Here is a 57,671-nt window from a genome sequence, read left to right as displayed (position 1 = left end):
TGCATCCTTGAATGGGGGGGGGATGCAGTGGGGACTGAAGTTGTGAATTGCTGGCGACGAACATTGGCTAGATGAAGTTGCCGAGCAAAACGGACTATGCTACACACCGTGGCCGATCGGACGACCTCGAGTCGCCCCGCATGACCTCGAGTCGCCCCGCATGACCTCGAGTCGCCCCGCATAACGACAAGCTGATCCCGAAACCGCCACCGTTTTCTTAAGATTGTTCATCCCCTTAAAATTGCCGGAAAGTTGGAACGTGATGAAACAGCTCTTCTCCTTACTTCTCTTGCTGTTCACGGCAACACCCCATGATTCTTGCAAGGCAGAAGAAAGAATCTTTGTCTCCGGTGATCGCCTAACTCTTGGGACCGAGGCGAACCGTTCGGCTTCGGTGCGAACCGCAGATATCGATGGTGATCGCGACGCGGATTTGATCGTGGCCAACGGTCGTCACTGGCCCCAGCAAAACTATGTGTTTGTGAATCAAAACCGCAGCCGATTCAATGTCGTTCGCCCCTTGGGTGTTGACCGATCGACCAGCTACGCTTGCGAGCCAGCCGACTTTGACGGGGACGGCGATGTGGATATTGCTGTCGGCAACGATAACGCACCGTGTAGAATCATGCTCAATGATGGCAACGGAGTCTTTTCGGCCGGACATGAATTTGGAAATCCGTCGAGCGTCCGAAGTCTTTCGCTCGCGGACATCGATGGTGATGGCGATATCGATATCCTGGTGACGTGTCGAAGTCAGCAGAACCGTATTTTCCTGAACGATGGTGCCGCGAATTTCCCTGACTCTACAGAGTTTGGAACTTCGGACGATTCGACGATTGCTGTCGCGGTCGCGGACATCAATGAGGATGGCCATCCCGATTTGTTGCTTGCCAATCGCGACCGGCAACCGAATACGATCTTGATTTCGAACGGTTCAGGTACTTTTCGGAAACCCACTCTCTTTGGCCCGGTAAGTCTTTCGAGCCGATCCATCGCCACAGCCGACTTCAACGCCGATGGTCACGTCGACTGGGTCGTCGGCAACGTCGACGCAGCTAATTTGATCTTCTTCGGTGACGGCAACGGTGGAGTGCTAACCCAAAAATCGTTTGGCCCAAATGACGGGAAGACCTATTGCGTGGATGTGGCCGATTTCAACAACGATGATTTACCTGATATAGTCGTGGGCAATGTGGGGCGAGCCAATGCGGTTTATTTCAATTCCAACTTGGAGACAGCGTTCGATGAAACGCACTTTGGAGCTGCTGATACGGCGACGTACGGCTTATGCACCGGCGACTTTAACGGGGATGGATTCGCCGATATTGCGGTCGCTAACTCCGATGGTTTGAATCAGGTGTTCCTCAATCAAGTGAAAAAATATCCATGATTAAAATCGTCTCGCCAACCACAGCGTGTCTCTTGGCTGCAAGTCTGTTCGCGTCCGCATTCGCTGACGAGAAGAGCGATTGGCCAGGTTTTCGAGGCCCGGGCGGGCGAGGTGTCGCTCACGATCAAGCGATCGCTCCGTCGTGGGATGCGACGGACCCGAACGACGAAGCGATTCGTTGGGAAGTCTTCGTTCCTGGACTCGGGCACGCGAGCCCAACCATCATTGGCGACAAAATTTTCCTTGCCACTGCTGTGCCAACGAGTGGCGAGGCACCGCTGAACGTCGGTCGAAATGGAAACATCGACGCGGTCGACGATGAGGGTGAGCAAACGTGGTGGGTGCTGTGTTACGAGAAAGCAACCGGTGAGGAAAAATGGCGTAGAGCTGCTTGTAAAGGCAAGCCCAAAGCGACTCGTCATGCCAAGGCGACCCATGCCAACACGACGATCGCTGCCGATGCCAATCATGTTGTCGCCTTCTTTGGTTCCGAAGGCCTTTATTGCTACGACCACGACGGCAACCTGCTTTGGCAACGTGACTTGGGCATCGTCAATGTTAGCAAGTATGGAATCGGTTGGGGCTATGCGAGCTCTCCCGCCATCCATGACGACCGCATTGTATTGGTTTGCGATGCCCCCGCGAATCCTTATGTGATAGCGATACGTCTATCGGACGGTGAAGAGCTTTGGCGAAAGTCGCGTCAAGGTGATTGCGAACGAAGTTGGGGGACCGCGCTCATTCACAAAAGCGACGATATAACGCAAGTCGTTGTTAACGGTTGGCCTTGGATTGTTTCCTACGACCTTGAAACCGGCGATGAACGATGGCGGATCGAAGGAGGTGGCGACAATCCCATCCCAACTCCATTCGTCTACCAAGATCGAATCTACATCACCAGTGCTCATGGTGGGCCGTCACCGATCTATGCGATTGCTACCACCGCCCAAGGCAACTTGAGCGAATCCGATTCAGCGGCTGAGAAAGGCGTGGTTTGGAAAGTCGACCGGGGTGGCAGCTACATGTCAACGCCTGTGGCTTGGGGCGACTACCTGTATTTTGGCAACACAAATGGTGTTGTGCGTTGCTTTCACGCGATGACCGGAGAGAAGGTTTACGAGGAACGACTCGGCAGCAGTGCTTCCATTTCCGCATCGTTGGTTGCCGCTGAGGACAAAATTTACTTTCCCTCTGAAGATGGAAAGATGTATGTCGTGCAGGCAGGTCCTCAGTTCAAAATTTTAGCCAAGAACGAAATGGGGCATCCGTGCTTCGCCACGCCAGCGATTTCGGATGGAGTCCTCTATGCCCGAACGACTGAAACTCTGATGGCGATTCAGGCCCAGCGTGAATCAACAAGCAAGACTGCGTCACAAAAACACCCCAATGTATTGTTCATCGCTGTGGATGACTTGCGGCCGTCGTTGGGATGCTATGGTGACTCCAATGCGATCACACCGAACATGGATGGCTTGGCGCTCAGAGGTGTGCAGTTTAATCGGGCTTACTGCCAAGTTGCGGTGTGTAATCCGTCAAGAGCCAGTTTGATGACTGGTCTGTGTCCGGATAACTTGGGTGTTTGGACGTTACCCATTCACTTTCGCGAGGCCAAGCCGGACGCAGTAACGATGCCTCAGTGGTTTCGCAAGTTCGGTTACACCGCCGTGAGCCACGGCAAAATCTATCACAATCCAACCCCCGACCCGCAGTCATGGAGTGAGCCAATACGCGAAATGAGATCGCTTCCTAACCCGTACCCCGAAGGGACTCGCGAGAAAGTAAAAGCGGCGATGAAGGAACTGCCTCCCAATGATTGGCGAAAAAATAACCTACGAAACCCTAGCACCGCCGCACCCGATTTGCCTGAGAACGAACTGCTCGACGGTGCTCGAACCGATATGGCAATCGAAGACTTGCGTCGCCTGGGGAAGCAACCCGAACCGTTCTTTCTCGCGATGGGGTACATTCGACCGCACCTAGCTTGGGTCGCGCCCAAAAAGTATTGGGACATGCACGATCCATCCAAGTTGCCGGTGCTGGAGGATCAACACGTGATTCCTAACACGCCGGCTTACGCACCGAGTAACAACAGTGAGTTGTCGCATTACGTTGATCTAATCGACATGCCCAAACCATGGGATGACACGGAATTGCCACTGGAAAAACGACGCCATCTGGTTCATGGATACTACGCCTGCGTTAGCTATGTGGACGCTCAAATCGGTCGGCTACTCGATGCTCTTGAGGAAGAAGGTCTCGCTGAAAACACGATCGTTGTCTTATGGAGTGATCACGGGTGGAAATTCGGTGAGAACCGCGGTTGGGGAAAGATGACGAACTATGAAATCGACGCGAGGGTGCCGTTAATCATCGCAAATCCAGAGATGAAGACAGCGGGACAGACGACCGACCAATTGGCGGAGTTGCTGGACCTTTACCCAACGCTCTGCGAACTTGCCGGGATCGACTCTCCAGACTTTGTCGATGGACGCAGCCTCGTGCCGGTTTTGAAAGACACCACAACCAAAGTGCATGACACGGCAATGAGTCAATACTACCGATACCTTGATGATCGTCAGTACATAGGCTATTCAATGCGGACAGACGACTATCGCTTTATCGAATGGCGGGACTTTGAGACTGGATCGGTGACCGATCGCGAACTTTACGATCATCGAAACGGCGACATCGAAAGCGAAAACATCGTGGAGTCGGCCCCTCAAGAACTAATCGATCGCTTGACCGAGCAATTGATCGAGTCACATCCAAGGAAGCAACTTCGAATGACACCCGCGATTCATTCGAATCCGAATTCAGGACGCTGGCACGCGGAATTAAGCTTCACCAACCAAACAGAAACGAAGCTATTGGTGTTCCCAATCACGCCCGCAGGGAGGCGAGGGCGAATCACACGAATCGAACCATCCCAAAACGCGACCCTGAACGCGCGGATTGGTGGTGTCTTCGTTGTCGAGAGTGAGGACGGTAGCATTCACGAAATTCACTCACCGTCATATCCACCACGAATCATTGTGATCGAGTAGCAAACCTGGCGATTAGCAGCATCTCGATGGACGATAGTCACCTACATTCTTAAGAATCTTCCGGAGTTCAAGGCACAAGTCAGCAAGATCGAAGCCGACTTGAAAATGGCAAGGCCGAACTCAAACAAAAACGAGACACCTTGAAACAGTCCATGGAGCAACTGAAAACACTAAAGGTCGGTACGGCCGACTACGCCAGACAAGAAGAATATATGGCGGATCTGGAATCGACATTCCGGTTGTACTGAGTTCACAAATAGAGAGAGCTGGGTGACGCCGAGGCCAAAATCGATTACGACAATTATCAGCGAATGCCTGCAGCGGTGCGGGCCATTGCGTCCCATAACAACGTCTAGCTGGTACTGCGTTTTAACAGCGAAGACATCGATTCGCAGCAAAACGATTCCGTCCTTCGTGGTGCCATGAGAAACGTCGTCTATTACGACAGCACAATTAACATGACCAACACCGCGATGCGGTTTTTGGAAGAACAGAGAAAAACGTCGCAAGTTGCAACCATTGTCAACACATCGTCGGTGTCGAATCGCTTTCCCGACTCATCCCTAGGATCAGAGCCACCTTCCAGAGTTGGCCAACGCGCGGTCGGCCTGATCGCTCGCACGTATGTTTCCGAAAAAGTCCGGATTACGTGATTGGAGAACTGGGGAGAATGGGAGATTAATACTAAACTCTGCGTCTCGCCAGCGGAATTTGCGTCTTGGCCCGTGTTCTCCTCCGCAGTGCAAAAATCTGGCCCGACGACTAGAATGCATTTCGGTTGTCTAGGAAAAATCAGACACCACTCAGAATTTAAATCGCTATCCGACGCACCGCGCGGCTTTTATCATTTCAAACCCTATCGGAAGGACTCATGCCTCATCCGCATCAACACCCCCACGCAGCCTTTGCGCCCGAGCCGGGCTACCGATACACCAAGGCTCCGCGCCGCGTGTATTGGGAGCTGACGCGGGCTTGCGGGCTTGCGTGCAAGCACTGCCGGGCCGAGGCAATCAAAGAACGCCTTCCGGACGAGCTTACCAAGGAAGAAGCCTTTAGCGTGCTGCGTGCCCTGGCTGAGGCCAAGCCGATGCCGGTGGTGGTGCTGACCGGAGGCGATCCGCTGGAGCGCCCCGATTTCTTCGAGATCATGGACTATGCGAAGTCCTTAAAGCTTCACGTTGACGTTGCGCCCAGCGTGACGCCGAAGCTGACCCGCGAGGCCGTGTTTCAGCTCAAGGAACACGGCGTGGGCGCCATGTCGCTCAGTCTCGACGGATCGAACGCCTCACGCCACGACGATCTACGTGGTATTCCTGGATGCTTTGATCGGACGATGGAGGCAGCTGCGCATATCGCCGAGGCGAAGATCCCCATGCAGGTCAACACGCTGGTCACGGCGGATACGCTCAGCGACATGCCTGCGATTCACGAGCGCGTCGGCGAAATGAAACCGAAACGCTGGAGCCTTTTTTTCTTGGTGACCACGGGGCGAGGTGAGTTGCTCCGACAGATCGAGCCCGAACAGGCCGAGGACTTGTTCCAGTGGCTGCTCGAGATGGGCCCTAAGTCGAACTTCGTGATCGCGACCACCGAAGCGCCCCAGTATCGTCGCGTGCTTGCGAAGCGGCAGGGCGGCGACGGTCCGCCACGTGTGCCCGGCGCGGGGATGCGAGATGGCAACGGCATCATGTTCATTTCCTACCGAGGCGACATTATGCCCTCTGGCTTCTTGCCGCTCAGTGCGGGATCGGTACGCGAGAGCGACCCGATCACCATCTATCGAGAGTCGGAACTGTTCACCAGTCTGCGCGACACATCGGCGCTGGGCGGTCGCTGTGGTGCCTGTGATCTGAAGGACCTGTGTGGTGGCTCGCGCGGTCGCGCCTACGCGGCTACCGGCGACCCACTGGCCGAAGATCCGCTCTGTATGTATCAGCCGCCCACGTGAGACAGACGCGAAGCCAAGACCAAGATCGCCAGGAAGCGTACCCAAGATCGACGCTTCCAATGCCCCCGGCACACAACGCTCCCGGTACACAATGCTCTCGACAAGAACTCTGGCCGAAGTCGAGTAACCACGGCCGATACCTTTAAAACGGGTGAGTTAACACGAATGGATGTGGGGGCCCTATTCTCCCCATTCAAATACGCCCGTCACTCAGCATTGGCTGCCGCGATCACCTCTGCCCAACGACCGAATTCGCGATTAATGGCTATCCAACGCGCACCTGGATCATCTGCTGAAAGGAACTTCGATCTGGTCCAATACCGAACGTGGGCACGCTGCCTGCGACCATTTGCCGCCGGTGCGTGACGGTAAAGTTTTCGAAAGAAGATGTGGTTTGTCGCGAGCGACTTGGCGGACATCTGAAGTCGTATACTCGGCGGGTGGTGTGACGGCTTTGCCTTCATGTGGTGACGTACCGGATCGATCCTTCTTGCAGTAATTTCGTTAGGCCTGTGAAATTACGATTAGCCATCAAACGCGAGTCTCTCTCGCCTATTCTTCGCTCACGAAATCCCCAAACAACAAATTGATCGGCCAATGGAACTTCCCTAGGAGTGCTGCAAATGTCTCTTTCCAGGATGTAAGGGACGCAGAGAGTACTTTTGCGCCCTCGGTTCAGATACAATAACCGTCCACATGAATACGGTATCTGGCGGGCTGGTTCCGAATGATTCGGCGAGGAGCTCTCCCAGGCCTGAGCCTAAACGAACGAGTCGTCCATGGCATCCGTTCCAACAAACCTACCTACAGGCGGGCAGCCTCTGTTTGAGCTGACCTGCTCGCGCCAGTTTCCCGAGTGGCTCCAAGAGCAGCGGATGAGCCTTGCCTTCACCACCTACCAGGCGGGCAAACTCTTTTTCGTCGGTTCGCAGATCGACACTGGTCGTCTGGCTGTTTTTGAACGAACCTTCAATCGATGTCTTGGTCTGTGGGGTGACGGTCAGACGCTTTGGATGTCGTCGCTGTATCAGATGTATCGGTTTGAGAACGTGCTGCAACCGGGGCAGCTTGCGTCCGGCAGCGACCGTTTGTACGTGCCACAAGTCAGCTACATTACCGGCGATCTGGATATCCACGACGTGGCGGTAGATGACTCGGGGCGAGTGGTGTTCGTCAACACGTTATTCAGTTGTTTGGCGACTCTAAGCGAGACACATAGTTTTAGTTCGTTGTGGAAGCCGTCCTTTATCAGCCGGCTGGCAGCCGAGGATCGCTGTCACTTGAATGGCCTAGCGTTGGAAGATGGCAAAGCAAAGTACGTCACGGCGGTCAGCCAGTCGGATGTGGCCGATGGTTGGCGCGACCGGCGGCACAACGGCGGTTGTGTGATCGATGTTGAATCCAATGAGATCATTGCCGATGGACTATCGATGCCGCATTCACCGCGGGTCTATCGAGATCGCTTGTGGTTGTTAAATTCCGGCACCGGTCACTTCGGGTTCATTGATCGCGACTCGGGAACGTTCGAGCAAGTCGCGTTCTGTCCGGGTTACTTGCGCGGGTTAGCGTTTCACGGTGACTATGCGATTGTGGGCCTCTCGAAGTCGCGAGAAAACAAGACTTTTTCGGGGCTGCAATTGGATGACAACCTGGCGTCGACCGACGCCGAAGCGAGTTGCGGACTGCACGTAATCGACTTGCGCAGCGGAGACGTTGTTCATTGGGTACGGATCGAAGGCGTGGTGACAGAGTTGTACGACGTAGTCGCCTTGGCTGATGTGAACCGTCCACAAGCACTCGGATTCAAGACCGACGAGATTCGCAGAGTGTTGAGACTAGAAAACTAGTCATACCAAGGGAAGATGCAAAATGTTTTTTCGTAGAAAGTCAAAACCAAGACTCAATCGTACAAATCGCCGCCGTCTTTTTGCCGAGCGATTGGAAGACCGACGATTGTTGACGACGATCTACGGTGTCGACGCGGGCGATCAATCAGGGTTTTCGGTCAGCAACGCGGGCGACGTTAACGGCGACGGCTTTGACGACCTGATTATCGGTGCCGAGTTTGCGGCGGCGAGCGAAAATGCAAAGTCGCGTGCAGGTGAGAGCTATGTCGTGTTTGGCACCTCCACTCCGGCGGCGACGATCGATCTGGGAAATCTCGGTGCCGGCGGGCTGACCATCTTTGGCGCCGATGCCAATGACTGGAGTGGTCGAGCTGTCAGTGGTGCTGGCGATGTCAACGGAGACGGTTTGGACGATCTGCTCGTCGGTGCACCGGGAGCCGACAAGGCTACTGGAGAGACCGGCGAAGGGGAAAGCTTTCTCATTTTCGGTTCCACGTCGTTACCGGGGACGATTGACCTAGCGAACCTAGGATCGGCCGGCGTCGTGATCCGGGGTGGCAGTGTCGGCGACGTGAGCGGGTACGCGGTCAGCAGCGCGGGTGACTTTAACGGCGACGGCTACGCCGACTTGCTGATCGGCGCACCGCTGGCTGACGGCACTGTGACCACATCCGATTCCGGCAAGGCTTACCTTGTTTATGGCGAGCCGTTGCTGCCGGGCACGATCGACCTTGATTCGCTTGGCGCGGCAGGACTACTGATCGATCTTGCGGATACCAGCGACAACAGCGGGCAATCCATCAGCAACGCGGGTGACGTCAACGGCGACGGCAGGGACGATATAATCGTCGGCGCACCGCGTAGCAACGGCGCCGCCGACGCCAGAAATCTGTCGGGCGAAAGTTATTTGATCTTTGGTTTCGATCAAAGGCGAACAACCGCGATCACGCAATCTAATCTCTCCTTCCACGGGTTGACCATTTTTGGAACGGACGCAGATGACCGAAGCGGCTCTGCGGTCAGCGGCGCAGGCGATGTCAATGGCGACGGTTTCGATGATCTGTTGATCGGGGCACCGTTTGCCGGATCGCTCTCCAACACACGTTTGCAAGCTGGGGAAAGCTACCTGATATTTGGTGGCGAGTCGTTGCCAGCTAGTATCGACCTGCAAACCCCCGGTGCGGCCGATGTCATTCTCTATGGCGACACACAAGACAATCACGGCATCGCAGTCAGCCGTGCTGGTGACCTGAACGGCGACGGCTTTGATGATCTTGTTGTCGGCGCTGACGGCGCCGACGGCGAAAGCGACAACCAACCGTCGGCTGGAGACGTGTATGTAATGTTCGGCAGCAACTCGCTGCCCGCGACCATTGATTTTTCTTTGCCGGGCGCGGCGGGGCTTTCCACCTACGGCGCGGTTAGCGGAGATCGAATTGGTTCGACACTCAGCACGGCGGAGGATTTCAATGGCGACGGCTTTGACGATCTGGTGATCGGAGCACCATTGATCAGTCCCGCGGGCGAAAGCTACTTGATTTTTGGCGGCGATCTGACCGGCACCGTCACGCACGCCGGTACGGCTGCGGCCGAAACGCTGACCGGCGACATCGCGGCCAACGTGATGATCGGCGGCAGCGGTGACGATTTGCTGTTGGGACGCGGCGGGGGTGATGTGCTACGCGGCGGCGAGGGAGATGATCGGCTCTCGATCGGCGACATGGGATTCACCCGCATCGTCGGTGGTAACGGGTTTGACACTTTGTTGTTCGAAACCTCAGGACACTCATTGGATCTGACCGACCGGTCCGACAACCGAATTCTCGGCATCGAACAGATCGATATTCGAGGGACCGGTCCGAACACATTGTCGCTGGGGCTCCAAGACGTATTGAACATCAGCGATGAAAGTAACACGTTGGTAATTCGCCGCGACGAGGACGATGCGGTGTCGATTGGCCTAGGGTGGATCCGCGGAGCGGATGAAACGATATATGACGCGACGTTTCGTGTCTTCACGCTCGATGCCGCGACCATCAAAGTTGAGTCAGATCCGATGACCATCAACCTAGCCTCGCTCCCCATTGGACAGGGCACTACGTTCTTCGGAATAAGCCCGTTCGACATTGCCTTACACGTCGGCGGCGCCGGAGACGTCAACGGAGACGGGCTTGATGACTTCTTGATTGGCGCGACTGGGGCAGGTAGATCGGGCCAGACGTACCTGGTTTATGGCACGGATTCGCCGCTAGCGCCAATGGAAGTGTCGTCTCTTGGCTTGTCCGGCGTCACGATCAACGGCATTGACACCTTTGATGATAGCGGAAGTGGAGTCAGCTTGGCGGATATCAACGGTGACGGCTTTTCGGACGTGCTGATCGGATCGCCCTTCGCAGATGGTGAGAACAACGCCTTCAGTCAAAAAGGCGAAAGCTACGTCATCTTTGGCGGCCCAGCACTGCCATCAACGATCGACCTTGCCTCACTGGGAACGGACGGAGTCACGATCTTCGGCGCTGCCAATGACGACCGGATGGGCTACGCCATCAACAACGCCGGCGACGTAAACGGCGACGGCTTTGACGACATGATTGTCGGTTCGCACACCAGGGGATCCGCATACCTTGTTTTTGGTGGGCCCAACCTGCCCGCCACGATCGATCTCGCGTCGCTCGGCTCGGCCGGTGTCACGATGCCCGGTGCACGCACCGTTGGGCAAGGGGGAGACTTCAATGGCGATGGTTTTGATGACGTGTTGGTTGCCTTGACGAGCGTCGATTTCGGCCGTGGAGCGACTTACGTGGTTTACGGTGCCGCAACGATGCCAGAGACAATCACGATGTCCTTTCTGGGGGCAAGCGGCGTCACCATCAACGGTGAATCAAGTAGCGACGGCAGCGGTACGTCCATCAGCTTCGCCGGAGACGTTAACGGCGACGGATTTGATGATCTGATCACGGGTAGCTTGCGGGGAAGAAGCCACGTTGTTTTTGGTGGTTCTTCGCTGCCCAGCATGATCAATCTGCTCACGCTCGGAACGGGCGGAGTTGAGTTTTTCGCCGTGGATTCTGAATCGCTAAGTGTCGGAGGCGCGGGAGACGTCAATGGTGACGGATTTGATGACCTGTTGGTTGGATCGCCTTCTGGCGACGGCATCGACCAATCGAAGGTTGGTTCGGGCGAAACCTACATCATTTTCGGTAGCACAGTCTTGCCGCCGGTGATCAACGCTGCTGTTTCTCTTGCCGGGATAACGATCTACGGAGTTGACTCGAGCGATTCCAGCGGCGTGACTGTTGACATTGCCGGTGATGTCAACGGCGACGGCTTCGATGATATTTTGATCGGCGCAAGCAGCGACGGAGCAAACAATGGCACCAGCGGTGCCGGCGAGAGCCACTTGGTTTTGGGCAGCGATTTTCTATCAACGGTCACGCACAAGGGTGGATCGCAGGCCGATTCACTGACCGGTGACAAGGAAACCAACGTGATGATCGGTGGACGCGGCGATGACGAATTGGTAGGCGCCGGCGGTCGCGATGTGCTGCGCGGCGGTGAGGGAGATGACATCCTGGCGGTCGGTGACCTGACGTTCGCTCGACTCGTCGGCGGCAACGGATTCGATACGCTGCGGTTGGATACGGGCGGCGTCACGCTTGATCTAACCACGTTGCCGGACAATCGAATTCTTGGCATCGAGCAGATCGACATCGTTGGAACAGGCGACAATACACTGACTTTAGACCTGCAGGAGGTTCTGAACATCAGCGACGAGTCGAACACGTTGGTGGTGAGGAAAGACGCGGACGACACGGTCAATGTCGGCGCTGGTTGGATTCAGCAGCCAGGGGAATGGATTGACGGCGGCACCTACCACGTGTTCACCCAAGGGGCCGCGATTTTAAAAATCCAAACCCCACCCATCGGGATCAACCTGACCGTCAGCCTATCTGAGGCAGCAGAGAATGAGGTGTCCGTGGTCACGGTGACGGCAACGAATGACTCCAACGTCACTGGCAATCAAACGGTGGATTTGGTTGTCACCGGAATAGGAATTAGCCCCGGTGACTTCTCCCTCTCCGCTAGCCAGATCGTGATTCTGGACGGGCAAAGCAGCGGTAGCGTGACGTTCACGGTTGTGGATGACGAGGTGGTTGAATCGCTAACGGAGACGGCGACGCTAACGATCAGCAATCCAACTTCGGGTTTGAACGTCGGAATCGCGTCGCAAAACGTGAACATCACGGACAATGACTTTCTGACTCCTGTGATCGACTCCGGCGCCGCCAGTCCGAGCAATCTGTCGCCGATTCCTTTGACCGTCGACTTCGGTGGTTCGGTCACCGGTTTCGATTTATCTGACCTGTCAGTATTGGGCGCGACAACGAGCAATCTGGTTGACTTGACCGGTGGAAGGTTTTCGTTTGATCTGACCCCGTCAGCCGACGGCGCGATCACGGTTGACATCGGGGCTGCCGCAGCGAAAGACGTTGGTGGAAAAGACACGTTGGCAGCATCCCAATTCGCAATCATCAGCGACCGCACATTGCCTACACCGACGATCACCGGTCCCGCGAGCCCAACAAGTAGCGATCCGTTTAACGTGACGATCGAATTTGGCGAATCGGTCAGCGGTTTCGTGATCGGTGACGTCACGGTTGGCGGCGGGACGGCCAGCAATTTGGTCGACGACGGCAACGGTAGCTTCACCGCGACGATTGACGCGACCGCGGACGGTTTGGTGACGGTGGATGTGGCGGCCGACGTGACAGTTGATGGTGCCGGCAATCCCAACATCGCGGCGACTCAATTTTCGATCGTTGTGGATACAACGTTGCCTACACCGATGATCACAGGTCCGGGCAGTCCAACAAGTAGCGATCCGTTTACAGTGACGATCGACTTTGGCGAATCGGTCTCCGGTTTCGTGATCGGTGACGTCACGGTCGGCGGCGGGACGGCCAGCAACTTGATCGACAACGGCAATGGTAACTTCACCGCGACGATTGACGCAGCGACGGACGGATTAGTGACAGTGGATGTGGCGGCCGATGTGGCGATTGATGACGCCAGCAATAGCAATGACGCAGCGACTCAGTTTTCGGTCGTCGTGGACACAACTGATCCTGCACCGACGATCACAGGTCCGGCCAGCCCAACAAGTAGCGACCCGTTTACCGTGACGATCGACTTTGGCGAATCGGTCAGCGGTTTCGTGATCGGTGACGTCACCGTTGGCGGCGGAACGGCCAGCAAACTGGCTGATAACGGGAATGGATCATTCACTGCTACCATCGACGCAATAGTAGACGGACTGGTAACGATCGACGTTGCTGCCAATGTCGCCGTTGATGACGTCGGCAATCCCAACATCGCGGCGAGTCAATTCTCAATCGTCGTGGACTCAAGCGTCCCAGCGCCGACGATCACCGGTCCGACAAGCCCAACCAGCAGCGATCCGTTTATCGTGACGATCGACTTTGGGGAAACGGTCACCGGGTTCGTGATCGGTGACATCACCGTTGAAGGTGGAACGGCCAGCAATTTAGTTGACAATGGAAATGGATCATTCACTGCATCGATTAATGCTACAGCAGACGGAGCGGTGACAGTGAATGTGGCGTCTAACGTCACGGTTGATGACGCTGGTAACAGTAACAATGCAGCGACTCAATTCTCGATCATTGTGGACACATTGGCGCCCGTACCAATAATCACTGGTCCGGCCGGCCCAACAAACAGCGATCCGTTTATCGTGACGATCGACTTTGGGGAAACGGTCACCGGGTTCGTGATCGGTGACATCACCGTTGGCGGCGGAACGGCCAGCAACTTGGTCGACAGTGGCAACGGTAGCTTCACTGCGACGATCGACGCGATAACGGATGGAGTGGTGACCGTGGATGTAGGGGCCAATGTTGCGGTGGATGACGCTGGTAATTCCAACGACGCGGCGAGTCAATTCGCAATCGTCGTGGACACTAATGTTCCTAAACCGACGATCACAGGTCCTGCCAGCCCAACGAGCAGCGATCCGTTTAACGTGACGATTGACTTTGGTGAAACGGTCAACAGTTTCGAGATTAGTGATGTCACCGTCCGCAGCGGAACGGCCACCAACCTAGTCGACAACGGCAACGGTAGCTTCACCGCGACGATCGACGCGACCACGGACGGTGTGGTGACAGTAAACGTTGCTGCCAACGTCGCGATTGATGACGCTGGTAATCCGAACGTTGCGGCCAGTCGGTTTTCGATCGTTGTAGATACAACCGCCCCTGCGCCGACGATCACAGGTCCGGCCAGCCCGACAAGCAGCGATCTGTTTACGGTGACAATCGAATTTGGCGAATCGGTCACCGGTTTCGTAATCGGTGACATCACGGTTGAGAGTGGTACAGCAAGCAACTTGATCGACAACGGCAACGGTAGCTTCACTGCCACGATCGACGCGACAGCAGATGGTAATGTTAGTGTCGGCGTTGCTGCCGGTGTCACCAGTGATCAGGCAGGCAACAGCAACCTGGCCGCAACTCCGGTCGTCGTTGTTGTCGACACGACACCACCCAACCCAACCGCACCCACCAATCGAATAGTCGAAGGCAACGCAGTGGGTGGGACGTCCGACACCGATGCTGCGATTCAATCGTTTTTGGTTGGCGCATCGGCAACAGACAACATCGACGCATCGGTCACGATCACGCATGACGCGCCGGCCTTTTTCCCGGTCGGCGACACGCTGGTAACGTTCACCGCCGTCGACGATGCTGGCAACAGTGCGACGGCGACGGCAACCGTGACGGTGATCGACACAACCACACCGACAATCACAGCACCGGCCGACATCACGGTCGAAGGGGACACCACCGGCGGTGCGGCGAAAGCGAATGCCGCGATTGCTGTTTTCCTGGCCGCCGCGACGGGCAGCGACATCGTCGATGATTCGCTGACGATCACCGATGACGCGCCGGCGGTCTTGCCGGTCGGCGACACGTTGGTGACGTTCACCACCGTCGACGATGCTGGCAACAGTGCGACGGCGACGGCAACCGTGACGGTGATCGACACAACCAGACCGACAATCACAGCGCCGGCCGACATCACGGTCGAAGCGAATGTCGTTGGCGGGGCCGAAGCGACTCAAGCGGCGGTCCATGCGTTCTTGACGTCGGCGGTTTCCACGGACAATGTGGATGACGCCCCCGTGATCACGCATGACGGTCCTGCAGTCTTTCCGCCGGGCGAGACGACGGTGACTTTCACAGCGACCGATGACGCTGGAAATATCACCAGTGACACCGCGACGGTGACGGTGACGGTCAGCTTCGATTTTGGCGACGCGCCGACGACTTATCCGGTGACGCGCTTGCAAGACGGTGCCAGACACCTTGCCGGATCATTGTTCCTTGGCACCGTGATTGATGTTGATGCCGATGGACAACCGGACGCGGGTGCTGCTGGCGACGACAATGCGGGGGATGCGGATGAAGACGGCGTGGTTGCGGCGGCCAGCCTTGTGGTCGACGCCAGCACGACAACGACTTCCAGCTTCCGCGTGACTGCGTCAGAAGCTGGCAAGCTGGATACATGGATCGACTTCGATGGCGACGGAATTTGGGATGTGCCTGGGGAGCAGATCTTCGACAGCTTTGATGTCGTTGCGGGAGTCAATCTGATCAGCTTTACCGTACCGGCCGGTGCGACGGCGGGTGATACAGCGGCTCGTTTCCGGCTCAGCCGCGACGGCAATTTGGAACCGACCGGTGAAGCAGCCGACGGTGAAGTCGAAGACTACATCGTTTCGATTCTGGACGGCAATGTGGCGGGCGGCGCCAGTGCGATCATCGACTTGGCGGGTGACTCGATGATGATGGTCCAAATGGGCGATTTGGTTGTCCGCGCCGGCGACACGGAAATCTTTCGTGCGCGGACAGACAACGTGGGGACCTTGAACTTGTCCGGTGGAGCGTCCGTTGAATCGGTGACGATCGATACTTCCAGCGGACTTGCCGAAGCGGCGCACGTCACTCTTGACGGTGGCGACGGTGCCGATTCGCTAGTAGTGATCGGCGACGGCGGCGAGATTGATCTGATGGGATCGACGGTCAGGGCAGTGAACTTTGAAATGTTGGACCTCTCTTTCGCCGACAAGAACGTTGTCAGGCTTGATGCAGCGTCCGTTGCCGCACTTTCGCCTGATGCGCGACGAATCCGCATCATCACAAGCAAAGGTGACAAGGTTGATATCAGCGACGCAGACGATTGGCGTATGTCAGATCCTGTACGTGAGAATGGCAAATTCTATTTGACGGCGGCCAATGTGAATGGCGGTGGCGAGACGATCGAGGTTCAGCATGTGCATGTATGGCACAACTTCCTTCGGCCTGGCGACGTCAACAACGACGGCAACGTCACGGCGATCGATGCGCTGCGTGTCATCAACGAATTGACGCAGCGTGATTTCTCGGATGGCAACACGCAGAAGTTGTCTGAGGCGATCGAGGTGAACGGGTGGCCAAATGCTTACCTTGATCTAAACGCCGATGGCCGGGCGACGGCGCTCGATGCATTGCTCGTTATCAACGACTTGGTGCTGCAGAAGATTGCCGGAGAATCGGGAGAAGGCGAGGTGGCGGCATCGCTCATCAAGCCAGTTCGAGAGCATGAAAGCCATGAGCGGGAGAAACAAAATGAATACACGTTGTTCGAATTAGAGACACCGGTGGAAACGCCGACCGGTACAGTAATGGTCACTGACACCCTACCCGTTTCTCAAATCGTACCGCTCGCTGACGTTGCACGCGAAACGAGTAAATCAACGGAAGCAGTTGATCGACTGTTGTCGGATGATTCGTTTCTTGATGGGCTCAATATGTGACTACAATTTTCCGCAGCGGACGATCACCACAATGCCTGGATCGGGCAAATCTCGTCAACACCCAACATTGTCGGCCCCTGCGCCAGCCTTCCACATTTGGCTTAACACCGAGAAAAACGGTGCAACCAATCGCGGGACGACTGCGATCGGTTTTCACGCCAAATGTTAATCCCAGTCTCTCTGTACACGAAGGCAACTCGCAGTGAAGCAAAGGCTTGTGGGAATTCATGCCGCTTTGGGGCACACGTCCAATGGACGGCGAGACTCGAACCGTAGCTGCGGCAGCTTCACGTGTTTCCACGCAGCTGGCCCCGGCTGCCTTGCTATCGGTTTCCAGCGTCTCCGTACGGAGCGGCTCAGGAGTAAACGACGAATGAGCTAAGAAAATAACTCTTCGAGTGTTGACTGATCGGTACAGACAACGTAGACTTCACTGTAGCAGGTACAAACTTCGCGAGATAAACCAATGCCGTGGGAAAAATCATTTGAAGAGTCGGACGTGATCGAACAGGCGATGGAGGTGTTCTGGGAGAAGGGATACGCTGCGACGTCGATCTCTGACATCACGGACGCGACTGGAATCAAACGTGGCAGCCTCTACAACGCATTTGACGGAAAACATGACCTTTTCGTGCGTGCGTTGCTGAAGTACGGCGGTGATCGAAGGACGAGTAAATTGCGGATGCTGGAAACGGTTGATGATCCGCGTGAAGCGATCACGATGTTTTTCGACTCGCTCGTCAAGGCCACGCTAGACGATCCCGATAAGAAGGGGTGCTTGCTGTTCAACACCGCGCTGGAATATTCGTCACACGACGATGATGTCAAAAAACTCGTATCGGATGGAATCAAAGAGGTCGTCACTTTTTTGGAAGGACAAATCAATCGCGGCAAGGAGCTTGGCAACATTCCTGACTCGGTGGACACTCGCCCCACTGCAAAGGCTCTCGTTGCCCTGGTGGTTGGAATTCGTGTGCTGGGTCGCGGGGCGTTTGGGAAAACGGCGCTGCGACAAGTCGCCCAACAGGCCATTGACTTGATTTCATAGCTGGAAGAGAGAACCGAAAAAGAAGACCGAATTCTCAGTGAAGAATTTCGTCAAAAGAACGTCAGGTAGTTCAGAGGAGCACGGCTCCTCATTTTTTAACACTCATTTGTACCGTTTGGTCAAAACAAAGGAAAGCAAGATGAGCAGATATAGCGTTCACACGATCGAGACCGCCAACGAAGACAGCAACGCCACTCGATCGTGGCTTTGCCTAGAACCAATGGAGTGCGGAAGCCCAATCCGTGAGCTAACGCCGAGCCGAAGTAGCAACATTTTGGAAAACCACACGAGCTAATTGGCGGAAGCCGTTAAGACGGCTTTATGACTTTGGCTGTGAAATCACTTCAGACTTGACACCTGTTAAAAAAGAAACTCTATAATGAAACCACTATTGATCGTACTGAATTCGATTTCAGGTCTCGTCCTCATCCGGTTTACCATTTCAAAGTTTGCAGCATGGCCTGTATCGGTTGCAGCATTTGTTGACATGGCGAAACCCCTCGGAATTGATCCAACTTTTTTTAGAATCGCAACAGGCTTTGTTATCGGTTACGCCGCCATATCGTTCTTTGCGAATTCTCTAATCCTGCTCCTGAAGAAGGAGGGAAACGAAAAATTCAAGCTCCTCTACACTTTCAATAGCCTCTATGCAACTGGCGCGATGATGGGGGCTCTGTTCTCTGAGTTTTTTCTACGGACGGCCCCCAAGTGGCCTCTCGTCTACATCGCGACCGCTATCGTGACCATTGCTGTCGTGAACCTCCTGTCCCGCTACAGCAATATTTCACAAGTTCTACGAAGCCAAGGCAGCAATGAGACCTTAAAGACTCTGGACTCTATTTAACACCAATACGTAACCGGCATGAAGGTCATCGACATAGCCGTCGCTGAATGCGGCATCAAGGTGACGCCCCCCACTCCAAAACGAGAAAGAAACATGAACGCTAATACAATTCCTTTCGCTATCACCATTCTTGCGCTCGGTTTGAGCGTCAACATCGTGTTCGCGCAAAATGCGAATCCGCAAAGCAAACAAACCGGCCCAACACAATCAGAAGAAATCCCTATGCTTTCCGAACGACTTGAAGCAAAAGCTGCGGCAAGCGCAACGCGACTTCCGGAAGACGTGCGTCAGACATACGCTCGGGGCATTGTGACCGTCCGAGCGACCGGCATTGAGAAATCTGCCAAACAAGTGGGTGATGGGGCAATCGACGCCCAACTGTCCGGCTGGGATGGCAAGAGCATCAAACTCAGCGACCTTTGGCAGGACGGGCCGATCGTGCTGATGTGGTACCGAGGAGGCTGGTGCCCGTACTGCAACATACAACTTCGCGCTATGCAGCAGAGCATGGACAAGCTCGAAAATGCCGGAGCAAAGTTGGTTGTGCTAACACCGGAGTTGCCTGAGAAGGCCAAAGAAACGGCCGAGGCAAATGATCTGGATATCGTGGCACTGCACGACAAAGGCAATGCAGTGGCGCGAAAATATGGGCTCGTTTTCCAATTGCCCAAAGCAATCGTTCCAGCATATCGCGACAAGCTCAAACTGCCTCAATACAACGGCAACGACGCGATGGAGTTACCGCTTTCCGCGACATACGTCATCGATAAGTCCGGCAAGATCACTTACGCATTCCTCGATGCGGACTACAAGAAACGCGCCGAGCCGGTCGACGTCATCGAAGCCGTTAAGAAGGCTGCCCAAAAGTAGTCACGCTGCACGACCATCCAGCTGCACGACTATTCAAACGCGGCTGGGTAAAAAATACCTGAGAGCATCTTCACTATGATTTTGGGGGACCAGTCATGTCCTGTAACCGAACCGCAATTGTCACTGGCGGGTCCGGTGGTATCGGCAGCGAAATTTGTAAGCGATTGGCGCGTGACGGATATCGCGTCGTTGTTCACTACGGAACCGACCGTCAGGCCGCAGAAAGAGTCGTCCGGGAGATTACGGATTTCAGTGGCGTTGTGATTGCGCGATCAGCAGACATTACGGACGAAGATGCGATTGAAAACATGTTTGAATCCACGTTCACCGAATTTGGCAGCGTGGATATCGTGGTGGCAAACGCAGGAACCGGCAGTGGCGGCCCGATTGAGCAAGTCGAGTTGGCTGATTTTAAGAAGGTGGTCGCCGTTAACTTTGTCGGTGCCTTCTTGACTCTTCGCGAAGCCGCACGACGACTGAGCGACGGTGGAAGGCTGATCTTTGTCTCATCACAGCTAGCCGAGCGACCTCGTATGGGAACCGGCGTATATTCGGCGACAAAGGCCGGAATTGACGCGATGCTCATTTCGATGTCGCACGAACTGGGGACGAGAGGGATCACCGTCAACAGTGTCCGCCCCGGGGCCACCGAGCCTGGCATGTTTGCCGAGAGTGACGAAGAACGGAAGGAGTTTTTTCGCAACCTTTCACCGTTCAAGCGACTCGGTCATCCCAATGACATCGCCGCGGTCGTTTCGTTCCTGGCCAGCGCCGACGCAGCGTGGGTCACAGGACAACACATTCGTGCCGATGGTGGTTCGTCGAATTGATCATTAAACAACGCAGTGACACAAAACGGATCGTGACCTGGGAAGAGATCAACGCCGAAGGGCCCAACGAGTGATGGGAAGTCGAGTGTAACAAACCCAACAAAGTCGGTACGCTACACTACTAAGGGACCGTTCCGAACATAGTTCCGCAGCGAAACGCGTCAAGCGTCTCGGCAACTCATGATTCCGAAAGTCGTGACGACTCTCGCTACCTTGAAATATATCGAAAGTGTTATGAAGTACCTAGCAATTGCATTCCAGTTGTGCCCGTTGTTCCTACTCGGACTGATCCAATCAGCGACGGCTTCGCAGCCGCCAAACGTGATCATCTTTTACGTCGACGACCTCGGTTGGCAGGATGTCCAGATCGAGGATATTGACGCCCCTTGCCCTTATGAGACGCCGAACTTGGTTAAGTTGGCGGAGGCGGGGATGACGTTCACTCAGGCGTATTCACCTGCGCCAACTTGCTCTCCTTCGCGTGCAGGAATCATCACGGGACAGCATCCCGCGAAGATCAAACTTACTCATGTTGATCTTGGCAAAATTCCGGCCGGACGTGCGACGGAACGCTTGGTGGCTCCTTATCTGCAATCGCATTTGGACTTGGATTTGATGACGTTGGCGGATGCCATGAAGCAAAACGGTTATCGCACCGGCCATGTTGGTAAGTGGCACGTCGGTCTGACTGCTACGAGTTACGGTTTTGATTTTGTGAACCAGACTCGGGGTGTTCACCGTGGAATGGATGACCGCACCAAAGATTTCGCCACGGCGAATCACCCGACCTACCCGCTAAGCAAACAGAAATATCCGCCGCTGAGCAAAAACAAGCCCAATGGCATATCGTATCCCTTTGACGAAGTCACCCAATCCGCGATCGACTTCATTGCCGACAGCAAGCAGGAGCCATTCTTCCTGAACCTATGCCACTGGATGGTTCATTGGCCAGTGCTGACGCGTAACGGAGAACTGCTAGAGCATTACTGCGACAAGTTTGGCTTTCCGTTTCCTCCGGAGCCAGGGGACATGACGCGGGAAGGTCAGCAAAACCCGTACTTCGCAGCAATGACAACCACTGTCGACTGGAGCCTTGGTCGCTTAGTCGATTTTCTAAAGCACACCGATGATCCTCGTAGCCCTGGCAAGAAACTGATCGAGACCACTTACCTCTTCTTCACTTCGGACAACGGTGGGGCGGAAATTCGTGGCAAAGAAATCATCTCAGACAACGCTCCCTTGAAATATGGAAAAAAGCACCCCGAGGAAGGCGGCATTCGTGTGCCCATGGTCGTTGCCGGTCCCGGTATCGCAGGTGGCATCCGCTTCGAAGGGCTCGTCAACCAACTCGACTACTTTCCGACGATCCTCAAACTAACTCAATCGTCGATCGCAACCGAGAATTTTGATGCATTGAGTGGGTTGGATATCTCGCCCGTCTTAATGGGAAAGAGTCAAACGATCAAAAATCGCTCGGGCAAAGAGCGAACGCATCTCTTCTGGCATTTTCCGCACAACGGCCCGCTCGCGATGAAGTCAGCGATTCGCGAAGGCGATTTCAAGATGTATAAGCGATACGACACAGCCGACGATGAGTTGTACCGACTGTATCAGGATGGTCAGCGATTGGACCTAGAAGAGCAGAACGATCTCGCCAAGAATCCCGAATTCACATCGGTCGTCCAGCGACTGGCAGCGAAGCTCGACTCCGATTTAGCGGCCAACGATGCGGAAATGCCTTACCTGAACCCGGCGTTTCAAGCAAAGAAAAAGGCGTCGGCTCGGATCGCAAGTTCGTCGTTCCATGCAGCCGACCATCGGGCAACGCTCACAGTTAAAAAAAATGGCCCCGCGATCAAGGAAGCGTACGTGATCTACGGACGAGAAACGCCGGACTTGCCTGTTTCGAAAGAGCAGCAAAAGCAAAAGAAGAGGCTGGAGAGGAAGATGCAAAGGAGGGGACAAGATAGCGAGGCCACCCAAGATGACCACGCAGCCGAACTGCTGGGCATGAAGTATCCGGCTACGATCGATCCGGACGCACATTCGATCCGTGCCGTGATTCCAAAAGAAATTTCCGCTTACCGATTCCTGTTCGTCGACACCAATCAATTCTTGCACCATAGCGAGATTCAACTCGCAAAATAGCATCGCAAGACTTGGTCAGCCCAGGACTGGCGATCAAATCAGCAGTCTCCTCGGTGTGCCGGCCCCTATCTTAAAATTTGAAAAAGCGATCTCTTTCTTAGAGCTGAGATCGCAGGTACTGGTTGATGCTCGTCATCGCCAAGTCAACCGACAAGGAACTGGCCCGTGATCGCCTTTGGCGATCACACAGCGTTCATCAAGAGTAAGATGCCCCATGGTGACTAAGTGGTTCGTGAGAGTTTGGAGGTTGAAGTCCATACTCTCTCGTCACTTTGTTCACCGTTGCTAAACAAAAGTAAAATCGAAACAAAAGTTTCGATCAAAAAACACGGTTCGGATTTTCACTCATATACTTGTTGCAGCGTTTCGGTTGGCCAACAATACAGACGGTACGCACAATAGGATGACGCCGAGCGGGCCGAGTAGTAGTCCGACCGTATACGACACGCCGAGTGCAGTGAAAACATGAAGTCGTCTGTGCTTTATCGACGTACCGGATTTATAGCCTAGCGCAACATTCACTACAGGAAATAGGATTGCGATCGCTACGAATATCGGCACCAGCGAAAACAGGTTCGCAGCGGCGAGTGATCCAGCGATTAGCGTGCAGAGGATGATAAGTATCCAGCGAAGATTCCGGTCAAGGCCAGACGCCCAAAAACGCCTGCAAGAAAACAGCGAAGTGCAAAGGCCATCGCCAAGATAGTCGAGAAGATGTCAGCGGGAGTTGCGACCATGGCGCCGAGAATTGTGATAGGCAGCCAAACCCAGATGTAAATTAGCCGATTCGTTTGCGTGATTGATTCACGGCCAATTCCAGACTGAGGCGGCGCGTAAGGATTCGTATCGTTGACTGTCCAACGGTAGGATTCCCTGGTTGTGCTGTTACCGGTTAGGATGGTGTTTTCGCGTTCATTTTCTCTTCGGAGTCTTTTGTATGTCCGCTGAGACGCACATGAAAGCCGCTACGATAAGTCAGTTGAAGAAGAAACTCGTCAAATTAGATCACGACGACTTGTTGGACGTCTGTGTTCGAATGGCCAAGTTCAAAGTCGAGAGCAAAGAACTGCTGACGTATTTGTTGATCAAAGCAGATGACGAAATCGGTTACGCCAATGACTTGTGCAGCGAGATCGACCTACACTTGAATGCACCCGGACGAATCCACAAAAAAACACTTCGCAAGGTGGTGCGATGGATCGACAAGTCACTGCGCTTCTCGGGTAACAAAGAAACGGAGTTGCAGGTACGAATTCACTTTTGTAGACGGATCAAAGACAAGCGAATCAGCTTTGGCAATTGTCGCGTCAGCCAGAACATGTACGCTACCCAACGGAAGAAGATCGACAAGGCAATCGATAAAGTTCATCCGGACCTACAGTTCGACTACAAGCAGCAGATGTCGGGGCTTTGAAGCAAGCGGCGGCGACCGTCATTCGCCGCGACGTGCTCGATCCCAAACGCTACGCATGCCGTTCGGTTCTCCGGCGGATGCGTTCTTGCCCTTCCGCTCATCGAAGCTGATCGAGTCCAAATACAGCCGCTCCACCTTCGCTCGGGCCCAATCCGTTTTCCGAAGAAATTTCAAACTGCTGTTGATGCTCGGCTCGTATTGAAAACAGCGGATGTTGATGCGGTTACCCAACCGCTCCCAGCCATACTCAGCGACCAAGTACTCGAGGATCGATTTCAGCGTGATGCCATGCAGCGGATTTTTAGGCTGGGATTGATTCATAATTTCTGTGAAACGATTTGGAAACTCGGAGCAGGCAGTCGTGACCGACGGTCGATCAGCCAAGCGGAAACCGTATCGGCATGCCCATATCCTAACCCATTCTTTGAAAACGCCAGGTACCGAAATGGGGACATTCCACGGGCTCAGGAGCGAAGTTGGCTCAGGCAAATTGGTCCAACAGCGACGATTCGAGGAATCCCGATCCAACTCGCTGGCATTTTGATGGCGATCCGGGAAGTCATCTCGATGACTTTCGAAGTCTCGCTCTTTGGGCCGGTTTCCGTAACCCCCGATGGCGATGTTACCCCAGAGAGTTCGGGAGTTTCCGTTGTTGTTCTCGGGATTGCTTTTGGGTCAATTATCCCTTTCCACCGTTCAAATTGGTTTCAATCTCGACCGAAAACTCGAACTCATTTGCCGACGCAAACGCGAATTTAGTCGGTTAATGGGTTCGCCCGCGTGTTTTGACCACAAGCCTTTTGATTTATCTACCCTTTTGATTTCTCCGTTTCGTGAGGGTCAGCGCCGCCTGTTCAAGCGGAACACGATATCACCAGATGACTCGAACTGATTGCCGTCGCATTCCAGCTTCGCTTGGTCATCTTTGCCATCCGAACCGACCGAGTAGATCACCGGTCGACCCTCCTTTACAATCATCTGCATCGGCTGATCCGAATAGGATTCAACCGGAATATCGGATAGCTCAGCATTCGCGATAACCGATTGCAAACCTTTGGGGACCCCCGCGTGATCAAGCTGCCAAAGTCTCAAAGCAATCAGGCATTTCGTTCCGTTGGCCGATGCTTCCAGCCCCAACAGATCCCGTCTACACTCCAGTATCTTTAAGTGTGGTTGGAGTTTGGCTACGAACAGGAGAAAAAAATAATGTTGCTGTCCGGATTCGAGTGTTTGCTGGTTTTGGTGGTCAGTCTTGGTGCTTTTTCCGTGAGTGCATCGGGCGATGAATCCACGGCGGTCGTGAAAACACCTAACGTCGTTTTGATCATGGCAGATGACCTTGGCTGGAAAGACCTGCATTGCTACGGCAACAACAAACTCGATACGCCTAACATTGATCGTCTGGCAGAGCAGGGTTTGCTGTTTACAGATGCGTATTCGGCGGCGCCCGTCTGCACACCGACACGTGCGGCTCTGATGACGGGAGAAGCGCCGGCTCGCCTGAATATCACCAATCACGCCGGAGGACACCCTCCGAATTTCCAGAAGCCCGGTACAGATTTGATCACGCCGATCTGGTTGCGGCATCTGCCACTGGAACGCGTGACGCTGGCCGAGCAACTCAGGGCGGCGGGCTATGCGACCGGCTTTGTCGGCAAGTGGCATCTTTCCAATAGTGGACAATCAATACCCGAAGCGAACAATACATTGCCGTCCGAACCGCAATTACGCCCGGAACATCAGGGCTTCGACATCAATATCGGTGGATGCCGTTTCGGAGGGCCGCCGAGCTATTTCAGCCCGTACAAGATTCCCAACCTAAAGGGAAAAAACGACGGCGAATACCTGCCTGACAGGAGTGCTGATGAATGCATCGCCTTCATTAAGTCCGCCAAAGCCGGCGATCGTCCGTTCTTTCTTTGCTGGTGGAATTATTCGGTGCACTATCCCTTTCAGGCTCCCGCCGATTTGGTTGCGAAGTATGAAAAGAGAAAAGGCCGGGGCATCGAAAACCCGACTTACGCAGCGATGATTGAGGGAATGGATGCATCGATTGGGAAGCTTCTCACAGCAATCGACGATCAGGGGCTGAACAAAGAGACTTTGGTGATCTTTACCTCGGACAACGGACCATTCGCAGCGAACGTAAAACCTCTGAGGGCCGAGAAGGGTTATCTGTACGAAGGCGGAATCCGAGTTCCCATGATTGTTCGCTGGCCAGATCGCATAAAGCCTTCGACTCGAACGTCGACGCCCGTGATCACGATGGACATTCACGCGACGATTCTGCAGGTTGCAAAGCTACAGAACGATCCGTCCAACACTCCGGACGGAATTTCTCTGTTACCGATGCTGACCGGCGAATCCGATTTGAAGCGTCAGTCGATTTACTTTCACTATCCCAATTACGCGTTCCACAAAAAGAATCGACTGGCCAGCGCGGTCCGTTCGGGCGACTACAAGTTGCTGTGGTTCTACGACGACGATTCCGTTGAGCTCTACGATCTGAAAAACGACATCAGCGAGTCACGCAACCTTGCGGATAAAATGCCCGAAAAGGCCGCGCAGCTTCGATCAAAACTGGATGCATGGCTTAAAGACACCAATGCCAGCCAGCCACAACGTGCCAATTGAACCAACTTTGCTCAGCCCAGACATATCGACTGCTTGCTGACTTCGGAACCGGCGACACGCTTGCCCGAGAAATTCCCGGTGTCACTGGTCCAGACCGGGGAGTTGCCATTGCTTCAATGGGTGCGTTTCATGCTCATCACGCATGATTTGTGCAATGCGTTTGACAACTTCCGGGTGGCTGTCAGCGACGTCGTGCGCCTCCGCGATATCAGTGGATAGATCGTAGAGTTCGATGTTTCCATTCAGGCCATTGAGTCGGTACCCCTTCCATTTACCCAGGTGAACGGCTTGCTGTTTCGCTCGCTCATAGAACTCCCAGTAGAGGTGTTCTCGATCAACCTGTTTTTCCGGCTCATTCCTGAGCGTCGGCAGAATGGAAATGCCATCCATTTCGGAAGAAGCCAGAAGCCCACCCGCTTCGGCCAGGGTTGGCATCAGGTCGTACTGGGTTGTCCATTGATCGGTTGTGGAACCAGCCGGGATCGTTCCAGGCCAGGACGCAATTAAGGGAACTCGAATTCCGCCTTCGTAAAGGTAACGCTTATACATACGAAAAGGGCCGTTTCCGTCCCAGGTTTCGGTGCGTTCGTAGTAGCTGTCCTCGTCGCCATTGTCGGACGTCCAAATGACGATTGTTTTCTTATCCAGGTTCAACTTCTCGAGGGCCTGAACGATGCGACCGACGTTACGGTCGTGGCGGGTCATCAACGCTGCGTAGAGTTGCTCCAGCTTTGTCAGCCCGAGTTTGTCGTAGCCTTCCAGTGATGGAGTCCACAGACCATGAAACGGAATCGTCGAAGCATCGCCGTGCGGAACGGTGCTTGCAAAGTACACAAAGAAGGGCTGCTCTTTGTTTTCGGCGATGAAGTCAATGATCTTGTCAGTGTACAGGTCATCTGAGAAGACGCCGTGTTCGCCGAGGACAGGGACATGCTGTCGAATCTTCTTCCGGTCGTTTTCCGGAATCATTTTTTTGACACCGTTCTCCCAGATATACGTGTTATAAAAGCTGCGACAGTCAACATGCCCAAGGTACCCCAGCCAATAATCCCAACCGGTCAGAGTAATTGTTTCAGGTTTGTGGGCTCCGCCCATGCTTAACTTGCCAAACCCCGCTGTGGTATAGCCGGCCTGTCGCGCAACTTCTCCCAGCATCGGATAGGTCGGCGGCCATTGGGGAATGGGAATCCCACCGTGGTTTGCTCGCCACGCGGCGTGGCCTCCGTGCTTTCCAGTCAGCAGGCTGCAGCGAGACGGGCCACAAACCGCGTTGCCTGCGTAGGCCCTGGTGAACCTCATTCCTCCCGCAGCGAGTTTGTCGAGATTCGGCGTTTTGATGATTTTCATGCTGGCATCGTCCAGCTTATACGGCGGGACTTTGCCAATACCCCAATCATCGGTATTGATGTAAATCACGTTTGGCTGGTCAGCGGATACGCCGCCGACACGACACATCAAGAAAGCAAGGCCAAACAGTAGACAGGCAGCCCTGAATTGGCAGTTGGTGTGGGTCATTGTAATCTCAATAAATGGAACGAGAACGGGGCCAGACAAGAACACGGTCAACCGTGTCGCTATTGGTTCGCGAGATGCAGTTTTCACTGAAGCGGCGGTTGTGGCAATACCCAATAAGATCGGGCGTCTAAGCCAACTTGTCTACTTGAGCCACATCGGCACCGAGTGGTTGTCTTTCCACTCCCGGATTCGTCGGTCAAGTTGGTCTTCTTTCCACTGCGTGGTGCCGGCTGGAAGAGCACTGTGCCGAGGAATCCACTGTTTGTGTTGTTTGATGACATGGGCGTATTCGGGGGCTCCTGCGAGGTTGTTATGTTCGCCCGAATCGCTTCGGTGGTCGTACAGTTCCTCGGTGCCGTCGCGGTAGAGGATGTATCTCCAATCGTTGCTGCGGACGGCGTGATTGCCATAGTACCAACTGCACAACACGGGTTTCTCACGAGTCGCCGTGGGGTCACGCAATAGCGGGACGAGTGATTCTCCTTCGAGTCGCAGAGCAGGTGGAAGTTTGCAGAGTTCTATCAGTGTGGGATACAGGTCCAGCAGACTGACGACCTGAGAACTTCGTTTTCCGGCGCTGGTGAGGCCCGGCGTTTTGAAGAATAGTGGGACACGAGTCGATTCTTCCCAGAGCGATTGTTTTCGCCAATGGTGTTTTTCACCGAGATGCTGACCGTGGTCGGACCACAGCACGATGATCGTGTTCCGACTGTGTTCGCTGTTCTCTAAAGCAGTGATCACTTTGCCGATTTGTGCGTCAACGAAGCAAACGCAGGCCAGATAGCCCAGCACCATTTCTCGCCAGTAGTTGTCGCTCAGGTTGACCACGGCATTGTGGTCGCCTCCCTTCAGTCGGCCGTAGGCGATGGACTTTCCCATTAATGGAATGTCTGACATTTCGTCCACAGGGACGTTCGGAATTTGAACCTGGTCGGCGTCGTACTTCTCAAAAAACTCCCGCGGCGCAGTGAACGGAACATGGGGGCGGACGAAGCCCACGGCCAGAAAAAATGGCTTCTCGTGTTCTTCGGCAATCCGGTTAACGGCCCAGTCGGCGATCAGTTCGTCGTACATTTTCCCATGGGGCATGTCTTCGCGATCAAGTGCGCCCCACGCCAGCGAATTGCCGTCTTCGTAGTCCTTGCCGTAGTGGCGACTCATCTGAGCCCCGTTCTTCGGGAACGGATAAAACTTTGTGCCTCCGTAGCCGTCGCCTCGCTCTTTCAGGTGCTGCGGCACTTTGTACTCCGGAGCAACTTCGTCCCAAAAGTCGCTCGTTCGATCGGAATAGTCCGACGCACCCTGATGGAAGATCTTGCCAGCCGTCAGAGTCTGGTAGCCGTTGTCGCGGAAATGCTGCGGAAGCATGACATGGTCGCCCATCACTTGGGCGTACGTGGCTCGCATGGCCTTTGTCGAGCTGTACCAACCCGACGACGTGGGATGAATCCCGCTTAGAATCGAGTTTCGCGATGCCGTGCAGACGGCTTGTGCACAATGGGCGTTCGTAAAAAGCATTCCCTGCTTAAAAAGGCGATCCATGTGCGGAGTCTTCGCCTGCGGGTGCCCCTTCAATGCGCCTTGCCAGTCGTTCAAATCATCGATGGCAATGAACAGCACGTTGGGTCGATCGGCGTGGCTCTGCTGACCTAGCGTCGAGACCTTTTTTGAAGGTATCGTCGTATCCAGCTTCGTAATCGCATCGGCGTAGCGCTGGCCGAGCAGCAATTGGCTCTTCGCGTCGAAGTGGGTTCCGGGGTCCGATGTTGTCGTTCCTTCGGAAGACACCAACTCAACGGTTGGACTTTGCTGAGCGACAGCCTGAATCGCCGTGCGAACATTGTCGCGATTGCCGTTATCAAACACCTCACCGACGACGACTGGCAGGTCGGGCGTCTCAACGTCTTCGCGGATGCGAGCGATGAATTCCTTCAGCCGGCGTCCGTACGTTTCAGTTCCGGATTTTGAATCGGATTCACCCTGATGCCATAGCAACCCGCGAAAGGTGAACCGATCGCCGCGATCTCGCAGCTGCTTTGTGGCGATCCGTATCGTTTCGATGAAGTCGCGATACTGTGGCCCCTGGCTTTCGACGACTCCTTTTTTCCCGGGCTTCCAATCCGCACGTAAACTCGTGCCACCCTGCGATCCCTTGATCAGAGCGATGTTACGCTTCGGATCGCGCTGCAACATCGAACGCGTGAAGCCAATCTCAGGTCCGAATGTGGGCGATGGAAACTCGCCTTTGTATTTTGGAGGAATGCTGAAACCCGCGGCGAGATTCTTCCAAACGTCGCTCGATCGCTTTTCGTTTCGATAAAAAATGGTGGCGCTATCGAACGTCGCTTGCTGATCAGCCGGCAACTCACTGACGAGCCCACGACCATCCATGTTCGACTGCCCGGCCATTAGGTAGACATCATATTCCTCGGCCGCATGGACCGACTGACATGCGGCGAGGATGCAGATCAGCCCTGAGAAAAAAGCTGGGACTGGCAGGGATTGAGTCAATGGAGTTCCTCGGCTCTAAAAATGAATTCAGTTTGAATTGGTTTCGTGCGTTTCTAGTTCTTCTTTCGTGGGTCTGGCACCCGCTGCGACTTTTCTAGGATCTGCTTATCCGCCAGCAACTTCGTTCTCAGTTTATTGTAGTCGACCGATTGAACACTCGTCTCATCATCCATCGCGATACAAGCCGCTGTTGCGCCACTTTGTGCCAAGATCATGAAGACGGGCTCCATCCGAATCGAACCGTATGCCACGTGAGAACAAGATGCCGCGACAGGAACAATCAAGTTACTGACTTCCGCCTCCTTGGGGACAATCACGTCGTAGGGGATCCGGTAATCTCCAACATGGACGCCCACATCGCCTTCATTTTGAACATAGCCATCCGAATCGACGAAACGCTGAATGTTGTGTGAATCGATCCCATAGGACCCCATGCCAATCGACTTTTGCGTTTTCGATTTCAGATCACCTAACAAGTCATGCTCGGTAATCACATACTGTCCGACCATTCGCCGTGCCTCACGGACATACAGCTGATGTGACCAATTCCCGTTGTCGACGAATTCATCCTTGGGTAACCCCCATTTCCGCATTGCCTCCTGCAACTGTCTCGGGACGCGCGGGTCGTGACTTAGAAAAAAGAGCATGCCTAGCTGATAGTTCTTGTGCTCTTCGATGATTTCCATCCGCCGCTCGTAACTAGCCTCTGGGTAATCCCAGTTCATGCCGAGGTTGTCGAAACTAAAAGGCCCATGATTGTTGGTGTCCGTTTTATTGTTGGGGACGGGATCGAACTTTTGAAACACATACATCGGATCCATCACCTCAAAGATCCGAAGCAATAACTCATATTGCCCTGGGGCGTAATTCCGTGGTTTGGGAAACGCAATGCGATTGTCGGGATCGTTGGTCAAGCACATCCGAAAACAGTAGGCCTGTACCTTGTCATCCCCTGTTCCGTTTGGCTCAAGGGCTTCCGTCGATATCCGAGCCAATACGCCGCTTGTCGGATCTTCCTTCACTTTGTAGGGAGAGATCTTCAAGCCCTGAAAATGATGTTTGTGGTGAAAGACACCTTGTTGCACTCCATTCCACTTCTCGCCATAGACCGAATTCGCTTCCCGACCCACGTGATACCTCACGCCTGCCGCCGCCATCAAATCGCCTTCGTAGGTCGCATCGATGAAGACTTTTCCTTTGAAGACTTTGCCGCTCAATGTGGTGATCGATTGGATGCGCCCCGCGTCCTTTTCGACGCCATGTTCGCGGTCGAGCCATTCATCTTTGAAAAGAGGAATGTTGTTTTCCGAGATAAACTGATCGAAGATCGCTTCTGCGACATGCGGTTCAAACACCCATCGGGTGTTTTCGCCATCCCACATTTTTCGCCAGCCAATATTTTTTTGATGGAAGGCACGAGGCGTTTCTTGAGCCCAGGCTTCTGGTTTGTCGTAGTGCTGGTAAACCTTTTCATAGAATTCACGCGCCAGACCGCCAACCGTTAAGCGGTTGCCGATGTCCGTGAACCCAAGTCCGCCAGAAGAAAGCCCGCCGAGATGCTTGTCCGGAGCAACAATCACCACCGACTTTCCCATCCGATGACATTGAACCGCAGCCATGACAGCAGCCGACGTACCGCCGTAGATGACGACATCATGTGCGGGAACTTGTTCGGCAGCCCAGCTTGGCCCCGCCGTGAGAACGGAAAACAGAACACTCAGAATCAAATATTTCATTGTCTTACTACCTATCGTATTGCACTTGTCGGACAAAGATCACCGAACGGCTCGCCATCAAAACTTGCGGGATTCATTTGCCAGGCACGAGGATTTGTCCGTCTTTGAGAAGCTGCGGGCTCATTTTGTCGTAGGGAATATCTTGAACGGATTGATCGCCATTGATGGCCTGCACGGCCGCTGTCGCCGATGCCTGTCCGAGCATCATGTAGACCGGCTCCATACGGATCGATCCATAGGCGCTATGCGAGGCGGAGATGCAGGTTGTCACGAGCAGGTTTGAGCATTCCTCGGTTTTGGGAGTGATCGATCGATAGCTGATTCCGTAAGGACCACCGACGCCCGTCCACTTTGGCGTGTCTGCGTGCAGGGCTCCGTCACCATCGACCCAAAGCTGAGTCGGATGGCTGTCCATCCCATACGACCCGAGTGCGACAGGATCCTCGACCTTGCGCTTTTTCCGCAGCTCGTGTTCCGTCATCACCATCCGGCCTAACATGCGGCGGCCTTCGCGAACATAAAGCTGATGCGGGAAGTGCCCGTTGTCGACAAACTCATCTTTGGCGAACCCGAGTTTCGCGGCTCTGCGTCGGACAGTTTCCGGGACGCGTGGATGATTCGCCAGCGTCCAGAGGAAACCCTTGTGATAGCGAATGTAGGCGTCCGTGATTTCCTTTCGTTTCTGGTAATCGGCATCGGGATAGTCGTCGCACATGCCGATGTAGTCGGTTGAAATCCAGCCCGCCTTGTTGGTGTCGGTCTTCCGGTTGGGGATGGGGTTGGATCCGAGCGGAACATTTCGAGTGTTTCCGGCTTCCAGCCAACGGAAGAGCAGTTCGTACTCGGATTCGTCATATCCCGGGGGCTTTTCAAAAGGCACGCGATTCTCTGGCACGCTGGTCAGACAAAGCCGATAGTTGTAAGCCTGGACACGCTTATCCCCGTCTCCATTGTTGCCAACGACATCGGGTTGAAGCCCCTTGATCATGCCGCTGTTCGGATCGCCGGGGATGACATACGGGTCCAGCGGCTTGGGGCCGCGACGCGGTGGTTCCGTTGCTTGGACGCCGTTGATGCTTTCGCCGTACTGCGAGTTCGGTTCGCGTCCGATGGTGTAGGAAACACCCGCCTTGGCCATCAGGTCGCCTTCATAGGTGCAGTCGATGAACACCTTGGCGGTGAACCCCCGACCAGATTCCATCCGGATGCCGACGATGTTAGCACCTTCCTTGTTGACTCCATTATTCAGGTCAAGTCTTTCGCCATAGACAACGGGAACCCTGGCTTCTTCAAGCATCTGATTGAGCTTGAGCAGCGCAACATGGGGCTCGAACACGAACCAAGCATCTTCCGTGACCCGGTCCCCCTTCCACCGGTATTCATCCTTGCTCTGAAACTTCCAGTTTGCCGGGTCCTGATACCAATCGCGCATCGATTGATAGAACTCACGAGTCACGCCACCGATGCTAACCTGTTTTCCGATATCCGTGTTGCCCAAACCGCCAGAGGTCATGCCGCCGATCGTTTGCCCAGGTTCGATCAGGACAACACTCTTGCCCATGCGGGCCACCTGCACGGCGGTCACGACTCCTGAAGCAGTCCCGCCATAGACACAAACATCCGTTGATGTCTCCTCTGCAGAGCAAATTGACGCTGAAGCAAGCTGAAGGAGAACGAAAAATAGAATGAGCAAGCGTTTCATTGGGATACGACAATCATTGGGATACGACAACTTTCCGTCATGGTTTCGTAGGGCCGGTTCCCACCGGCCGCTTTCGTTTGGGCGTGCAAACAACTCACTCCGCGAGCAAACCGCAGATCTTAACCTCCCGTGGTTTCGTTGCAATCACATTCTGGCCGGGGGGAACCGGCCCTACGTATTATCATTCAGCTATGCCAAACTGGAGACGTGCAATTGTTCCTGGCGGAACGTTCTTCTTTTACCACCCATGACCGATGCCGTCGCCCCATTTTTGAATCGGACGTCGCGCGCACGATCCTTGGAAACGTGATGCGTGAATGCATCGCAACTAATCCTTTCGATTGCCGCGCGATCGCTTGGCTGCCTGACCATCTGCATGCGTTCTTGGTGCATGCCGCCTGGAGACGCGAACGACTCTGGACGTTGGCAATGGATCAAAGCCCAATTTACTCAGCGATGGCTTAATGCTGGCGGCGCCGAATGCAAAGTCAGCGAAGGGCGAAAGACAAATGGACAACGCGGAGTCTGGCAGCCCAAATATTGAAAGCACACGATCGAAGAGACCGAGGACTTTGAAAGCCATTTTGATTATATCCACTTCAACACCGTGAAGCATGGGCATGTGCGTTGCCCGGCCGATTGGCCTTTGTCACGTTTTCACCGTTGGGTGAACCGGGGTGTCTACTCCGAGGAATGGGCTGGCGGAGACCGACACCCCAAACTGAACTTTGACCACATGAAAAAGACGTTAGGAGAGTAGGGCCGGTTCCCACCGGCCGCTTTCGTCCGAGCTTGCAAACAATTGACTCCGCAAGCAAACCGCCAATCACCAACCTCCCGTGGTTTCGTTGCGATCACATTCTGGCCGCTAGGAACCGGCCCTACATTTACTTTTTTAAAAACCCTCGTCTTCAAAGCTTTCTGCTGCGTTTGCGCGGGCCGTTGCTTCGACGACCTCGGGATTATCATCCAAAAAGTTGGTTATCTCGTCTGGAGATGGCGGCTTGGAGTCCCCGCCACATCCCACTACGGCGAAGAATGCGATGGCGAACAGAATGGAGGTCAAGGATTTCATGGTTTTACCTGCAAGTTGGGAATGGGGGTTGCAAAAGAACGGTGGTGTCCAGCCAGGACGCCTCGAAGGTTTCAAGCAAACGAGGCGTCTAGCTGTGACAAATTAGAATGGCGGAGCCAAGAACGGTCTCAGATTTCCTCGCTGATGACTTCTCTTGAAGCCCTTGTTCCAAGTGAACCCCATAAACCGAAGGGGCTGGCGCTGCCAGCAGCCAGACCGTTCCCGACAACTTCAGACAACGAATTACCGGCCTCGATCGAATCCGTTACAAACTTAACGGCTCCGTCGGCCATCAAGATATGTGCGCCCCCTTGGTGACGGCTGGAAGCAGACAATACCCCCGCACCCAGTCTGCCTCTGGAAAGACAAAGCTCTGTGTTCGGTGGCAGGATAGTCGTGAATCCGGTGTAGCTTGGAAGTCCTGCCGCGTATTTCATACCGCGGTTGATCTCGCCACCGCCGTAATCTCTCACTGTCCCACCACTAAAATCCCAAAACCGTGGACGAAGAGGGTCAATCGCCTGACGGCACCATGTCGCCCTCAAACCACCTGTTTGGTTAGTGGTCAAGTTGGCTCCATTTCGTCGGCTTGCGGGACCGGCACCGTTTCCTGCAAAGTGTGAGCGTATATCCCGGTCACCAAGGTCCGTAATAATCTCGCCCATGCAAATCGTATTCGACAATCCGTCGAGAACGTCCCGGAAACGGGTCACGACACGAGGTACATAGAAACCTCGCTGATTTTTCTTCAATCGATCGACCCTGGCGGCATCTTCGACCCCGTTTCGCCCGATTACGCTGCCGTCTCCGATCATGTAGGAGTCCCCAAGACAAGCCGCGTAGTTGGTGCGTCCTTGTCCTGGCAGCCCGACGCCTGGATCACTTGGGCACCGCAGTGTGGGAATGCTCGTTAAAAAGGGATCGTAGTTTCCAATAGCTGCATGCTCTGACAAGGAAATATCCACGAATGGACCCATGGAAGGGATAGTGCCACCCGTTGCTTGATAGGGGTTCGAAAACTGCTCCCAAACCGCTTGCTGCTCCATAAACGGCAAGAGGCCCGGCCAATGGCTAAGCCAATTCAGGTTATTCGCCGTCGTGCCAGCTCTACTGTTGCCTGAATTCAGTTGGAACGTCCCACCCATGTACTTACTGTTTTTCTTATAGGCACTGTGGTAGTTATGGACCGCCAAACCAATTTGTTTGAAGTTGTTGCTGCAGCTCATTCGGCGCGCAGCTTCTCGAGCCGCCTGGACCGCGGGCAGTAACAACCCGACCAGAACGCCAATGATCGCAATCACGACGAGAAGCTCCACTAACGTGAAGCCGGATTGAGAACGCTTTTTCATGATTTCTCCAAAATGATGTTGGAACGGAGTAGAGAAGAGGGGAACCAACAACCGCTACGAATTTTCAGCAGCCTGCTGCTCCTTGTAGCAATACATGCATTAGGACAACGCTTATCTAAACTTAAAAATGTGTATTTTGTATTTTTTTAGAAAACCAATTGACAACGATGAGAACACCACGTCGCATGATCGTTCGCTAGTTACCTGCCGGTCAGCAATGCCTCTCTTGATGGCAAACAAACTGACGAACTGGTGTGAGCGTCGGTATTGGTCATCCCTTCACAAGCCAGTTGATTCAGGGACGGTGTCGGAATTTTGCATCGCTGTGGATTGAACGCTTCGATCTCGCCGTACCCCCTGTCATCCGCAACCCCCCCTGTCATCCGCAAAACCCCCTGTCATCCGCAAAGATGAAGACGACGTTGGGTTTATCAGCAGCCGTCGCAAGGCTGACCTGCAACAAACCGGCGATTATCACCATCGGTCTGTTCGTACGGAGCTTATCATTCATTTCTGTTCCTTCATTTCTGTTCCTTGTTTTTTCCAATTCCGGCCACTCGACATCGCAGCGGTCAATGTAGGGCAACTCATTCCCTTTATGCTTGCCGAGCTCGACACACCATTGGATGCGTCCGCCCGTATTAATGCCGGTAAAGTGATTAATTAGTGCCGGTAAAGTTAATGCAGGTAAAGGGCGTGGGGGCGATACGATCCGCCTGCGCGTGGACCATCGACGACGTCATGGGTCTTCGTAAAGTGGATTCCGTCCTCGGCGTATTGGACAGAATTCCTGATTCCCGCGGGCCCCGTGGTGCCGATCATCACGGCGACGCCTTTGCCCTGGGGCCAAGCCAGAACAGCATGATTCCTCGGAAATGACGGGATTCGCTTCGGATTTGACGTAGGGGCCCTCAGGCCTTTCAGCAATCGCCAATCCCATGTTGGTAGAGTGCGGACTCTTGCCAACCTGACGGCCTTTGTAGTAGCGCCAAATCTTTCCCGTCCGAACCATCATGCAGGAATCATCAACCAAAAGGCTGTCAAAGTCATCCGGGCTATCGCGGTTGTTCAGCACCGGATTATTCGGCAGACGCTCCTACGGGCCGTCCGGCGAATCCGATACGGCGATACCAATTTTCGAATCCGGCTTGAAGCCCTTTTTGTACGGCCCCGTTGTCCCCGTGTAGAAGAGCCAATAACGTCCGTCGGCGACGAGGATATTGGGCGTAAACACACTGGCGGCATCCCATGCACCAGCCTCCGCTTTGGCAACGGCCTGCCCCTTTTCCGTCCACTCCAGTCCGTCAGACGAAGTCGCATACCACGCCGTAGCCTCATAACCAGTCTTCAGCGGACCTTTGGAATACCAGACGTAGTAGAGGTCTCCCACCTTGATGATGTCACTCGGATCCCGGCGCGAGACACCTTTCTCCAAATGGTTTCGATCGTTTCCCGTCGCGGTCTCCTCACCTGCCATCGTGGCAACACAGAAGAAATGGATTTACGCGACAACGGAAAGACGGAAACGTGCTGCGGCTTTCTGCATGGCCTTTATAGTGCTTCGACTTCAGTAAAATAGGCGCCGCCAGCGTTGCCTTTCCTGTCGTAGAGATATGTCACTAGTTCCGTAGGACCGGTCGGAAGATCGATTTCGAACACAACACCCTTGCTGCCTGCTTCCACAGGCTGTTCCACGGTTTGACCGGCGATCTCGATCTTCGCACGCTCGGCAACAACGGGTTTATCTGCTTCTTGGGGAAACTGTCGAAGCGTGATTCGGTACCGACCGGCCTTCTGAACTTGTAGCATCCACGGCCCGGTGACCTTGGGCAGTCGTCGGATTGAACCAAAATTCCAAGGCGGATTTCCGGTTGGCATGTACCAATCCTGCGAGCAAAGGACGGTGGGATTCTCTGCGGGATTGCCAACGTCGATCCGAACGGGCGTCAGTCTTGGTGACACCGTTTCCCAGAACGGCTGATAATGGGCACGCAACCGGGCGACGACCTCGGGATGTTTGTCGGCGATGTCCTGCTTTTGTGCGGGATCGGCCTGAATGTCGTACAGGCTCTGCTGGTTTGAATTGACCAGCCGCCAACGCTCGGTCATCACGACGGTGTACTCGAAGGGCTTTGACGGCAGCGTCCTCGCTCCCGCGCCACCGTGATACTGAATGACGTGATGATCTCGTGCCCACGATGCATCGGACTCGTAAAGCAACGGCTTCAGCGAAACGCCGTCCGGCTTGTAATCATCCGGCACCGCGATGTCGCACAGCTCCGCCAAAGTTGGCAGTACATCGATGTGGGCCGCGATCACCGGGATCCCCCTGCCGCCGCTCAAACCGCCCTTCGGCCAATGGATGAAGAACGGGACACGATGGCCGCCGTCGTAGACCGACGACTTCTTGCCACGCATCCCCGCGTTGTAACCCACTAGCGGCTCGGAATCTAAGCCGTTGAATTTCCCACCAGCCGCCGTTCCGTTGTCGGTCATGAAGATCAGGATCGTGTTCTCGGCCAGCCCAAGCTTCGTCAATTGTTCCCGCAGCAGCCCCATGTTGTAATCGATGTTGGCGATCATCCCGAAGAAGTTCGCATTGGCCACATTCTTGTTACCAACGTAAGGCTTCGCCCATTTGTCCGGCACAAGGTAGGGACCGTGCGGGGCGTTGGTCGGAAGGTAAAGAAAAAACGGTTTGTCTTTGTTCTCTTCAATGAAACGCATGCCCTCTTGGAACCAGACGTCGGTGCAATAGCCCTCGAACTTCTCAAACTTCCCGTTCCGTTCGTAGGTGTCATCGAAGTAGTCGTTGCCCCAATAGTCCGAGGCCTGCCCGACGCCGCCGCAACGATGCCAGACAACATCCTGGAATCCCCGGTCCTGCGGCCGATGCGGAGCGTTGTCGCCGAGGTGCCACTTGCCAACCATCCCAGTGGCATAGCCGTTATCGGCAAAGAGGTTCGCAATCGTCTTTTCATCACGATGCATCATCGTGCGTCCCGAACTCGTTCGGTAAGCCCCCGTGAACCCCGGGTTGTTGCCCGTCATGAGCGCCGCGCGCGTCGGTGTGCAGAAGGGACTGACATGGAAATCGGTGAAGCGAATCGATTCGCGATACAGCGCATCGAGATTCGGCGTCTTGACAATCGGATTCCCATGACAACCAAGGTCGCCATACCCCTGATCGTCCGTCATGATAAAAACCACATTCGGTCGGTCCGCTGCGAACGAGCTTCCGGCAAGCATCAGGGTGATGACTGTGATGTAAACTCTGATCATTAAATGTCCACTTCTTTCACTGAGACTGTTGTTTCAACAAAGCTTCCGCAAAGGCCCGTCCCGCTTGCGCGTGGAACTTGGCACTGCCGTAGTAGTGCACAAATCCGCCAGAACCCGACGCGCGTTCTTTCAATGCGAGTTCTTCAGGGGTAAAGACCTCGACATTGTAATCTTCCATGAACTTCTTGATGTCCGCTGGGCTCATGGAGCCATCGGCATTGGGAGAAGACTTGGATTTCTTGTAGAGGCTTGTCCTCATTCGCTGGATCTTGAGCTGCTTCATCCCAAGAGCTCCTAATTTGTCGTCCCAAAATGGCGCTGTGGGAACTGCCACGACGGAATCTTTGAACTCGGGGAGTTGAGCCGGGGCCGCCATGGCCAAACGCAAACGTTCCATCTTTTCTTGAGCATTTACTGGCCCAGAAAAGAGCCCGGGAGTGTGATTGCCGTTGACGCCGATCACTCCGATTACAAACGGAAGCTCCGGTGCCTTCAGATCTTTCCGGACATCGCGAATGAAGTGGCACAGCAAATCACTGTAAGAAGCAAACTGCTCGTCTCCGTCGGACGGAGGGTATTGCGCGGTCGCTGCGTAGTCATTCCACCCCTGAAACCAGACAAATCCAGCGAGTTCATATTCTGCCTCCGGATCATAATCCGGACAAACACGGTTGATATCGCCGAGAACCTTCTTCACGTGCTCAATCATGTAGCGGTAATACTTGCCAGAGTATTCCTGGACCTCTGCTTGTTTCGCTTCCAAGACTCCCTTGTCCCGAAATTTTTCGACCAATTCGTCCGGCAACTGATATTCGCCGGCGCTCGGCGATCGGTACTCGAGATGAAGGCTTTTTCCGCCCCAGGCCGTTTTGATGATCAGTATTGGACCGTCATCGTGCTGCTCCATGGTGATCCCAAAAGTGTACTCTGGGCCAATGCAATCACCATGCGTGGTGGGATCCTCGCGACGCAGACCGTAGCCCGCCGAAAGTCTTCCAAAACCCTCGCCACCGTAGGTGCGATATTTGCCATTGAGCGATGAGATCCAAACGCGTTCACAAGTCTTGGGGTTGCCATCTTCATTTAGCATGCTCTTGTGCAACGAAGCCGTCGCTGGATCATCACCAATATAATCGATCGTCGAGATCGCCCCCGTCCCGACCATGTTTGATTGACCGACGAGGATATAAACTCGTAAAGGCTTCCTCTCGCCGCAGGCATAAGAACTCAAAGGAGAAAAGAGGACCGCGGCAATCAGTAATGTCAGGCAGATTCGTTTGAAATTGGTGTCCGCACCCATGATTGAAACCTCTGTTCTGAAACTCGGGGACTGCGAATTTGAGACTCCGCGAATCCGATTCGGTCTGTCATACCGAATACACGAAATGATCCAACCAAGACTGAGTCGCATCAATCGCGCGTTCGAGTGTACCAACTTGGCAGCAACAGTGGCGATTGAAACCTCGATCTAGATGCCCATTATCTAGATTTCAACCGTGCAGAAAGGGTGACGCGTTGACTCCGAACTAAGAGGCATCGCCGGATTACCGATCGAATTCTCTCTACTTGCCCACAGCGACGACATTCCGCAACGGGAAGCCGCCGTCACAACCGGCGTCGATCAGCGGGAAAAACATCCCGGCGTTCACGATGTCAGTGCGGGAGGCCGACCGGCCAAATGGGAGTACCGTTTACAAATCAAAGATGAAGCCAACGCGATAGGATTTCGATGGCGGAGCTTCCCAACACGGTCAGAGCATCTTACTACGGCGAACAAGCGATACGATTGCAACGCGGACGCCCGATGGCGTTTTCACATCTGCAAACTGCAAGATCAAGAAAACGCCTATTCGCTCACCGAACTTGCAGGCTCACGTCGAACGCGTGATCCAAGGTTCATTATCACACTGAAAGAACCCACAGGGCTTGGGCGACCAACTGATCGTGCCCATGGATCGACCACCTGACATCGATGCCAAGATCGAAACGACAGAGCGCCTCGGTGGCTTGCTTAGACCGTACCGACGCGCGGCTTAGCTCGGCCGGTTTTCATTTGCGATCACCACGCCGGTCTCAAAACAATCGGTTTGTAGTCTGTTGCGCGGTGCCGCCATTTTGAACCAGCTTTTTAACGGCATCGCTGAATCTGGGTTCGATCTCGATCCAGAATTCGACCTTAGATGACAAACCCACCTCAGATTTCACCGACCTAAATGCTCGTTCGACTTTTTTGACCACACGCGTTCAATTTCTAACCAACCATTCTCAAATCTGAGTTGGAATCATCAATCTTTGCATCGATATTCCCCGAGTGAACTGGTCTCAAGGTTTTTGGACCGCGCGGGTGAAAATACTGCCTAGCCTTTGAGCTTGGCTTGCTCGAGTTCCCAATACTCGATTGCAAAGACATCCTTTTCATCGAGTGAACGCCAACCGCCCAGCTGTTCAGCTTGAACCATCGCCTTCGCCGTGTGCTCTATGATGTCTGCGATGATGCCGGCCTCCTTTTCATTTCGACCGATGGCAATCAAACCATGATTTCGGATAATCGCATAACGCGGACACGGGTCGAGCATGATCTCGCCGTTTTCATGCGATCGGAAATACTCGCTGTAATCTTTTTGGAACCTTCGAAACGCTTTTTCCGGGTCGCGATCAATGATGACCGGAAAGGGTTTGGTACGTATCACATGCTCCGGAGTTAATTGACCTTTGCGCACGATGTCACCCACATTCGCAATCTTTGAAAGCGCAACCGCGTAAGGCGTTCGAACCTCTTTGAGCACGACTTCACAGGCAAGCAATTCCGAGGCTTGTCGGGCAATCGCATCCTTCTGTGGAAAAGCCGATACGTCCTCCGTCTCGGGTACAACTGTTTGTTCCTCCAAATAGGCTTCTGCCATGCCCACCAGCTCTATCATCTTGTCATAGCTTGCCTTCGCGTCAGCATGAAAGGTAAAGATACCGTGGTTGAGCAACACGAGCCCTTCGATAGTATCCCAGCTCAGATCCCGCGTCATCCGGCGAATCGTTTTGGCCAATTCAAAACCAGGCATGACATACGGGACAATCAGCACACGCTTACCGTAAATCTCATTGAAACGGACTTCCCCGTCGGACGTGTTTGAAATCGTTGCAACCGCATCGGCATGTGTGTGGTCTACAAAAGTGAACGGAATGAGTGCGTGCAAAACGGCTTCGATACTGGGATTCGGCGCTTTCTCATCCAGCAAAGCCGCTCGTTGACCTGCAACCAATTCACTATCGCTGAGATGGTCCAGTTCTGCCATTGCCAACAACACATCCATTTTCACCGGGGAGAACCCGGGGCGCTCGATGGTATCAAGACTCCATCCACTTCCCTTGACATAAAGGGTGTCACCCACCTTCACCGATGTATTGCCACCACCATGCAGAACCAAATCCGGTTCGACGCCTTGTAAACGCGATGTATACACCCGCAAATCCACAAGATCCTTGCAGGCAATCGCCTCGACCTCATTCCATCTATTGATCATTTCTGTATTCGTGCTGATTGTGTTGAACGGGTTGAAGTCAACGGTGACGAAGCGGCGACCGCTGAACTGAATGGCTAGAGACTATTTTGCTTAACACTTAGCTTTTAAAGGTTGAGTTGAATTACGCATGATGAATCAACTCTACAGAGGATTTATCTTCGATCAACTCCGGTGCTTTTAGAACAAAATATTTAAAATGTTCACTTTGTTTATGGGCTTTCAGGTCCTCTTTGCTCTCCCATGTTTCCATGAGTGAGAACTCTCGTGGGTTTTGTGTTTCTTGATAGAGGTCATATGTAAGACATCCCATTTCCTTCTTTGATTCGGCAACCATCTCTTTAAGTAGCTCGAGCAAATTCTGTTCGTTATTCAGTTTTGCTTTTATAGTAATTAGCTTGGAAATCGACATATTGAATCTTTGTGTATTTTTGTTTTTCCATCCCTGTGCTTATACCCTTCACAAGCGGTACATAATATTCGCTTGGCAAGTTCCGCCCATTGCTTTCTACCCATCTTGCCCCGATCGCCCAGGATCACCGCGTCAGGTCAAATAAGTCAGCCGAACATTAGACACGGCAATAAGCAGGGTTTCAAGTAATTGCGTACCAAACATCTTCGTCGAGATGACAGCAAGCCCAAGTCGACAAAGTTCTCCCAACCAGTCTGATCGGAACGACCTTGAACTCAACACGTTCGTGATCTAATCAGGGCTACTTTTCAAATCAGTCACCTTTCAATGATCGTCTCGGATTTGCCGAGCCCGAGATGCCGCTGAGTTTTGTTTTTTCACCCGTGGCAGTTGATGCTGATCATTCTTGCCAGTTGGATCAATCGACAACAACCGCAACGGATCGAGTATCTAGCCCTCAACCGATTTGACGTTGCGATTTGGCTCCTGGATTCGTTTCTACTTCCTCGCTCTGCGTTTGAGGCTCCCTAGGTTCGAAGTCGCCCAGCATTGCCGCTTCCCTACCTGCACGAACTTTTACCCACCAAAAGGAAGGGGGACGGTTACCTGAAGACCAGGATTAGATCGTTGAAGCGACGTGCGGATCGATTGCGGGAGGGGAGCGTAAAGTCGCTTGAGTTCTCGGATGTTTGCGAGTTTTTGATAGTCTTCGTATTCGATGTTCTCGTCATGAGAAAAGGCGAGGTCTCGCAACTTCGCATACTTTCCGAGCGAATCAAGGGATCGTCCCGTGATGGGGCGACCGCCTAGATCGAGGCCACGAATTGAGTTCGATTCTGCCAAAGCGTCGATCCCTGCGTCGCCTACTTGTGAAAATCCACAATGGAGGACTTCCAAGGTTTGGCATCCCGCCAAAATCCTTAACGACTCGTCGCCCATATTCGGTCCAAGCGTCAAAATTTTCAGTTTCGGCAATTGGGCAACATGCTTGATGCCCTGGTCGGTCACCATGGACTGCGACAGGTCGAGGTGCTCAAGGCTCTTGATCGGCATCAATAACTCCACCTGGGAATCGTCGAATCCGTATCCCACAAACAGGTTTTTCAGTCCTGCGAATCGCTGACATGATTCCACCGTTTCGCGACTGACCACACAATTTCTCATGTCAACGCGTTCAACCTCTCGAAAACTAGCCATTCGAACAAGTGAACGCCCAATATCGGGATAGCGACCACTCATGAGCCAAGACTTCCCATAAGGCTTCACAAGTCGTGCCCGGATTTGCTCGAGGTGTTTGATCGGTTTTTGATCGCAGAACTGCACGTCAACCTCTGATCCGTCATCGAGCCCAAGGTCGACATCGTGCAAATCCGTGTCGCAAAGGACGATCATCTTAAGAGACGGATGCTGTGAAAGAGTCTGAATATGCTCACGAGTCACTCCCGCCCCACGCATGACGATTCCTTTCAGCTTGGGCAATTCCATGGCGATGGCTACATCCTGATCGATTTGATCGTCAGTGCGCAGATCGAGGACAGTCGTTTCCTTGGAAGGGGGCGATGAACGAGATTTCGATGTCCGCTGAGTAGGGGTCCCACTGGAGTACCAAACGCCACCGGCGACCGGAACCATCAAGACCAGGACCACCACGGCGGATTCTCGCCAGCCCATGTTCTTGAAATCTAACTTGTCTTGTCCCATTTCACTGCCCTGCCTGGTCGAGTTCCAAAATCAGCGTCTTTGCCTTTTCACCGACGTTTCCAACCCCTGGAATATCAATTTCACCGTATTGGCGGATTACTTGTTGCAGCGTTGAACGTGATTTGCGAAGCTGATCTTCGGTGGGTTCGGTAACGCGATGTCCGCTCGAAAGAAACTTCCGCTGCTCACCCATGTTGACTTCCGAGAAGATCAACAAGGCCGCCGCTATGACGCTGTCATCTTCGCTTCGAAGGGACAGCTCCCACGAATGCTGCAACACCCGCTTGGTTTCCTTGGTCACCCAGTACTCAATCACTGGGCGGAGCACGGACGCCGTTCGGGGATCGTCAATAAAGCGATTCGCAAATTCCAGCCTCGCAATGACCGTCAACTGCCGATCGGCTTCGCTGCTGACCTCATACCATTCCCCGCGTTTGTGCGACCAAGGTGCGCCCGGCACGTGGGGCGGCGTCACTCGCTTCATTGCAATGGCTCGATGCAACGCCTTGTATTCGACATCGGTATCCTCATACTGCTTTGCCAGTTGAATCAGGTCGAGGATGTGTGATGAGTAGGGTTCGTCGCACTCGATCTGCGTTTGCTCGTCCTTGCTTGTCGCTCCCGAAAGCCTCGCCTCAAACGCATCGCCTATGATTTGAAATTCATCGTTCAGTTTTTTTAGCGAATTTTCTGCGGCGAGCAATTCTTCGTTCGATTGAGCCTCCATTTCTTCGGCGCTCTTCACTGCCGGCCAAGCGGATTTATCCTTCAAGCCAAGAATCGACAGAGAACCATTCGCGTTGGCGGTTGCAATGGACCTTTCGTCAACCGACAGGTCAAGATCCGTTAGGACGCCGGGTAAACGCCAATACTGAATCGTTTCGCCGGTCTGGGAAAGCACAATGCTGACGTAGCTGAATCCAAGATTCACGTTCGACAGCGTTACGAAGAACCGACCATCGTTACTGATACAACGGATGGCATCGACAGAACATCGAGAACGGCGGGATGATGGGTCTGTCAGAACCCTGTAATTGCCCGTTCGTTCACAATACACAACCGTCTCGCCATTGCGGGAAACGGTAAAGCGGTCAAGCTCGGGTTTCTTCACCCACATAGCGGCATCGTCAAAACTCGCGCCCGATGCGATCTCCTGATACAACGTATCAACCTTTGCAGCGAATCCAGCATTCAGATCGACTCTGACCAAATTGTGCTGGGATCCATTGGTCTTCGAACGCGACAAGTACATCGCCCACAAACGATTGGACGTGTCAAACTGAATCAACCGTGACAACTTGTTCGGGAACGGCACAGAGCTTTGCTTTCCCGTCGACAGATCCAACAAGTCCAATTGCAACTGGTCCGAATTCAGTTGAGCCAGGTATTTTCCATCAGGACTCATCGTAACGGGAAGCCTCTGTTGAATCCCAAGCCAACCAAGATCGAGATTCTTGACCTTGCCAGACTTCGTGTCCGTGAAAAATGGGTTTACTCGTCCATCGTCGTTGCGTTTGACCCCCCACACGATCGAACCATCGACCGAGCTCAAGGCGGGGCAATCAGACTCTGTGATACCTGACACACTACCCGTTCTTGTGTTCACCATCGCACCGCCAAGGTCAGTGGCAACCAATAACGTTTCACTATCATCCAACCAGTAAACATTACGATTCGGCGCATCCCAGATGCCGATCGAGTCGCCAGGCAATTCTTGCTGTGGCAGGGAAAGCTGGTAACTTCCGTCTACAGAAGTTGTGGCAATCTGACGTCGTGATCTAACTGTCGCGATCGTGGTTCCGTTGGGGTGAAAGGCAAGCGGAAGCTGCCCTTGCGTTTCGTTGTGCAATTGATAGTGCCAATAGATCGGCTGGTCAGCCATGCCGAGCGGTTTGCCGCCTGGGCCTAAATCGAGCGACTTCCATCCCCTTCCAAACATTCCGTTCGCGAATGCCGCGACTAAGCAATTCGCGCTGGCGACCGAGCTCGCTGCAAAAAGAGATCCATCGCCCGATATCGCCACCTCGGAAAGACCCCGAGAATCAATAGTTTTCGTTACAGGTCGGTCAGAGAGACTCCCATCCTCAGACAATTTGAAGACGCTCAGCTTCCCCGCAGTGTCACCCACCACGACCGACTTCGATCCTTGAGCAACGGCGAGCACTTGGCCCGACACGTCAATTTCTGAAACCGGTTCTTGAAGCTGGCTGATTTGGTAAGTCCGTAACCGCCGGTCAGTCAATGCAATTAAGGTCGCCCCATCATTGGTAACTGAAAGTGCTAACGGGCGATCTCCGTCGCGAAACGAAGGCTGGCCACTGATATGTGTCAGCAGCGGGCTATTTTCGCTGGGCGTGAATGGGAACGGGAACCCTCTTCGACGAGGGAATCCGCGAAAGCCATGCTGTATCGAGCCGGGAAACAGGACCGTGTCGATCCAGATCGGTTTGTCGCTTTCGAGATTGTAGACATGAATCGCATGTGAACCGTCATCCAAAAACAGACGCGTTGCATCCGGCGTCGCGGCAACCGATTGGATCTGCTTTACGAATCCTGTGATGCGTGATTGCTCGCGCCAATGACTGTTACCAAGTTCATCCCCGGATGGCACCAAAATCAAGACGATGGACCAAGAGGTCATGTACAGTTTCTCATCGTTCGAGTCGTGCAGAATCACGACAATCCTTCCGTCACCGAGGAACTCAACTTTGTGAACTAAGCCGGGAAGAAACTCAATTTGATCCAGCAGCGTTAACGTGTCGCTTTTCCAGATTCGTATTGCTTGGTCATCGCCCCCAGAAACCAACAGCTCGCCGCTTGGGTGATAACTAAGGGAAGTAACATCGGCCCAGTGTTTGGCACGACTGGCGGCAACTTGTCGAATCGCGGTCGGTACGCCGTCAACCTCGTTGACTTGTATCCCAGTCTTTGTGTTTTCGTTTGCGTCAACGGATGCAAAGACCAGGAAACAAGCCGTCGCAATCCAGCATCGCCATCGAATATCGAACATTGTCGCAAGCCCACTCTAGACTGAAAACCTTTTGCGTTGCTGCTCCCAAAGCGTCGCGGAACCTCGGCCCCTTGGCACAGCTAGAGTCAACAGTATATCGAAATTGCCAGCTCGTTTCTCGCCGCCGCGCGGCAAATCGATCAAACCTTTCCCAAAAAAGTACCGGCCGCCAAACGAATATCAAACGAAAGCTCTGAAATACGAATCACAACCGACCCGTCAGATAGAAATGGAAAATTCGTTCGTTGGTCTTCGTCGTTGATGTTTTTGATCGGATAACCAGGCCGGCCGCAAGCGGATCTACCAGAGTTCAAATGCGTTCACACTCCCTGTGATCAAACGGGAAGCCTGTGATCAAACGGGAAGGGGGTATTTTCTGGTTGGGAGTGTCGGAAATCAGCCGATTTCCACACTGCATGACGTATACGATACCAAGCTGCCAACGACGAGACTTTCGTGACAGCATTCAGCCGGTTCCACAGGGGCCGCCGTTGACGACTCTCTTTCCGCGCGACGCGACAACACCCACGCTCCATTCATCCAAGTTGACTCAACGAGCAACTCTTTTCAAAACCGATAAACATATCCGAGCCTCCAGCACCCTTGACAATGAAAACCACTGCTCTGATTGTCGGCCCGTTTCGTCCTGACCTGCCACCACCCGATGGCACCAAGGTGCATCGCATCGGGTCCCATCACGTGATTCCGACCAATCTGGTTGGTGACAATCGCGAAGAACTCGTTGTTTGGGATCCCACCGATCAATTCATCTTCGTTTACACGCAACGTCCTTTCACTGATATCGGTCAGCTCAAAATACCAATATCGTCCGCGTCGCTACAATCCCAGGCTGATGGCTTGATTCATGCCCCTTCCTCGGTTTAGCTGAATCTGCCTTCGCCGTTCCTGCCAACAACATTGCTCGAAAGCAGAAACGTGAAGCGACGATCAAAGGAACCGTCATGGCTGAGAAAACCAATCAGCAGGTGTAGGTAACACTCGGCCCCTATCCGCAATTTCGCGAGAGGTACACTCGAACCACAAATCTAATCTTCCCATTCTGCATCGTGCGGGCGCAGCCGTTGCCGGGGAAGACGTCGATTTCAATCGTGACATTCGGCAGATTTTTGTTGATTACTGTTTTGAGTGTCACGGCCCGGATGAAGCGAGTCGGTACCGGCGCGAAGCCCGAACTTGAACGCACATCTCGAACGATTTTTCGGATCGTTGAAATCCGAGTGCCTTTACAAACTGATTCTTTTCTGTGAAACGGCGACACGCAAATCCGTTCGGGGTTTTCTCATTCATTATCACACTGAAAGAAACCACCAAGGTGCGGGCAACGAATTGATCGTTCCACTCAAATATCCGCCGGACGTGAGCGCAAAGATTGAAACGACGGAGCGTCGTGGTGTAGCCTCGGCAAAGGCGTGTGAGGTGGTGGTCGCTGAAGCAGGCTCTGCAATCCCTCAGATGATCTGCACTGTGGGGGCCGGACTATTGTCGCGATGGAAGTCGTACATTGAATCATTGAAAAGCGTAGCGTACAACGCGCTGGATCGGCAAAGCGTTTCCTCTTGAGCGGTTGCGCCAGGCAACAAACCACCGCCGGGCTCAACGCCATTCGCAAAGTTCAAAGCCAGCGGTCGACGTCCTTCGACGATGCGCATCGTCAACACGCCACGCTGTGCAATCGGCTTTGCCACAAAGGTTACCTGATCGGGCAGGAATTCCACCCGAAGGTGTTTTCAGGATCGATCCCGTTTGGCGGTAGCCGATGCCTTTTGCCGTTCCTTATAGAGCTCACGCGTGTCGGCAACACCTTTACCGATTGAATTGGAGGCGGTGACACCAAGCAGCCCAAAGACCTCATGATGCTTTTCGGCTTTCTCCGCTGTGCCCATGTTGTTGGTCTCGCTGGAGCGTGTCAGTCATTGGGGTTGCACACGACGCGGGCCGAGCGGCACACGCTAACGGAATACAAGTCGCCGTAAAGCAAGTCAGACCAAGTACTCCCCATTACGAGACGTCGGACCAACCGCCCGCAATTTGGAATGGAAAAGTGGCCGCGAGTATCAACGTGTCGTTGATGAACGACGGCGTGCGCAATCTTCACTCGATCACGAACGGTTTTACTGAGAAGGATTACAGTCAAGTGGCAGCGGAGCCGGCAATCCCGATGCCACCCCTGTGCGCTACTTCCTGAACATCTGGTGCGGCGCCTTTTTGAATATCGCTTCCCAGTTGCCGTGGCTCCGCATGAACTCGGCCCCGGTAGTCGATGCGTCGCCGGCGCCCCGGTTATTTTTGAACCTCACTGTCGAAACTTTGACGTCGTTGATATTCATCCCGTGTATGCGGAAATACTGCAGAGCCTTCACCAGGGACAAATCGACTGGCTGGTAATGACCGCTGTCATTCTTGATGGCAACCAATTTGCCTTTCCCGAATTCGACGGTGCCTGCGGTTTGAACGGGAATGCCTCCCATGAAGAATGAGTGCTTGTGTGGCATCCCGACATACAGCTCGTTCGACATGCTCAACACGAACAGTTCGCCCTTCCTATTGCCGCATGTTGAATTATCGACCCCGGTGTCGATTTTCCAAAGTTTTCTCCGTTCGTTGCGCATGGCCACACCGTCGAAAATATAGACCCTGTATCTCATGCGCTGCTTTGCGGAGCGGTATTGTGCACTGATGGTAGGATCCCGGTCCTGGTTCACGCCATGCTCGCTCATGTTGACGCCATAGAGTTCCTGCAAGGTGCCAGCCAGGTTATCGAGACTGCAGCGGAGCACGCGGGCAAGATCGTTTGCCGCAAACAGGTTGAGCGACAAGACCGGCGGCCGGCATTCCGGTGGCATCCGCTTGTTCCGCTTGTAGAGGTTCAGCCAGGACATTGTCGCGAAGAACAACTGGCCGAGGATGAAGAGATAGTTCCCGTCATTCTCGGTTTCGTTGTTCAGGTCCATCAACATGCCATCGATGCTCCGAAGAACGGGTTCGGTGGCATGCCGAGTGGGAGAATTCGCTTCCCTGCCCGGCAGTGTATCGGCTTTCCATTTCGCCAGTGTCGGAAGGTTCTGGTATGACCGCGTCGGCGGTGGTCCCTTGACCGAAGCGATTGATGGCCGACCTTCTCTAGATGGAATAGCGGGGGTGGGGGGACACATGACGTGATACTCCTGTTCTACTGATACTGATACTGGTAAGGATCGTATTGCCGAACGCGTAGAACTTCGACCATGTGGTCGTAGAGGCGCGCCGTTGGCTTGTCGGTGAACAGACCTAGGGGCGAGCGCCGTTGCTGAGAGAATGTGGTCATAGCCAAATTCCATGAGAAACCCAGGTGCCACCTATATTAGAACCTTGGGACGCGGCGAAATCAATCATTGGCGTCCGATGCGAGGAAATCGGCAACTGAGGAGTTGATCGAAACTGACGCGTGTTTCGCAGTTGTCTTCGCCGACCTCTGTGCCTAAGCAGACCCCACTTCGCCCGTTCCGGTATTGTGCCGCCGACTCGGCACGAAAAGGCCGACGCACAAATCCTACTTTTGACAATCCTACTCGGGCCGTATCCCCAAATTCAATCATGACTTAACGTCGGTTGTCCCAAAAACTCATCTCAAATCATAGTCCCGAGAACTCGTGAACGCGGTCGCAAATGGGATGCGGGATTGAACACAACCGGCACCCCGCAGGAGGGGTGGCAGCCGAAGCCGATCGATCACGCCGTATCCTGCCTCGGTGGCCGACACGAATGGCACTTCGTTACGAAAAAGTCGTTTTTGCATTTCGCGTTTCATTGCGTCTCTTGGCTTTGTTACCGACACTCCCGCACCAAGCCGCTCTTTCAGCGATCGAATCCCGCTCGGTTGGAACGAGATGGAAATTTTACCGGCCGTTCCGGCATACTCGCTCTCGGGGTTTGTTAACTGTCTTGGACAAAGAGCCCTGAGTCGCCCGACACTTCAAGCCGAGATCGAGAGAGATCGCGAGAGTTTTTCAAAGAAGTACCACGCTGGCCAACTTCATCGCCATTTTCCAGCGCACATCGCCGTTTGAGCCGCACCAACCCCTGCGCCAATACATTGGCGATCGCCGCCCGTCGCTGCGAATCGGAAAGCCCCGAACCATCATCATTGCCACGCATGCAAGCACCCCCAAAGCCAAGGTTCACTCACACCCGCCCACGCCCCGCGTCAAACCAAGATATCGAGAAAAAGAAAGCGGCACACAATGTCGCAACACACTACCTACCCGGTTGGGACCAATTTCGACGAAAAGAATTTAGAAAAGAAACCGAATACCTCGTTTACAAGCAACTCTGAGAATGCGACAAAAGCATCCGTTGTTTTCTGCGGTTTCGAAATTGTTCTACCTTCCAAATGTATCAAATTCGCCTTTACCGAACGGATGACGCAGACGCATTGCTTTCGCTTTTTCGTGATACAGTCTTCCGCGTCAATTGCCGGGACTACACACCGCAGCAGCTTGAGGCTTGGGCACCTGCGGAGGTTAGTCTTGATGCCTGGCGGGAACGGTTCAACAATCGAGTTGCCATCGTTATTGAGACGGATGCGGAGATCGCCGGCTTTGCAGACATGACGCTGGCCGGGCATCTGGACCGACTCTTCGTGTCAGCTGACCACCAGCGACGAGGCGTCGGAAAAATGCTTGTCGATGAACTGAAGATTCGAGCGAGTGAACTGGGGATAGCAGATATTTCGACCGACGCGAGCATCACGGCGAGGCCCTTTTTCGTCGCTCAGGGCTTTACGGTTGTTCGCCAGCAAAGTGTTCTTTGCCGAGAGCAACAGTTGATGAATTTCAAGATGCAATTTGTTGCTAACGTCTGAGGGTTCTGAGTTGATCTAAGAATTCGCCGGAGGGTCAGCCGACAAAGCAAATGAGTGAATTTCGTCTATTCGCAGGCTATGTAGATGAGTTCAATGAAATACGAACCAACTCCCACTACCAACACCGTCCCGATCCCAAGTGCCAATGCAACTTCATACTGTGGAACGACAAAATGTATGGCAACAATACAACCGCTCAAAACGGAAGCCAACCAAGCAATAATGGACGCAAAGAAGCTTACCAGCAGTGGTCTGGCCAAGTCTGGGTCGTTTGCGTAGCAACGGGCACCGAAGAAAGCTAATTGCGATGTGCATGCTAAGTACACTGACGATGCGACTGTCAAAATTGCCCAAAGGTAGCTTGCTGTCCCATCTGCAATAACCATAAATGGCGAAAGCACCAACAACACGATTGCCAAAGCAGAATAGAGATATCCGTAGAACCGAAATCCATTAACCAGTGCCTCCCTTGCCGACTCACTCGTTCGATCAATGCAGACCGGTTTGCCATGCAGCGACAGAATCAACCTCCACCATGCGCGATGGATAGGAACGGCATCAAAAGCGTGTCGCACCTTCGAAGAACTACGAATGACCTTCGCAAATTCCATGCTGTATCCGATAGATGAGAAGAGTCCGCCAATAAACGGAACTGCTTCTATTTTAGCCAACTCCAAGCAGTCGCCGTACACCGAAGTGGCTCATGGGCCGAATATATTTCGAGAAGACGAAGCAATGATGACCAATTCAGACTCCTCGAGATACCGTCCATTGATGCCACATTAAACGACTTGCTCGTCCGAATTCGACTGCGCGGACGTTGAGTCCGCATCTGCCGCAGGGCTAGGTGTTGAAAAGATGCCATGGTAGCTGGGCAGGCGGATCGAGTAAGCCAGAACGGCAAGTGTGATGGGAAGTATGGCGACCATTGCATAAAGCGTGTGCGTATCAGCAATCAAGCAAACCGTGGCGATGAAAAGAAAGCATCCCGCCCAAACGAGTTCCGGTTTGCGCGGAACACGAAAAATATTGCAAAAAAGAAAGAAGTGAGCGAGAACGAAAGGAAACAGCCACGCGATCGAGCCGAGTTCACGCAATCCCCAAACCGTCGCGATGCCGCAGGCAATGATCGCCAATGCATCTATCACCGAAAAACGAAAGCCGTGACTAGGATGGAAATTCCAACGCATCGTCTTAAACCTCCCACTTCTTTTCGATGATGTGACCATCAGGGGCGATTCGGCACGTCAGGCTTCCGAATCGTGTGCCAAAATTGCGTATCCGAAGATCGCGGCACACGACGGTTGTCGCGTCTGGACCTTCCTGTTGCTCTACGGCGTGGAAATACGGCGAAAGCTCTCGCATTACACTCCACTCCCTTGTATCTTTCACCGCCACCGGAATCACGTCGTCAAGTATCTCGACCACGTTCTCTTGAACTATTTGGCCACTGTTGGAATTGACCTGACAAAGTTCGACGCGGTTATCCGCTTCACGGCAGGCAAGGAATCGAAAAGGTGAAAACGTCGTCGGGATCGAAACAGAATTCGCTTGCGGCGATGAACTTTCACTCACCATCACACGAATACGACTCGCAATCATGCCGCGGACCGCAACGACGAGCAGCAGCGAAACAATATAGGACGCCGATACGACCATCAAAGAAGAGGGGCTCTCCCGAAGCATCCAACAAGCCAGTAACGCAGTCACGGACAATACGATGATGGGCAAGTCAATGAAGAAGATCCAGTCGAGTGCGAATCGTCTTGAGCGGATCGGCCAAAGACATCGAACGCCGTACGAATTGGTCAAATCTAATCCGATGTGCATGACCATCCCCAACGCGAGGCCCATCGCAAGATCGGCCCATATCGGGTTGCCCGATCCGTACAAGGCAACTGCGGAAAAAAACGGGATTGAGATCGCAGCAAGGCTATGCGTGTAGGTTTGGTGAAACTTCATGAAGGCGTGTTTACCAGCGATCCGCGAAAACGCATCAAGGTCAGGAAGCACGTTTCCAAGTACCATTCCGCACGCACAGCCAGGGTGAGTCGAGAACACACCGGCGGAGGAAGCGGCACCGATCATCGCATGAGTGACGATATCCATCGACTCATCATACAACAATCGCCGCTGCCATACGGTTGGCAGCCAAAACCAAAACAATCCATCGTCCCGTAGCAACCTACGGAGAACGGCAATGGGCCGATTCTATCCAACCTTAGTTTCAGTCGACAAAATCGTGCCATTGATAACCATCTGGTAATTCGTGGCACGCGGCAAACTCGAGATGCAAGATTCGGCGATGGCGAGTGGTGCCAGGATGTGATGATCCGCTTGAATGTGTGATCAATGGTCTCATCGCCAACACGTCGCCGGCAGCAGCGTGGATCGCGACAGCATTTTCCACGCCGACTCCGTCGCTTTCACTTGACACATGTGAACCAGGAATGACACGCAGCGGCCCATTCTCATCCGTGACCTCGTCCAAATGCAACCGCAGGGTCAGCATTTGCTTCAAGACATCATCGCACGCGATCACGTGAGGTACGCCAGCTTTGACCGTTGGACGCGAAAAACTTGTAGAAGCACCTGAGTTATCTTTTACGGCGATTGCGGTATCCTTGTGCCAAGGCAACGCCCAAGTGCGATCAGGTGGCTTGTCGAAGAACAGTACGCGGACCAAACCGATCGCGTCACCGAGAACCAACTTCAAAGAGTCAAGCAAAATGCCTTGCTGCCAAAACGTCTGGATCTCTGGGACAACCTCAAGCAAGTTGCGAGCCGCGTAAACATGGCCACGACTCGATCGAGCACGTTCAACCTGGTCATCGACTTCGAGAGCACGCTGACAAGCTCGCATCAGTGCATCTACTGTCGCCGAGTCGACTGCACCACGGATCAACGTGAAACCGTTGTTGTGTATCTCTTGCAAGTTCTCGTCATTCATGGTTTCTAATCCTGGTCGGGAATCAGTGTGCCGGCGAGTGCGGCGATTGCCAGTATCGCCGTGAGGAGTGTTCCGCCGACGAACAGAAACCAACGCACCCATTTTCCATCGTATCCCAGCCAACGAACGTAGGTCTCGATGATCGGGCCAGCAAAATAGCAGACGTTCGCCGCAATCGCGCCTTCGACAATCAAGAGCAAAATCCGCAGACGCATTAGGCTTCGACCCGCCAATAGAACCGTCAGTAGTCCAAGCAGGACGATGAAAACAACTCGCAACTTCTCCCACGCAAGAAACGTGCTGCGAGCAATATCACCAAGTGATCTCGATGCGGAAATCGAACCGTCGACGGATTCTGCCGCAGGTTCAGATGTTGGAGTGGAATAGGGATTGGTCATTCTATTTCGATTTCGATTCTGGGATCTAACTCAATAAACTCGGTCGGCACCGCGTCGGTGAGCCAAACGCCGTTGGCGGACAAGTAGAACGTGTGGCCGGCAGCGTGCATTCTAGCAGCGGAAATGGTGAGGATGATTGGCTTGCCACGACGTTGGCCGACTTTCGTGGCGGTCTCTTTGTCCGCCGACAGATGCACATGATGCCGAGATCGTTTCAGCAACCCCTTTTCGCGGATGCCCGCCAGAAATGGCTCGACGGTCCCATGGTAGAGAAGTTCCGGCGGCTCGATTGGTTCCAGTTTCAAATCGACGCCTTCAACCGAGTGTCCTTGGTTGGCCCGGATGCAAAGCCCGTCGTCGCTGAGGGCGAACCGCTTCTTATCGCTCGTCGCGACGACTTCATGGAGCAAGTCCAACGAGATCGCGGTTCCGCGAGCGTTCGCGTTCTTGATCAACCGGTCGATATCGGCCCAGCCTTCCGAATCGAGTTCAATTCCGATCACGTCAGGCTGATGGCGGAGGACCAGGCTGAGAAACTTGCTGGTGGTAACGAGTTGTTTGTTCACGGTTTTCTTTCGCTCTCTAAAATGGGAACGGGCTGTTAATTATTTGTCGCTGTTAATCAGAGAGTATGAGGGTTTTGGGCGAGAATATTCGCAAAACGGATGAGAACGGGCGGTTCCGTTCCGTATTCCAAACGCGACTTCTCGAACCCGAGAGGTTTTCGAGATTAGCGAGAAGTTGAAAACACCGCAAAAT

At 53.8% G+C, this 57,671-nt stretch carries 45 protein-coding genes; 17 read left to right on the top strand and 28 right to left on the bottom strand.

Annotated features, from left to right (window positions below; translation table 11 throughout):
* Positions 1 to 262: 262 nt before the first annotated feature.
* The 11 genes from CA13_RS28360 (at position 263) to CA13_RS28310 (ending at position 24,261) form a co-directional block, all read left to right on the top strand.
* The gene (locus tag CA13_RS28360; protein ID WP_146402424.1) at positions 263 to 1,390 is read left to right on the top strand and encodes an FG-GAP repeat domain-containing protein; all 1,128 of its coding nucleotides are present in this window, start codon (positions 263 to 265) and stop codon (positions 1,388 to 1,390) included.
* Positions 1,387 to 4,434, top strand: coding sequence for a sulfatase-like hydrolase/transferase (locus CA13_RS35775; RefSeq protein WP_419194939.1), 3,048 nt, complete (start codon positions 1,387 to 1,389; stop codon positions 4,432 to 4,434). The genes CA13_RS28360 and CA13_RS35775 overlap by 4 nt, the downstream gene beginning before the upstream one ends.
* Positions 4,435 to 5,305: 871 nt before the next feature.
* Positions 5,306 to 6,382 carry a radical SAM protein gene (locus CA13_RS28350; RefSeq protein ID WP_146402422.1) on the top strand — a complete coding sequence of 359 codons (1,077 nt, stop codon included), beginning with the start codon at positions 5,306 to 5,308 and terminating at the stop codon, positions 6,380 to 6,382.
* A gap of 779 nt (positions 6,383 to 7,161) precedes the next feature.
* Positions 7,162 to 8,229, top strand: coding sequence for a TIGR03032 family protein (locus tag CA13_RS28345; RefSeq protein ID WP_146402421.1), 1,068 nt, complete (start codon positions 7,162 to 7,164; stop codon positions 8,227 to 8,229).
* Between the two features lie 22 nt (positions 8,230 to 8,251).
* Positions 8,252 to 17,107, top strand: coding sequence for an Ig-like domain-containing protein (locus CA13_RS28340; protein ID WP_146402419.1), 8,856 nt, complete (start codon positions 8,252 to 8,254; stop codon positions 17,105 to 17,107).
* A 466-nt stretch (positions 17,108 to 17,573) separates the two neighbouring features.
* Positions 17,574 to 18,155, top strand: coding sequence for a TetR/AcrR family transcriptional regulator (locus CA13_RS28335; RefSeq protein WP_146402417.1), 582 nt, complete (start codon positions 17,574 to 17,576; stop codon positions 18,153 to 18,155).
* Positions 18,156 to 18,534: 379 nt separating this feature from the next.
* On the top strand, positions 18,535 to 18,999 hold the full coding sequence (locus CA13_RS28330; RefSeq protein WP_146402416.1) for a hypothetical protein: 465 nt from the start codon (positions 18,535 to 18,537) through the stop codon (positions 18,997 to 18,999).
* 93 nt (positions 19,000 to 19,092) lie between these two features.
* The gene (locus CA13_RS28325; protein ID WP_146402414.1) at positions 19,093 to 19,869 is read left to right on the top strand and encodes a peroxiredoxin-like family protein; all 777 of its coding nucleotides are present in this window, start codon (positions 19,093 to 19,095) and stop codon (positions 19,867 to 19,869) included.
* 95 nt (positions 19,870 to 19,964) lie between these two features.
* Positions 19,965 to 20,699 carry an SDR family oxidoreductase gene (locus CA13_RS28320; protein WP_146402412.1) on the top strand — a complete coding sequence of 245 codons (735 nt, stop codon included), beginning with the start codon at positions 19,965 to 19,967 and terminating at the stop codon, positions 20,697 to 20,699.
* Between the two features lie 234 nt (positions 20,700 to 20,933).
* Complete coding sequence (locus tag CA13_RS28315; protein WP_146402410.1) at positions 20,934 to 22,847, top strand: sulfatase; 1,914 nt, start codon at positions 20,934 to 20,936, stop codon at positions 22,845 to 22,847.
* A gap of 955 nt (positions 22,848 to 23,802) precedes the next feature.
* Entirely contained in the window at positions 23,803 to 24,261 is a 459-nt protein-coding gene (locus CA13_RS28310; protein WP_146403947.1) for a hypothetical protein, read from the top strand.
* A gap of 18 nt (positions 24,262 to 24,279) precedes the next feature.
* Here the strand turns inward: CA13_RS28310 and CA13_RS28305 are convergent, their stop codons facing one another.
* Both CA13_RS28305 and CA13_RS28300 read right to left on the bottom strand, forming a co-directional pair.
* Positions 24,280 to 24,582 carry a VF530 family protein gene (locus CA13_RS28305; protein WP_146402409.1) on the bottom strand — a complete coding sequence of 101 codons (303 nt, stop codon included), beginning with the start codon at positions 24,580 to 24,582 and terminating at the stop codon, positions 24,280 to 24,282.
* A 519-nt stretch (positions 24,583 to 25,101) separates the two neighbouring features.
* Positions 25,102 to 25,353 carry a hypothetical protein gene (locus tag CA13_RS28300; protein ID WP_146402407.1) on the bottom strand — a complete coding sequence of 84 codons (252 nt, stop codon included), beginning with the start codon at positions 25,351 to 25,353 and terminating at the stop codon, positions 25,102 to 25,104.
* 114 nt (positions 25,354 to 25,467) lie between these two features.
* Between CA13_RS28300 and CA13_RS28295 the strand changes: the two genes are divergently transcribed.
* Complete coding sequence (locus tag CA13_RS28295; RefSeq protein WP_146402405.1) at positions 25,468 to 26,895, top strand: sulfatase; 1,428 nt, start codon at positions 25,468 to 25,470, stop codon at positions 26,893 to 26,895.
* Between the two features lie 81 nt (positions 26,896 to 26,976).
* Here CA13_RS28295 and CA13_RS28290 read toward each other — a convergent pair whose 3' ends face one another.
* The 4 genes from CA13_RS28290 to CA13_RS28275 form a co-directional block, all read right to left on the bottom strand.
* Entirely contained in the window at positions 26,977 to 28,410 is a 1,434-nt protein-coding gene (locus tag CA13_RS28290) for an arylsulfatase (RefSeq protein WP_146402403.1), read from the bottom strand.
* A gap of 141 nt (positions 28,411 to 28,551) precedes the next feature.
* Positions 28,552 to 30,921 (bottom strand): sulfatase-like hydrolase/transferase, encoded by a 2,370-nt coding sequence (locus CA13_RS28285; RefSeq protein WP_146402401.1) that lies wholly within the window; start codon positions 30,919 to 30,921, stop codon positions 28,552 to 28,554.
* A gap of 53 nt (positions 30,922 to 30,974) precedes the next feature.
* The gene (locus CA13_RS28280) at positions 30,975 to 32,657 is read right to left on the bottom strand and encodes an FAD-dependent oxidoreductase (RefSeq protein ID WP_146402399.1); all 1,683 of its coding nucleotides are present in this window, start codon (positions 32,655 to 32,657) and stop codon (positions 30,975 to 30,977) included.
* 73 nt (positions 32,658 to 32,730) lie between these two features.
* Positions 32,731 to 34,359 (bottom strand): FAD-dependent oxidoreductase, encoded by a 1,629-nt coding sequence (locus tag CA13_RS28275; protein WP_146402397.1) that lies wholly within the window; start codon positions 34,357 to 34,359, stop codon positions 32,731 to 32,733.
* 309 nt (positions 34,360 to 34,668) lie between these two features.
* Between CA13_RS28275 and CA13_RS28270 the strand changes: the two genes are divergently transcribed.
* The gene (locus tag CA13_RS28270) at positions 34,669 to 34,824 is read left to right on the top strand and encodes a hypothetical protein (RefSeq protein ID WP_419194938.1); all 156 of its coding nucleotides are present in this window, start codon (positions 34,669 to 34,671) and stop codon (positions 34,822 to 34,824) included.
* 430 nt (positions 34,825 to 35,254) lie between these two features.
* Here CA13_RS28270 and CA13_RS28265 read toward each other — a convergent pair whose 3' ends face one another.
* The 11 genes from CA13_RS28265 to CA13_RS28220 form a co-directional block, all read right to left on the bottom strand.
* A complete protein-coding gene (locus CA13_RS28265; protein WP_146402393.1) occupies positions 35,255 to 35,434 on the bottom strand; it encodes a hypothetical protein in 180 nt (59 codons plus the stop codon).
* Between the two features lie 128 nt (positions 35,435 to 35,562).
* On the bottom strand, positions 35,563 to 36,786 hold the full coding sequence (locus CA13_RS28260; RefSeq protein WP_146403946.1) for a DUF1559 domain-containing protein: 1,224 nt from the start codon (positions 36,784 to 36,786) through the stop codon (positions 35,563 to 35,565).
* Between the two features lie 197 nt (positions 36,787 to 36,983).
* A complete protein-coding gene (locus tag CA13_RS28255; RefSeq protein WP_146402392.1) occupies positions 36,984 to 37,166 on the bottom strand; it encodes a sulfatase-like hydrolase/transferase in 183 nt (60 codons plus the stop codon).
* A gap of 356 nt (positions 37,167 to 37,522) precedes the next feature.
* Positions 37,523 to 37,858, bottom strand: a complete 336-nt coding sequence (locus CA13_RS36190) for a glycoside hydrolase family protein (RefSeq protein WP_473087498.1) — start codon at positions 37,856 to 37,858, stop codon at positions 37,523 to 37,525.
* A gap of 21 nt (positions 37,859 to 37,879) precedes the next feature.
* On the bottom strand, positions 37,880 to 38,260 hold the full coding sequence (locus tag CA13_RS36185; protein WP_473087497.1) for a family 43 glycosylhydrolase: 381 nt from the start codon (positions 38,258 to 38,260) through the stop codon (positions 37,880 to 37,882).
* 74 nt (positions 38,261 to 38,334) lie between these two features.
* The gene (locus CA13_RS28245; RefSeq protein ID WP_146402390.1) at positions 38,335 to 40,065 is read right to left on the bottom strand and encodes an arylsulfatase; all 1,731 of its coding nucleotides are present in this window, start codon (positions 40,063 to 40,065) and stop codon (positions 38,335 to 38,337) included.
* Between the two features lie 16 nt (positions 40,066 to 40,081).
* Positions 40,082 to 41,365, bottom strand: coding sequence for a sialate O-acetylesterase (locus CA13_RS28240; RefSeq protein ID WP_146402388.1), 1,284 nt, complete (start codon positions 41,363 to 41,365; stop codon positions 40,082 to 40,084).
* A 1,057-nt stretch (positions 41,366 to 42,422) separates the two neighbouring features.
* Positions 42,423 to 43,583 (bottom strand): class II aldolase/adducin family protein, encoded by a 1,161-nt coding sequence (locus tag CA13_RS28235; protein ID WP_146402386.1) that lies wholly within the window; start codon positions 43,581 to 43,583, stop codon positions 42,423 to 42,425.
* Positions 43,584 to 43,704: 121 nt separating this feature from the next.
* A complete protein-coding gene (locus tag CA13_RS28230; protein ID WP_146402384.1) occupies positions 43,705 to 43,992 on the bottom strand; it encodes a putative quinol monooxygenase in 288 nt (95 codons plus the stop codon).
* A 576-nt stretch (positions 43,993 to 44,568) separates the two neighbouring features.
* Positions 44,569 to 45,693, bottom strand: coding sequence for a leucine-rich repeat domain-containing protein (locus CA13_RS28225; protein WP_146402382.1), 1,125 nt, complete (start codon positions 45,691 to 45,693; stop codon positions 44,569 to 44,571).
* 1 nt (position 45,694) lies between these two features.
* Positions 45,695 to 48,703 (bottom strand): WD40 repeat domain-containing protein, encoded by a 3,009-nt coding sequence (locus CA13_RS28220; RefSeq protein WP_146402380.1) that lies wholly within the window; start codon positions 48,701 to 48,703, stop codon positions 45,695 to 45,697.
* Between the two features lie 609 nt (positions 48,704 to 49,312).
* Here CA13_RS28220 and CA13_RS28215 point away from each other — a divergent pair.
* Both CA13_RS28215 and CA13_RS28210 read left to right on the top strand, forming a co-directional pair.
* On the top strand, positions 49,313 to 49,588 hold the full coding sequence (locus CA13_RS28215; protein WP_146402379.1) for a hypothetical protein: 276 nt from the start codon (positions 49,313 to 49,315) through the stop codon (positions 49,586 to 49,588).
* Between the two features lie 309 nt (positions 49,589 to 49,897).
* Entirely contained in the window at positions 49,898 to 50,284 is a 387-nt protein-coding gene (locus tag CA13_RS28210) for an integrase core domain-containing protein (RefSeq protein WP_146402377.1), read from the top strand.
* On the opposite strand, the gene CA13_RS28205 is transcribed toward CA13_RS28210, so the two are convergent.
* From CA13_RS28205 to CA13_RS28200, 3 genes are all read right to left on the bottom strand, one after another.
* A complete protein-coding gene (locus tag CA13_RS28205) occupies positions 50,173 to 50,439 on the bottom strand; it encodes a TIGR02452 family protein (RefSeq protein WP_419194937.1) in 267 nt (88 codons plus the stop codon). The genes CA13_RS28210 and CA13_RS28205 overlap by 112 nt on opposite strands.
* Before the next feature lie 12 nt (positions 50,440 to 50,451).
* Positions 50,452 to 50,607 (bottom strand): hypothetical protein, encoded by a 156-nt coding sequence (locus CA13_RS35770; protein ID WP_419194936.1) that lies wholly within the window; start codon positions 50,605 to 50,607, stop codon positions 50,452 to 50,454.
* 291 nt (positions 50,608 to 50,898) lie between these two features.
* Positions 50,899 to 51,675 carry a hypothetical protein gene (locus CA13_RS28200; protein WP_146402375.1) on the bottom strand — a complete coding sequence of 259 codons (777 nt, stop codon included), beginning with the start codon at positions 51,673 to 51,675 and terminating at the stop codon, positions 50,899 to 50,901.
* Positions 51,676 to 51,679: 4 nt separating this feature from the next.
* Between CA13_RS28200 and CA13_RS28195 the strand changes: the two genes are divergently transcribed.
* Positions 51,680 to 51,883, top strand: a complete 204-nt coding sequence (locus CA13_RS28195) for a hypothetical protein (RefSeq protein WP_146402373.1) — start codon at positions 51,680 to 51,682, stop codon at positions 51,881 to 51,883.
* A gap of 10 nt (positions 51,884 to 51,893) precedes the next feature.
* Here CA13_RS28195 and CA13_RS28190 read toward each other — a convergent pair whose 3' ends face one another.
* Together CA13_RS28190 and CA13_RS28185 are read right to left on the bottom strand one after the other, a co-directional pair.
* The gene (locus CA13_RS28190; protein WP_419194935.1) at positions 51,894 to 52,028 is read right to left on the bottom strand and encodes a hypothetical protein; all 135 of its coding nucleotides are present in this window, start codon (positions 52,026 to 52,028) and stop codon (positions 51,894 to 51,896) included.
* A 608-nt stretch (positions 52,029 to 52,636) separates the two neighbouring features.
* Positions 52,637 to 52,858 carry a hypothetical protein gene (locus CA13_RS28185; RefSeq protein ID WP_146402372.1) on the bottom strand — a complete coding sequence of 74 codons (222 nt, stop codon included), beginning with the start codon at positions 52,856 to 52,858 and terminating at the stop codon, positions 52,637 to 52,639.
* Between the two features lie 235 nt (positions 52,859 to 53,093).
* On the opposite strand from CA13_RS28185, the gene CA13_RS28180 reads away from it, so the two are divergent.
* A complete protein-coding gene (locus CA13_RS28180; RefSeq protein WP_146402370.1) occupies positions 53,094 to 53,564 on the top strand; it encodes a GNAT family N-acetyltransferase in 471 nt (156 codons plus the stop codon).
* A 65-nt stretch (positions 53,565 to 53,629) separates the two neighbouring features.
* Here CA13_RS28180 and CA13_RS28175 read toward each other — a convergent pair whose 3' ends face one another.
* The 6 genes from CA13_RS28175 to CA13_RS28150 all read right to left on the bottom strand — a co-directional run bounded on the left by CA13_RS28175 (position 53,630) and on the right by CA13_RS28150 (position 57,478).
* The gene (locus CA13_RS28175; protein ID WP_146402368.1) at positions 53,630 to 54,175 is read right to left on the bottom strand and encodes a hypothetical protein; all 546 of its coding nucleotides are present in this window, start codon (positions 54,173 to 54,175) and stop codon (positions 53,630 to 53,632) included.
* Positions 54,176 to 54,346: 171 nt separating this feature from the next.
* A complete protein-coding gene (locus CA13_RS28170) occupies positions 54,347 to 54,754 on the bottom strand; it encodes a hypothetical protein (protein ID WP_146402366.1) in 408 nt (135 codons plus the stop codon).
* A 4-nt stretch (positions 54,755 to 54,758) separates the two neighbouring features.
* On the bottom strand, positions 54,759 to 55,730 hold the full coding sequence (locus CA13_RS28165) for a metal-dependent hydrolase (RefSeq protein WP_146402364.1): 972 nt from the start codon (positions 55,728 to 55,730) through the stop codon (positions 54,759 to 54,761).
* Between the two features lie 61 nt (positions 55,731 to 55,791).
* Complete coding sequence (locus CA13_RS28160; RefSeq protein WP_146402362.1) at positions 55,792 to 56,514, bottom strand: phytanoyl-CoA dioxygenase family protein; 723 nt, start codon at positions 56,512 to 56,514, stop codon at positions 55,792 to 55,794.
* Positions 56,515 to 56,519: 5 nt separating this feature from the next.
* The gene (locus tag CA13_RS28155; protein ID WP_146402360.1) at positions 56,520 to 56,912 is read right to left on the bottom strand and encodes a hypothetical protein; all 393 of its coding nucleotides are present in this window, start codon (positions 56,910 to 56,912) and stop codon (positions 56,520 to 56,522) included.
* Positions 56,909 to 57,478 carry an RNA 2'-phosphotransferase gene (locus CA13_RS28150; protein WP_146402358.1) on the bottom strand — a complete coding sequence of 190 codons (570 nt, stop codon included), beginning with the start codon at positions 57,476 to 57,478 and terminating at the stop codon, positions 56,909 to 56,911. The genes CA13_RS28155 and CA13_RS28150 overlap by 4 nt, the downstream gene beginning before the upstream one ends.
* Between the last annotated feature and the right edge of the window lie 193 nt (positions 57,479 to 57,671).

Source organism: Novipirellula herctigrandis (assembly GCA_007859835.1).
In the GTDB taxonomy this organism is placed as follows: domain Bacteria; phylum Planctomycetota; class Planctomycetia; order Pirellulales; family Pirellulaceae; genus Novipirellula_A; species Novipirellula_A herctigrandis.
Note: the sequence above shows the minus strand (reverse complement) of the source record. Positions and strands in the feature narration are given on the sequence as shown.

Excerpts from the sequence above, each read along its gene's own strand:
- CA13_RS28360 (WP_146402424.1), top strand. The coding sequence starts at position 263 with ATGAAACAGCTCTTCTCCTTACTTCTCTTGCTGTTCACGGCAACACCC.
- CA13_RS35775 (WP_419194939.1), top strand. The coding sequence starts at position 1,387 with ATGATTAAAATCGTCTCGCCAACCACAGCGTGTCTCTTGGCTGCAAGT.
- CA13_RS28350 (WP_146402422.1), top strand. The coding sequence starts at position 5,306 with ATGCCTCATCCGCATCAACACCCCCACGCAGCCTTTGCGCCCGAGCCG.
- CA13_RS28345 (WP_146402421.1), top strand. The coding sequence starts at position 7,162 with ATGGCATCCGTTCCAACAAACCTACCTACAGGCGGGCAGCCTCTGTTT.
- CA13_RS28340 (WP_146402419.1), top strand. The coding sequence starts at position 8,252 with ATGTTTTTTCGTAGAAAGTCAAAACCAAGACTCAATCGTACAAATCGC.
- CA13_RS28335 (WP_146402417.1), top strand. The coding sequence starts at position 17,574 with ATGCCGTGGGAAAAATCATTTGAAGAGTCGGACGTGATCGAACAGGCG.
- CA13_RS28330 (WP_146402416.1), top strand. The coding sequence starts at position 18,535 with ATGAAACCACTATTGATCGTACTGAATTCGATTTCAGGTCTCGTCCTC.
- CA13_RS28325 (WP_146402414.1), top strand. The coding sequence starts at position 19,093 with ATGAACGCTAATACAATTCCTTTCGCTATCACCATTCTTGCGCTCGGT.
- CA13_RS28320 (WP_146402412.1), top strand. The coding sequence starts at position 19,965 with ATGTCCTGTAACCGAACCGCAATTGTCACTGGCGGGTCCGGTGGTATC.
- CA13_RS28315 (WP_146402410.1), top strand. The coding sequence starts at position 20,934 with ATGAAGTACCTAGCAATTGCATTCCAGTTGTGCCCGTTGTTCCTACTC.
- CA13_RS28310 (WP_146403947.1), top strand. The coding sequence starts at position 23,803 with ATGAAAGCCGCTACGATAAGTCAGTTGAAGAAGAAACTCGTCAAATTA.
- CA13_RS28305 (WP_146402409.1), bottom strand. The coding sequence starts at position 24,582 with ATGAATCAATCCCAGCCTAAAAATCCGCTGCATGGCATCACGCTGAAA.
- CA13_RS28295 (WP_146402405.1), top strand. The coding sequence starts at position 25,468 with ATGTTGCTGTCCGGATTCGAGTGTTTGCTGGTTTTGGTGGTCAGTCTT.
- CA13_RS28290 (WP_146402403.1), bottom strand. The coding sequence starts at position 28,410 with ATGACCCACACCAACTGCCAATTCAGGGCTGCCTGTCTACTGTTTGGC.
- CA13_RS28280 (WP_146402399.1), bottom strand. The coding sequence starts at position 32,657 with ATGAAATATTTGATTCTGAGTGTTCTGTTTTCCGTTCTCACGGCGGGG.
- CA13_RS28275 (WP_146402397.1), bottom strand. The coding sequence starts at position 34,359 with ATGAAACGCTTGCTCATTCTATTTTTCGTTCTCCTTCAGCTTGCTTCA.
- CA13_RS28270 (WP_419194938.1), top strand. The coding sequence starts at position 34,669 with ATGCGTGAATGCATCGCAACTAATCCTTTCGATTGCCGCGCGATCGCT.
- CA13_RS28265 (WP_146402393.1), bottom strand. The coding sequence starts at position 35,434 with ATGAAATCCTTGACCTCCATTCTGTTCGCCATCGCATTCTTCGCCGTA.
- CA13_RS28255 (WP_146402392.1), bottom strand. The coding sequence starts at position 37,166 with ATGACAGGGGGGGTTGCGGATGACAGGGGGTACGGCGAGATCGAAGCG.
- CA13_RS36185 (WP_473087497.1), bottom strand. The coding sequence starts at position 38,260 with ATGGCAGGTGAGGAGACCGCGACGGGAAACGATCGAAACCATTTGGAG.
- CA13_RS28245 (WP_146402390.1), bottom strand. The coding sequence starts at position 40,065 with ATGATCAGAGTTTACATCACAGTCATCACCCTGATGCTTGCCGGAAGC.
- CA13_RS28240 (WP_146402388.1), bottom strand. The coding sequence starts at position 41,365 with ATGGGTGCGGACACCAATTTCAAACGAATCTGCCTGACATTACTGATT.
- CA13_RS28235 (WP_146402386.1), bottom strand. The coding sequence starts at position 43,583 with ATGATCAATAGATGGAATGAGGTCGAGGCGATTGCCTGCAAGGATCTT.
- CA13_RS28230 (WP_146402384.1), bottom strand. The coding sequence starts at position 43,992 with ATGTCGATTTCCAAGCTAATTACTATAAAAGCAAAACTGAATAACGAA.
- CA13_RS28225 (WP_146402382.1), bottom strand. The coding sequence starts at position 45,693 with ATGGGACAAGACAAGTTAGATTTCAAGAACATGGGCTGGCGAGAATCC.
- CA13_RS28220 (WP_146402380.1), bottom strand. The coding sequence starts at position 48,703 with ATGTTCGATATTCGATGGCGATGCTGGATTGCGACGGCTTGTTTCCTG.
- CA13_RS28215 (WP_146402379.1), top strand. The coding sequence starts at position 49,313 with ATGAAAACCACTGCTCTGATTGTCGGCCCGTTTCGTCCTGACCTGCCA.
- CA13_RS35770 (WP_419194936.1), bottom strand. The coding sequence starts at position 50,607 with ATGGGCACAGCGGAGAAAGCCGAAAAGCATCATGAGGTCTTTGGGCTG.
- CA13_RS28200 (WP_146402375.1), bottom strand. The coding sequence starts at position 51,675 with ATGGACCTGAACAACGAAACCGAGAATGACGGGAACTATCTCTTCATC.
- CA13_RS28195 (WP_146402373.1), top strand. The coding sequence starts at position 51,680 with ATGCCATCGATGCTCCGAAGAACGGGTTCGGTGGCATGCCGAGTGGGA.
- CA13_RS28190 (WP_419194935.1), bottom strand. The coding sequence starts at position 52,028 with ATGACCACATTCTCTCAGCAACGGCGCTCGCCCCTAGGTCTGTTCACC.
- CA13_RS28185 (WP_146402372.1), bottom strand. The coding sequence starts at position 52,858 with ATGCGTGGCAATGATGATGGTTCGGGGCTTTCCGATTCGCAGCGACGG.
- CA13_RS28180 (WP_146402370.1), top strand. The coding sequence starts at position 53,094 with ATGTATCAAATTCGCCTTTACCGAACGGATGACGCAGACGCATTGCTT.
- CA13_RS28175 (WP_146402368.1), bottom strand. The coding sequence starts at position 54,175 with ATGGAATTTGCGAAGGTCATTCGTAGTTCTTCGAAGGTGCGACACGCT.
- CA13_RS28170 (WP_146402366.1), bottom strand. The coding sequence starts at position 54,754 with ATGCGTTGGAATTTCCATCCTAGTCACGGCTTTCGTTTTTCGGTGATA.
- CA13_RS28160 (WP_146402362.1), bottom strand. The coding sequence starts at position 56,514 with ATGAATGACGAGAACTTGCAAGAGATACACAACAACGGTTTCACGTTG.
- CA13_RS28155 (WP_146402360.1), bottom strand. The coding sequence starts at position 56,912 with ATGACCAATCCCTATTCCACTCCAACATCTGAACCTGCGGCAGAATCC.